The organism is Pseudomonas sp. Root71 (assembly GCF_001429045.1).
Lineage (GTDB): Bacteria > Pseudomonadota > Gammaproteobacteria > Pseudomonadales > Pseudomonadaceae > Aquipseudomonas > Aquipseudomonas monachiensis.
Map to the genome: position 1 here is coordinate 113776 of NZ_LMHY01000012.1, position 57671 is coordinate 171446.

Below are 57671 nucleotides of genomic sequence, written 5' to 3' on the forward strand. Positions count from 1 at the left end.
CAAGCCCGCTCCCACATTTAAATTGCGTGGTGTCAGGCCCAACGGGGTTGAGCCGTTGGGTCCGGGGTTAGCGCATTATTGCGCTTTTTGCGGTTGTTGCGCTTTCCAGGCCTTGAACTCGGCCCACTCGGCGCGACGTTCAGCCTGTTTTTTCTGGATCTCGTCGAATTTCTTCTGTTGATCCGGTTTCAGCAAGGCGCGCACGTCCGCTTCAGCCTTCTTGTGGTTGGCGGCCATCTCGTCCTTCATGGCTTTCTGGTCGGCTGGCGAGAGCTTCTCCAGGTACTTGTCGACCAGTTGCTTACGCTCGTGCATTTGCTCGCCCATGATCTTGCGGATCTGCTCGCGCTGTTCGCGGCTCAGGTCCAGTTCACTGTACGGGCCTTTGCCGTGCATGCCGTGCATCTGGCCGCCGTGGCGCGAACCGTCCATCGACCCATCCATGGGGCCCGCGCCTTCCGGCATGGCCATGGCAACGGTCGGCAGGGCAGCAGCGAACATCAGGGCGATAAGAGTCTTGCGCATGGTGTATCTCCTTGTCTCGTTCCCGGTACGTTCCGGATGAGTGCAGATTACGCAGATCAAGGTCAGCGGCGGTCAGCGGAGGGTAAAGCTTGGGTAAAGATGGTTTTGCGCCGCCCTGACAAACCCGTAGGAGCTGCCGAAGGCTGCGATCTTTTGATCTTCAAAGCCAAGGTCAAACGATCGCAGCCTGCGGCAGCTCCTACGGGGTCAGAGGCTGTAGTAGTAGCCGCGGCTGCGCAGGGCGACGATGCGCGGTCGGCCATCGGGGTGTGGACCGATCTTCTTGCGCAGGTTGCTGACGTGCATGTCCAGGCTGCGGTCGTACAGGGTCAGCTTGCGGCCGAGGGCGATCTGCGCCAGTTCCTGCTTGTCCAGGGGCTCGCCGGGTTGCTTGAGCAAGGCTTCCAGCAGGCGGCTTTCGGAGACGGTGAGGGTAAATTCCTGTTCGTCGATGCTGACCACGCCGCGGACCGGGCTGAAACACAGGTCGCCCAGTTCGATCTGGCTGGACACCGCCGCCGGGTGGCTACGACGCAGGACTGCGCGCAGGCGGGCGGTCAGTTCCCGTGGGTCGCAGGGCTTGGCCAGGTAGTCGTCGGCGCCGAGCTCCAGGCCGAGGATACGGTCCAGGGGCTCGCCCCGGGCCGAGAGCATCAGCACCGGCAAATCCGGGTGATCGCTGCGCAACTGCTTGAGCAGTTCCAGGCCGCTGCCATCGGGCAGCATCACATCCAGCACCACGGCCGCCGGAGCGGTTTCGGCCAGCGCACGACGTGCGCTCTGGCCGTCGTGACAGGCACGTACCTGAAACCCTTCCTGGCTCAGCCAACTGCTCAGGAGCTCACACAGCTCCTGGTCATCATCAATAAGTAACAGCTCGCTCATGACTCACTCAATTTAGCCATTGTCGACGTTTTCGACTTGCTCCACTGGCGAAGATACCGCAGAGCAGAGCCAATAGCGCTACCCCGGCGCCAATGACGAACCATTGTTGCTGGTCGGTCAGCAGGCGCGGCAGGGGACTGCTGGCCTGGGCTTCCTTGAGTTGCAGCTTCAATCGCTGGTTCTCCTGGCGCAACCGGGCCAGCAGCGGGCTTTCGCGTTCGCTATCGGCAGTTTGCAATTGCTTGTTCAGTTCTTCCCGTTGCCGTTCGCTTTCTTTCAAGCGTTGCTGTAACTCGGTGATCTGGCTGCCGGCGCTCAAGGAAAACGGCGTCGAATTACCGCCCTCGACACTTTCCTCACCGTGGGCAGGCGCCCCGATCGACAACGTGACCAACATCAGGCACAACGGACCCTTGCGCATGGCGACTCCTGGTTCCAATACGAGTATTGGGGAAGTTGTCGGCCGGCAAACGAGAATAATGAGCGATTGAGAACGCGATGAACCGATATGGTTCACCGCGTGGGGCAGTTGAAAGAAGAAAGTTACGGAAGGACTTGCTTGAACGGTTTGACCAGAACGTTGGCGTAGACGCCCGCGGCGATGTACGGATCGGCGTCGGCCCAGGCCTGGGCGGCGCTCAGGGAGTCGAATTCGGCAACGATCAGGCTGCCGCTGAAACCCGCCGCGCCCGGATCATTGCTGTCGATCGCCGGGTGTGGGCCGGCCAATACGATGCGACCTTCGCCTTTGAGCACTTGCAGGCGCTCCAGGTGTGCGGGCCGTGCGGCCAGGCGGGCTTCCAGGGAGTTGGCGACGTCTGTGGCAATGATTGCGTAAAGCATGTCAGTCCTCGGTTTTTGGCGTTGTGGTGTCGGCATCGTGCAGATGGCGGGACAGGTAAATGCCCTGGCCGACCAGGAACAGCAGAGTCATGCCCAGGCTGCCGAAGACCTTGAAGTCGACCCAGTAGCTCTGGAAGGTGAACGCGACAAACAGGTTGGCGGCACCGCAAAACAGGAAGAAGGCGATCCAGGCGATGTTCAGGCGCGTCCAGACCGGCTCCGGCAGGGTCAGCGCGTGGCCCATGATGCGCTTGATCAGCAGGCTGTCACCGACGAAGTGGCTGCCGATGAACGCCAGGGCGAACAGCCAGTTGACCACCGGGGCCTTCCATTTCAGGAACGTCTCGCTGTGGAACGCGAGCGTCAGGCTGCCGAAGACCAGGCAGGCGATCAGGGTCAGCCACTGGCTCTTCTCCAGCTTGCGCTGCTTGATGAACAGTGTGCCGTAGACCACCAGGGAACTGACGATCAGCATTGCGGTGGCGCTGTAAATACCGCCTACAGTGAACTCATGACCGGCGATGTCGACGACCCGTGGGTCGATTTTGAAGACGATGAAAAACAGCAGGAGCGGGATGAAATCGATGAATTGTTTCACAGTGGCAGCCAGAAGCAGGATGTGGCGGCATAATAACAAACATATGGGCGCGCGATAGCGCCAGCTGATTTGAGGTTACAAAGCCCTGTGAATGTTGATTTGCACTGCCATAGCACGGCCTCCGATGGCGCCCTGGCGCCTGCGGTTCTGGTGGCGCGGGCGTTCGAGAAAGGCGTGCGAGTCCTGGCCTTGACCGATCACGACACCCTCGAGGGCCTCGACGAGGCCCGGCACGCGGCTACCGCGCTGGGGATGCAACTGGTCAACGGCGTCGAATTGTCCTGCACCTGGGGCGGCGCGACCATTCATGTCCTGGGCTACGGTTTTGACGTGAATGCCGCGCCGTTGGTCGAGGCCATCGCCAGATTGCATGATGGCCGCTGGCTACGCTCCGAGGAAATCAGCCGCAAACTGGCGCTCAAAGGCATGCCAGGGGCGCTGGATGGAGCTCGGGAGATCCAGCAGGAGCTGGGCGACAGCGGTAACGCGCCGGCCCGCCCGCATTTCGCCGACTGGATGGTGCGTGAAGGTTTCGTCAAGGACCGCGCCGAGGCGTTTCGCAAATGGCTGGGTGCCGGCAAGCTGGGCGACGTCAAGCAACACTGGCCGACTCTGGAGGACACCGTCGAAACCCTGCGCGCGGCCAAGGCCTGGGTCAGTCTGGCACACCCATGGCACTATGAATTCACACGCAGCAAGCGCCGTCGTCTGATTGCCGACTATATTCAAGCGGGGGGCCACGCCATCGAAGTGGTCAATGGTTACCAGCCTGCCGAGCAAGTGGGCAGCCTGGCCATCCTGGCCCGCGAGTTCGGTCTGCTGGTCAGCGCCGGCAGTGATTTTCATGGCCCTGGAGGCTGGTCGGAGATCGGTGAATACCGGCCGCTCCCGGAGGATCTGCCGCCGCTATGGTGTCGATTCAAACATGACCCAGTTATTGCCGCCGTCTGAACAGGTAGAGAATGTGAGTCAATTTTTCCAGATTCATCCGGAAAACCCGCAGGCGCGCCTGATCAAACAGGCTGTCGAAATCATCCGCAAGGGCGGGGTGGTGATTTATCCCACGGACTCCTCCTACGCCATAGGTTGCCAGATCGGCGACAAGGTGGCCGTGGAGCGCGTTCGACGCCTGCGACAGCTGGATGAGAAGCACAACTTCGCACTGATCTGCAGCGACCTGTCGCAACTAGGCCTGTTCGCCAAGATCGACACCGGCACGTTCCGCATTCTCAAAGCCCATCTGCCGGGGCCCTATACCTTCATTCTCAACGCCACCCGCGAAGTGCCGCGGCTGTTGTTGCACCCGAAGAAACGTACCATCGGCCTGCGCGTGCCGAGCCACCCGATTGCCCTGGCGCTGCTGGCTGAACTGGGTGAACCGTTGATGAGCGTGACCCTGATCATGCCCGGCGATGAAGACCCGTTGACCGATCCGCACGAAATGCGCCAGTTGCTTGAACACCAGGTCGATCTGATCATCGATGGCGGCTTCGGCGGGATCAAGGCGTCCACGGTGATCAGCCTTGCCGACGGCGAGCCGGAAGTCATTCGCGTTGGTTGCGGCGACCCTGCGCCGTTCATGGTCGAGGCCTAGATGTCTGCAGTAGAACCCGTCGACAGTCAGGCCGGGGCCCAGCAAGAGCTGCCTTTCGCCATGGTCTATGGCCAGGCGGTCATGGAAATGCCGCTGGACCTGTACATCCCGCCGGATGCCCTCGAGGTCTTTCTAGAGGCGTTCGAAGGCCCGCTCGACCTGCTGCTGTACCTGATCCGCAAACAGAACATCAACATTCTCGACATCCCTGTGGCGGAGATCACTCGCCAGTACATGGGCTACGTCGAGTTGATGCAGTCGGTGCGCCTGGAACTGGCCGCCGAGTATTTGGTGATGGCCGCGATGCTGGCCGAGATCAAGTCGCGGATGCTGCTGCCACGGGCCGAAACCGTCGAAGACGAAGAGGACGACCCCCGCGCCGAACTGATCCGCCGCTTGCAGGAGTATGAACGCTTCAAGGCCGCGGCCGAAGGCATCGATGGCCTGAGCCGCGTCGGTCGTGATGTGGTGGTGCCCAAGCTGGACGCCCCGGAAGCCCGGGCACGCAAGCTGTTGCCGGACGTGCGCTTGTCAGAGCTGCTGTTGTCCATGGCCGAAGTCTTGCGCCGTGGCGACATGTTTGAAAGCCACCAGGTCAGCCGCGAGGCGTTGTCGACCCGCGAACGCATGAGTGATGTGCTGGAACGCCTCAAGGGCGGCGGGTTCGTGCCGTTTGTCGAGCTGTTCACCGCTGAAGAAGGGCGCCTGGGGGTGGTGGTGACCTTTATGGCGATCCTTGAATTGGTCAAGGAATCCCTGGTCGAGCTGGTGCAGAATGAGCCATTTGCCGCGATCCACGTGCGAGCCCGAGCCGAATAACGAGTCGAAACATGAACCTGACTGAACCCCGTGATCTGGCACCCTTGCTTGAAGCCTTTCTGTTGGCCTCGGGAAAGCCGCAATCTTTGGAAAGCCTGTTCGAACTCTTCGAGGAGGGTGAGCGCCCGGAACCACCGGTCTTCAAGAAGGCCCTGACGATTCTCGCCAAGTCCTGCGATGGCCGCGCCTTTGAATTGAAGGAAGTGGCCTCGGGGTATCGCCTGCAGATTCGCGAGAAATTTGCGCCGTGGGTCGGGCGCCTGTGGGAAGAGCGCCCGCAGCGTTACTCTCGGGCGATGCTGGAAACCATGGCGCTGATTGCCTATCGCCAGCCGATCACCCGTGGCGAAATCGAAGACGTGCGGGGCGTGGCGGTCAACAGCAACATCGTCAAGACCTTGATGGAGCGCGAGTGGATCCGCATCGTCGGCTACCGCGACGTGCCCGGTAAACCGGCGATGTTCGCCACCACCAAGGCGTTCCTCGACCACTTCAACCTGAAGAACCTCGACGACCTGCCGCCGCTGGCGGAACTGCGCGAGCTGGAACCGGACCCGGTGCTCGACTTCGACGACGCCCCCGTACCCGCCGGGTTGCAAGAGTTGGCCGATGCCAGCGCCGAGCCGGAAGAACCCAAGGAAGAAACCAGTTTCCACACGCTGTTGCTGGAACTGGACAGCATGGAGGAGGGGATCAAGACCGACTTCGACGACTTGCTGCGTGATGGTGCGCCGCCTGAGTTCGATCCGGAACAGTCGGTCATCGAGCCAGAAGTCGAAGCGGCACAACCCGAGCCTGGGCCGGAAGGCGAGCCTGAGCCGGAGACTGAGCCGGAGCAGGACGACGATATCCTCGGCGTTGCCGAAGCCCGGGAAAAACTCCTGGCCGCCGTTGCCGCCCTTGAACAGCCGAAACCCGAGCCGGAGCTGTCGGACGAAGAGGCCGAAGCCCAGGCTTTGGCCGAAGCCATCGAAGCAGAGCGTCGCCAGTTCGAAGATTGATACGATTCTCATGAACAATGGAGATTCACTGTGGGAGCGAGCTTGCTCGCGATGGCGACAGGTCAGTCGCTTCGATGTCGGATGTGCCACCGTCATCGCGAGCAAGCTCGCTCCCACAGGGTTTTGTGTTCGTTAGCAAGTTGCGTGTCACCGGTCGGCGGAAAAACAAATAACCTTGCCTTGATCAGCTAGTCTCTGATGCGCAAACGCCCTCATGCGCGTATGATTCGCGACCCTTCGGCGATCCCTTCGCCCAAGTACCCAGTTTTCAGACCACACCGGGAGGTGCCCAGATGAGTATCAAAGACCAGCAAGACGACCAGCCAATCGGCCCAGCAGGCGAAAAACTGCAGAAAGTCCTCGCCCGTATCGGCGTCGGCTCGCGCCGTGACGTGGAAGCCTGGATCAGCCACGGCCGCATCAAGGTCAACGGCAAAGACGCCACCCTTGGCCAGCGCGTCGACATGCACGACGCTATCACCATCGATGGCAAGGTGATCAAGCGCGAAGAGGCCGCCGAGTCGGTGCGTCGCGTGATCATGTACAACAAGCCCGACGGCGAGATCTGCACCCGTGTCGACCCGGAAGGCCGTCCGACCGTGTTCGACAAGATGCCGCGCCCTAAAGAGGGACGCTGGATCAACATCGGTCGTCTGGACATCAACACCACCGGTTTGCTGATGTTCACCACCGACGGTGAACTGGCCAACCGCCTGATGCACCCTTCCTACGAAATGGACCGTGAATACGCGGTACGTGTGCGTGGCGAAGTCGATGACGAAATGATCGAGCGCCTGAAGGCTGGTGTTGTCCTCGAAGACGGCCCGGCAAAGTTCACCGACATCAAGCAGGCGCCAGGCGGTGAAGGTTTCAACCACTGGTATCACTGCGTGGTGATGGAAGGTCGCAACCGCGAAGTTCGTCGCCTGTGGGAATCCCAGGGCCTGGTGGTCAGCCGTCTGAAGCGCGTGCGTTTCGGTCCGGTGTTCCTCAACTCCGACCTGCCGATGGGCCGCTGGCGCGAAATGAGCCAGTACGAAGTCGACATCCTGAGTGCCGAGGTTGGCCTGACGCCGGTCGCGATGCCGCAGATGAACGCCAAGAGCAAGGACAAGCTTGACCGGATGCAGCGCAAATCGTCGCGTCCAATGGCCAAGACCGAGCGCGTGCGTACCCTGCGTCCAGCCGCTGGGGCTCCTGCCGTTCCTGTTGCTCCACGGGCAAGCCGCGAGCCGCAGATCGAAGGCGAGCGTCCAGGGCGCACGCCGGCTGCCCGTCAGGACGGCGAACGCGGTCCGCGCACGCCACGTCCGGCCAATGGCCGTACCGAACGGGGCGAAGGTCGTGGTACGCCGGTAGCCGATCGCCCGGCCGACACCAAGCGCCCGGCCAAGCCAGCGCCGAAGCGTCCGGGGATCAAACTGGTCGACGGCGATACCCCATCGGGCAAGCGCCGTGGCGCACCGGCCGGTTCGGGCCAGCGTCCAGGCTTTGGTCGTCGCAAGCCTGAGTAATCGGTAAGCGCTTCATAAAAAAACGCCAACCTTCGGGTTGGCGTTTTTTTTGGGTCAGGCTTCAGTGGTGAGGTGTTTTCAATGGCCTCTTTGCGGGCAAGCCTGCTCCCACAGGGGGGCGGAGTTGTTTGGTCGAAATGCGATCCATTGTGGGAGCGGGCTTGCCCGCGAAGGCGATAGCGGCAACACCACACTCTCCCGAATGGAAACCCGATGTTACGGCTTGTAAAGAAATCCTGACAAAAATCACGGATTAGCCCCGTGGAATCGCCATTCCCCGAATGCCGTAAGAAAACGCTTACGCAACAGCGTCTTCCTTCCTCCTTCCAGCCCTCTGGCCCGCTTGTTTCACCGCTCCATGCAGGGTGTTATGCGCGCCATGCCTGTCGTGCAGGTGCATAACAAAAAGGAGGCGCAATGAACGCCGTATTCCATCTCCATCTCTCTGCGAGGGGCGGTTTTCCTGCCTTTCCCGTCGATGATCCGCAAGGGTCTGACCCATTTTTTGCAGCCGCCCGAGCCTCTCGGGGCGGACACAGGCAATCCCGGCCATAGACACGCTTGTCCAGCGGGTCTGGCAGCAGGGGGTTACAGGTGTACAATGCGCCGCGTTTTACCTGTGACCTCCTGCGCATCTGCGCAAACCTCAAGGCTATCCGCCTTGTTCACTCCGTCGCGTCACGAGCGTGTCGGGTTCGATTTCGTCACAGATAAAAACAAACAGGTGACGCATGACCGTTGTAATTACGCTGAACTCCTGGTGCCTGCGCTGGGGTTTGATCGGTGCCGCTTAACGCCTTTCTTGAGCAGCAACGTCTACTGAACATCATCAAACCTTGCGTGAGACCCTTTTCATGAGTGGACAAAACCCGCAATCAGGCGAGCTGAAACGCGGCCTGAAAAATCGCCACATTCAATTGATCGCCCTCGGTGGCGCGATCGGTACCGGCTTGTTCCTCGGTTCGGCCGGGGTACTGAAATCCGCCGGTCCGTCGATGATCCTCGGCTACGCCATCTGCGGCTTCATCGCCTTCATGATCATGCGCCAACTGGGTGAAATGATCGTCGAGGACCCGGTGGCCGGTTCCTTCAGCCACTTCGCGCACAAGTACTGGGGCGGCTTTGCCGGCTTCCTGTCGGGCTGGAACTGCTGGATCCTGTACATTCTGGTGGGCATGTCGGAGCTGACCGCGGTCGGCAAATACATCCACTACTGGGCACCGGACATCCCGACCTGGGCCTCCGCAGCTGCCTTCTTCGTGCTGATCAACGCCATCAACCTGGCCAACGTCAAAGTGTTCGGCGAGGCTGAGTTCTGGTTCGCGATCATCAAGGTCGTGGCGATCGTCGGCATGATTGCCCTGGGCAGCTACCTGCTGGTCAGCGGTAATGGCGGCCCGCAAGCATCGGTCAGCAACCTGTGGTCCCACGGTGGCTTCTTCCCGAACGGCGTCAGCGGTCTGGTGATGGCCATGGCGTTCATCATGTTTTCCTTCGGTGGTCTGGAAATGCTCGGTTTCACCGCTGCCGAAGCCGACAAGCCGAAAACCGTGATCCCGAAAGCCATCAACCAGGTGATCTACCGGATCCTGATTTTCTACATCGGTGCCCTGGTGATCCTGCTGTCGTTGACGCCGTGGGACAGCTTGCTGACCACCCTGAACGCCTCCGGTGATTCCTATAGCGGCAGCCCGTTCGTGCAAGTGTTTTCGATGCTGGGCAGCAACACCGCCGCGCACATCCTCAACTTCGTGGTCCTGACCGCGGCGTTGTCGGTGTACAACAGCGGCACCTACTGCAACAGCCGCATGCTGCTGGGCATGGCCGAGCAGGGCGACGCGCCGAAGGGCCTGGCGAAGATCGACAAGCGCGGCGTGCCAGTGCGTTCGATCCTGGCTTCGGCCGCCGTGACCCTGATCGCGGTACTGCTGAACTACCTGATCCCGCAGAACGCGCTGGAACTGCTGATGTCGTTGGTGGTTGCTACCTTGGTGATCAACTGGGCGATGATCAGCTACTCGCACTTCAAGTTCCGCCAGCACATGAACAAGACCAAACAGACGCCGCTGTTCAAGGCTCTGTGGTACCCGTACGGCAACTACATCTGCCTGGCGTTCGTAGTGTTCGTCCTTGGCGTGATGCTGTTGATTCCGGGGATCCAGACATCGGTGTATGCGATTCCGGTGTGGCTGGTGTTCATGTGGGTCTGCTACGGCATCAAGAACAAGCGCAGTGCTCAGCGTGCCTTGCAGGCCGTAGTGGAGTAACTCCGCGCAGAAACAACAAACCCGGCCAAGTGCCGGGTTTGTTGTTTTCAAGGTTAATACAAAACCCTTTGTGGGAGCGGGCTTGCTCGCGAAAGCGGTTTAACCGTCAGCATTCAAGTCGACTGACACTCCGCATTTGTCGGAGCGCCGCCCGGAGCAAGCCCGCTCCCACATTGGTTCTGCTGCGTTCCTGACACTCATTCGCGGTATCCTGCACGTTCTGAATACGGACGCTTTTCCATGCTGGTGATTTCCAACAACGTGCAGCTGCCGGATGCCGAGATCGAGTTGACGGCCATTCGCGCCCAGGGCGCCGGTGGGCAGAATGTCAACAAGGTCTCAAGTGCCGTGCACCTGCGCTTCGACATACCTGCGTCGTCCTTGCCCGAGTTCTACAAGGAACGGCTGCTGGCGCTGCGCGACAGCCGCATCACCAGCGACGGTGTGTTGATCATCAAGGCCCAGCAGTACCGGACGCAGGAGCAGAACCGCGCCGATGCGCTGTTGCGGCTGACCGAGTTGATCCAGAGTGCCACCAAGGTCGAGAAAAAGCGTCGCCCGACCAAGCCGACCCTCGGCTCGAAGACCCGCCGACTCGAGTCAAAGTCCAAGCGTGGCAACATCAAGGCCGGACGTGGCAAGGTCGATTTCTAGCGGGCGTCCCGCGCTTCGCGTTGCTTCGGTGCCTGTCGGTACAGGTAAAGGCTCAGCAGCAAACCGCTGAGTGCAGCGAGCGCGGCGAACAGGAAGATCGATGCAAAACCAAATCCTGCCGCAATCGCACCGGCGAGCGGTCCGGTGATCCCCAGCGACAAGTCGATGAACAGCGAATAGGCGCCGACGGCTGCGCCTCGGCTGGATGCGGGGACAAGGTTGACCGCCTCCACGCCCAGTGCCGGAAATACCAGGGAAAAGCCGAAGCCGCTTAGCGCCGCGCCCGCCAGAGCCCAATGGGCATCCGGTGCCAACCACAGCAACAGCAATCCCAGGGTTTCCACTGACAGGCAGGCAATGGCCACGCGAAAGCCGCCGAGGCGGTTGATCAGGTTGCCGAACAGCAGGCGCGCGCCGATGAAGCTGGCGCCGAACAGGCTCAGGCACAGCACCGCGTTGTCCCAGTGTTGAGTGGCGTAATACAGGGTGATGAAGGTGGCGATTGTGCCAAAACCGATGGAGCCCAGGGCCAGGCCGCAGCCGTGGGGGAAAACCCGCCCGAGTACGTGCATGAACGGCAGGCGCTCACCGGCAACGATCGGCGCGGCTGTTTTCGGCCAGGCCAGCAGCAGACCGAGCACGGCCAGCAAAACAATGCTCACCCCCATGCTCCACAAACCCAGTTGATGGACGAGCAATACGCCCAGGGGCGCGCCGACAGCCAGTGCTCCATAGCTGGCGATACCGTTCCAGGAGATGACCTTGGCCGTGTTCGCCGCGCCGACCCGGCCGATGCCCCAGCCAATCGAGCCCGAGCCCACCAGGCTTTCGGCACTGCCGAGTACCAGGCGGCCGATCAACAGGCAGATCAGGCTCAAGGTCGGCAGGCTCTGGGTCCAGGCCGAGAGCAACATGAACACCCCGCTCAAGCCGCAACCGGCCAGGCCATACATCACAGCCAGCTTGCTGCCCTTGTTGTCGATGATCTTCCCGGCATAGGGGCGGCTGAGCAGGGTGGCCAGGTATTGCACGCTGATCACCAGCCCCGCGATCACCGCGCCGAAGCCCAGGTCGCTGTGGACGTAACCGGGCAATACGGCCAGGGGGATGCCGATGTTCAGGTAGCCGATGAAGGTGAAAAGGACGATGGAGACAACTTGCAGCGTGACCGCCAGGGGGCGCTGGTTTTCGGGCATGGGTAAAGGTCCACGGTAAAGCAGGATAGATAGGCTGCTTATGATAGCGGTGTGGACGGTCACAGGTCGTGAAAAAGTAAAACTATTTGCCGGGCGGCGTCATTCAGGTTTGGCGGGAGCGACCAATTGCGTGGTGACCAGGGCGGCCAGCGCATTTTCCTGGGTGCCGAAGCGGGCGAGCAAGGTGGCTTGTTTCTCGGGGGAGAGGCGGTTCCAGATCTCGATCATTTTCTCGGCGGTGCCGATCAGGACGCTGGCCTGCGCTTCACTGAATTCATCGGTCATGGTCAGGCTCATTTCAGGCAGTGTGGAAAGCGCATGGTAGCGCTTTCCACACGGTCTGTGCGGCGGGTGTTTCAGTCTTCTCTGTCAGCCTGGCGGCTGTCAGTGGCTTCTTTCGGCTCGGGCTGTTGGGCTCCGGCTTGCTGCGTGGTCGTCTGCTCAGGTTCGTGCAGGCTTGGGAAGGGGAGATTAGGAATCTCGTGCATGGTTGCGCTCCTCGCTAAGTCTGTTGATAGATCTGGTAGATCCGCGCTTTTTAAAAAGCTTGGGCAGGATACAGCACTGAAAATGACAAACGGACTTTTATATCCATTTGTTTCGACGGATGGGATTGTCTAGACATGACTGGAGGAGCGACACAAAACAAATGTGGGAGCGAGCTTGCTCGCGATAGCGGAGTGTCATTCAACGGTGATGTTGACTGATAGACCGCTATCGCGAGCAAGCTCGCTCCCACAGGGGGCTTGCAGTGTCTGATGGTTACTTGCAGACGCTGGCAATCGCCTCGGCCAGCAGATCCAGGCGCGTGGCATCAATCCCCGCCACGTTGGCCCGGCCCGAACTGACCATGTACACGCTGTGATGATCCCGCAGGTTCTTCACTTGCTCAGGCGACAGGCCGGTGTAGGAGAACATCCCGTGTTGCATGCCAATGTGCGCAAAACGCTCGCGCAAACCGTGAGGCTCCAGTGCTTCCACCAGACCGCTGCGCAGTTGGGCGATACGCAGGCGCATGGCTTCCACTTCGTCAGCCCAGAGGTTTTTCAACTCTGTGTCACCGAGGATGGTCGCGACCACGGCAGCGCCGTGATCCGGCGGCGTCGACCACAGGTTGCGGGCGATGTTGGCCAGCTGGCTGCGGATGTCGGTGAGCTTGTCGGCGGTTTTCGCGCAGACAATCAGCGCGCCGGTACGGTCGCGGTACAGGCCGAAGTTCTTCGAGCACGAACTGGTGATCAACAGTTCCGGCAACTCGGCGGCGAACAACCGGGTCGACCAGGCATCCTGTTCCAGCCCGTCGCCGAATCCTTGATACGCGAAGTCGATCAGTGGCAGCAGTTCGCGCTTGCGTACGACCTCCAGCACCCGCTGCCAGTCATCCCGGGACAGGTCGAAACCGGTCGGATTGTGGCAGCAGGCGTGCAGCAACACCACGTCACCCTTGGGCGCTTCATTGAGCGCCGCCAGCATGCCGTCGACATCGAGACGGTTGTCACTGCCCACGTACGGGTAGTGGCTGACCTTGACCTTGGCTGCCGCGAAAATCGTTTCGTGGATCGGCCAGGTCGGGTTGCTCAACCATACGCCGCGCCCCGGCAGGCATTGGGCGATGAAGTCCGCGCTCAGGCGCAAAGCCCCGGTGCCGCCCGGCGTCTGGGTGGCGCCGGCGCGTTGTGCGCTGATCAGTTTCGAGTCGGCACCCAGCACCAGCTCATTGATCGCTTTGCCGAACGCCGGTTCGCCGTGACCACCGATGTAGGTCTTGGTGGACTGGCGATCCACCAGGCGCTGCTCGGCCAGCTTCACCGACTGGAGAATCGGCGTCAGGCCCTGGGCGTCCTTGTAGACCCCCACGCCCAGATCGAACTTGCGCGGATTCGGGTCCTGCGCATAGGCCTCCATCAGGCCCAGGATCGGGTCGCCAGGCACTCGACCGATGGCGTCGAAATGCATTACTTGCGCCCCTCGGCATTCTTCGCCACTTCGTCAGTGCGCGCGGCCATGATGAAGTCGTTGCGGTGCAGGCCCTTGATCGAGTGGCTCCACCAGGTCACGGTCACTTTGCCCCACTCGGTCAGCAGGCCTGGGTGGTGGCCTTCGGCCTCGGAGATTTCACCGACGGCGTTGGTGAACGCCAGGGCGTGCTTGAAGTTCTTGAACAGGAAGACCTTTTCCAGCTGCATGATGCTGTCGCGTACTTCGATGTTCCAGTCCGGGATCTGCTTGATCAGGATCGGCAATTCTTCGTCGCTGACTTGTGGGGCGTCGGCGCGGCAGGCTTCGCAATGGGCTTGAGTTAATGCGGTCATGATGTGTTCCTGAAATCGAATGTTGGAAAATCGGCCCTCAGTGCTACCACGCTAATCCAAAGCGATGGTTTCTGACAGGCTCACTTGATTTTAAAAGCGGCGGATCACGCGGCTTTTGGTTTTGGCGGAAATTTCGGTGCGTGCAGACCCATCTGCATCGCTTGCTTGACCATGCCCATGATGTCTTCATGAGCGAGGTCGAACAGACGCTTGAGATTTGGCAATGCGAAGTACACTGGCTGCAGGATGTCGATGCGGTAGGGCGTGCGCATGCATTCCAGCGGATCGAACGCCTGATGCTCAGGCTCGTCCGACAGGCAATACACGGTCTCTTTCGGAGAAGACAGAATGCCGCCGCCGTAGATGCGCTGGCCTTGCGGGGTGTCGACCAGACCGAACTCGATGGTCATCCAGTACAGGCGCGCCAGGTACACGCGTTCTTCCTTGGTCGCCTCGAGGCCGAGCTTGCCGTAGGTGTGGGTGAATTCAGCGAACCACGGGTTGGTCAGCAGCGGGCAGTGACCGAAGATCTCGTGGAAAATGTCCGGCTCTTGCAGGTAGTCCAGTTCTTCGCGGGTGCGAATAAAGGTCGCCACTGGAAACTGCTTGCTGGCCAGCAATTCGAAAAAGGTCTGGAAGGGAATCAGTGCGGGAACCCGGGCAACCTGCCAGCCGGTGGTTTCACCGAGGACCTTGTTGATTTCGCCGAGTTGAGGAATGCGGTCGTGGGGCAGTCCGAGTTTTTCGATACCGTCCAGGTACTCCTGGCACGCACGCCCTTCGATCACTTTCAGTTGACGGGTGATCAGCGTGTTCCACACCGCGTGTTCTTCGGCGGGGTAGTCGATAAAACCTTGCGCATCGGGCTCGCGAGCCACGTATTGCGTCTGCTTCATGCTGCTCTCCTGCTAGGGGATTTCGTTCTTGTTATGTACTGCTATGGACCTAGAAATACCCCAAGGATTGCATTGTTGCAGCAGGTGAGCAGCGACACGCGTAGGAAAAAACCGTAAATTTCGTAAAGTTTTCGTTACGAATTGGTCGCGATCGCGCAGCTATTGAGATTTCCCGGTTTGAAAAACGCTTTGCCTGTCACATAATCTTGACGACTATCTGAGCGACTCGAAAGAAAAATGCGATCGAGCGCGCACCGCAATACCCCTGTGGGAGCGGGCTTGCTCGCGAAAGCGCTGGCACGTCCAACATTGATGTATCAGGCAGGCCGCCTTCGCGAGCAAGTCGAATCGTCGCACCGCCATTCCCACAGGGTTTGCGTTGATACCAACCTTATTCATCGCTTTTCGGGTCTTTATATGCGTATCAAAGTCCACTGCCAGAACCGCATCGGCATCCTGCGCGACATTCTCAACCTGTTGGTGGAGTACGGGATCAACGTGGCCCGCGGTGAGGTGGGCGGTGAGCATGGCAACGCCATCTACCTGCATTGCCCGAACCTGATCAACATTCAGTTCCAGGCCTTGCGTCCGAAATTTGAAGCGATTGCCGGGGTGTTTGGCGTCAAGCGTGTAGGACTGATGCCCAGCGAGCGTCGGCACATGGAGCTCAATGCACTGCTTGGTGCGCTGGAATTCCCTGTGTTGTCGATCGACATGGGCGGTTCCATCGTCGCGGCCAACCGGGCAGCGGCGCAGTTGCTCGGGGTGCGGGTCGACGAAGTGCCGGGGATTCCCCTGTCGCGCTACGCCGAGGATTTCGATTTGCCGGAACTGGTGCGTGCCAACAAGTCGCGGATCAACGGGTTGCGGGTCAAGGTCAAGGGCGATGTGTTCCTGGCCGACATCGCGCCGCTGCAATCGGAGCATGACGACAGCGAGGCCATGGCTGGCGCGGTGCTGACGCTGCACCGCGCCGACCGGGTGGGCGAGCGCATCTACAACGTGCGCAAGCAGGAGCTGCGTGGTTTCGACAGCATCTTCCAAAGCTCGAAAGTCATGGCCGCCGTGGTGCGCGAAGCCCGGCGCATGGCGCCGCTGGATGCGCCGCTGTTAATAGAAGGGGAGACTGGCACCGGCAAGGAATTGCTGGCGCGGGCCTGCCATCTGGCCAGTCCTCGTGGGCAATCGCCGTTGATGGCGCTCAACTGCGCCGGTCTGCCGGAGTCCATGGCCGAGACGGAATTGTTCGGTTACGGCCCCGGTGCATTCGAAGGGGCGCGGGCCGAAGGCAAGCTCGGGCTGCTGGAACTGACGGCGGGCGGTACGCTGTTTCTCGATGGCGTCGGGGAGATGAGCCCGCGCTTGCAGGTGAAATTGCTGCGCTTCCTGCAGGACGGCTGCTTCCGCCGTGTAGGCAGTGATGAAGAGGTCTACCTCGACGTGCGAGTGATCTGCGCGACCCAGGTCGACCTGTCCGAATTGTGCGCTCGCGGCGAGTTCCGCCAGGACCTCTATCACCGCTTGAATGTGTTGTCGCTGCACATCCCGCCGTTGCGCGAATGCCTCGACGGTTTGACGCCGCTGGTGGAGCACTTCCTCGACCAGGCCAGCCGGCAGATTGGTTGCCCGCTGCCGAAACTGGCCCCGGCGGCCATGGAGCGGCTCAGTCATTACCATTGGCCGGGTAACGTACGGCAACTGGAGAACGTGCTGTTCCAGGCGGTTTCCCTGTGCGACGGCGGCACGGTCAAGGCCGAGCACATTCGTTTGCCGGACTATGGCGTGCGTCAGCCCCTTGGCGACTTTTCGCTGGAAGGAGGGCTGGACGAGATCGTTGGACGTTTCGAGAAGGCGGTGCTGGAGCGGCTGTATTCCGAGCATCCGAGCAGTCGGCAACTGGGCAAGCGGCTGGGGGTTTCGCATACCACCATTGCCAACAAGTTGCGTGAGTATGAGGTGGGTAAGGACAACAGCATTTAAGATCAAAAGATCGCAGCCTTCGGCAGCTCCTACGTCGAACCCTGTAGGAGCTGCCGAAGGCTGCGATCTTTTGATCCGTTGCCGCGAAGCGGCATGACACCGCCGGTTTTTCGTCTCTGATACAAATCACCATTCCCTTCTGATTCCTCAAAGTCCCCTGTTTGCCGGGCCTCGCGCTGCCAAAAACAAGTTGGTCTGCAAATTGCTTATGGCTCAGCAGTACAGCAGTGGGCGGCAAACGTCCGGCAGGCAGAGGAAAGAGTGTGGACAAGTACCTTTATGTGGCAATGACCGGCGCCAGCCAGAATGCACTGGCGCAAAAGGCTCATGCCAACAACCTCGCGAACATCTCCACCAACGGTTTCCAGAAAGACCTGGAGCAAGCCCGTTCGATGCCGGTGTTCGGTGACAGCTTTCCGGCGCGTGCGTTTGCCATGTCCGAACGCCCGGGCACGGATTTCTCCCCTGGTTCACTGGTGGAAACCGGTCGCGACCTCGACGTTGCCGTGCAAGGCAACGGCTGGATTGCCGTGCAGACGCCCGATGGCACTGAAAGCTACGTGCGCACCGGCAGCCTGAACGTTGACGCCCTGGGCGTGTTGCGCGCCGGCAACGGCATGCCGGTCATAGGCAATGGCGGGCCGATTGCCGTACCGCCGGAGCAGCAGATCGAAGTCGGCGAGGATGGCACCATCAGCATCCGTGCGTTGGGCGAAGGTCCCCGGGTGATGGCGGAAGTCGACCGCATCAAGCTGGTCAACCCGGACCTCAAGAACATGACCAAGGGTCTGGATGGTTCGATCCATACCAAGGACGGCCAACCGGCGCAGGCCGATGCCAACGTCAAGCTGGTGTCCGGTTTCCTCGAGTCGAGCAACGTCAATGCCGTGGAAGAGATGACCTCGGTACTGGCCTTGGCCAAGCAGTTCGAGCTGCACATCAAGATGATGAACACCGCCAAAGACGATGACCAGGCCATGGCTCGGGTCTTGCAGATCAGCTAATTACCAGAACGTCGCGCCGTAAAACAGGCGCACGAGGAGAATCGAATGCTTCCGGCTCTATGGGTTGCCAAGACAGGTCTGTCCGCCCAGGACACCAACCTGACGACCATTTCCAACAACCTGGCCAACGTGTCGACCACGGGTTTCAAACGTGACCGCGCCGAGTTCCAGGATCTGCTCTACCAGATCAAGCGCCAGCCTGGCGCCCAGTCGACCCAGGACAGCGAACTGCCGTCGGGCCTGCAACTGGGTACCGGTGTGCGCATCGTCGGCACCCAGAAAAACTTCACCGCCGGTAGCCTGCAAACCACCGAGCAGCCGCTGGACATGGCCATCGACGGTCGCGGTTTCTTCCAGATCCTGCAACCGGACGGCACCACGTCCTATACCCGTGACGGTACGTTCCACCTGGACTCCAACGGCCAGATCGTCAATGCCAGCGGCTTTGCTCTGGAGCCGGCCATTGTCATTCCGAACGAAGCGCAGACCTTCACGGTCGGCCGCGACGGCACCGTGTCCATCACCGTTGCCGGCAACCCGGCAGCCCAGGTGATCGGCAACCTGCAAACCGCCGACTTCATCAACCCGGCCGGCCTGCAGGCCGTGGGCAACAACCTGTTCCTGGAAACCGCCGCCAGCGGTGCGCCGCAAGTCGGCACTCCGGGCCTGAACGGTTTCGGCTCCACGCTGCAGAACACCCTGGAAACGTCCAACGTCAGCACCGTTGAGGAGATGGTCAACATGATCACCACCCAGCGCGCCTACGAGATGAACTCCAAGGTGATCTCCACCGCCGACCAGATGCTCTCGTTCGTAACGCAGAATCTGTAATCAAGTCTATGTGGCGGCCATTGGGCCGCCTGCAACACCGTGAGGTAGGGTCATGAATCGCTATGTATTTGTTCTGGCACTGAGTGGGATCACCGCGCTCGCAGGTTGCGTACCTGCGACACCCAAGCCCAATGACCCTTACTACGCTCCGGTGTTGCCGCGCACGCCGTTGCCGGCGGCCGCGAACAATGGCTCGATCTATCAGGCCGGTTTCGAACAGAACCTGTACACCGACCGCAAGGCGTTCCGGATCGGTGACATCATCACCATCACCCTGAACGAAAGGACCCAGGCCAGCAAAAACGCCAACTCGCAAATTGGTAAGAACAGTAAGGCCAACATCGGCCTGAGTTCGCTGTTCGGCAGCAGCGCCACCACCAACAACCCGTTCGGCGATGGCGACCTGAGCCTGAGTGCCAGCTACGAAGGTGACCGCGCGACCAAGGGTGACAGCAAGGCGGCTCAGGGCAACACCCTGACCGGTTCGATCACGGTCACCGTCGCCGATGTGTTGCCCAACGGCATCATCGCGGTACGCGGCGAAAAGTGGATGACCCTCAATACCGGCGACGAGCTGGTGCGGATTGCCGGCCTGGTTCGCGCCGATGACATCGCCACCGACAATACCGTGCCGTCGACCCGTGTCGCCGATGCGCGCATCACCTACTCGGGCACCGGTTCGTTTGCCGATGCGAGTCAGCCAGGCTGGTTCGACCGTTTCTTCCTCAGCCCGCTGTTCCCTTTCTAGGTGGCTACGTTGAATTTCAGAAGTCTCATGATGGCTGCGTTCCTGATGTCCGCAGCGTTCAACGTTCAAGCCGAGCGCCTGAAGGACATCGCCAGCATTTCCGGCGTGCGTTCCAACCAATTGATCGGCTACGGCCTGGTGGTCGGGCTAAACGGCACCGGCGACCAGACGACGCAGACCCCGTTCACCCTGCAGACCTTCAACAACATGCTCTCGCAGTTCGGCATCAAGGTGCCGCCGGGTTCGGGCAACGTGCAGTTGAAGAACGTCGCGGCGGTGTCGATCAGTGCCGATTTGCCCGCGTTCGCCAAGCCGGGTCAGCAGGTCGATATCACTGTTTCATCCATCGGTAACTCCAAGAGCCTGCGTGGCGGCACCTTGCTGTTGACGCCACTCAAGGGTATCGACGGTAACGTCTATGCGGTAGCCCAGGGCAACCTGGTGGTCGGCGGTTTCGATGCGGAAGGGCGAGACGGCTCGAAGATCACCGTCAACGTTCCGTCGGCCGGTCGCATCCCCGGTGGTGCGTCGGTGGAGCGTTCGGTGCCGAGCGGTTTCAACCAGGGCAACAGCCTGACGCTGAACCTCAACCGTTCTGACTTCACCACCGCCAAGCGCATCGTCGACAAGATCAACAACATGCTCGGCCCCGGCGTGGCCCAGGCCATCGACGGCGGTTCGATTCGCGTGACCGCGCCGCTCGATCCGAGCCAGCGCGTCGATTACCTGTCGATCCTGGAAAATCTCGAAGTCGATCCGGGCCAGGCGGTGGCCAAAGTCATCATCAACTCCCGTACCGGCACCATCGTGATCGGCCAGAACGTCAAGGTTTCCCCGGCCGCCGTGACCCACGGCAGCCTGACCGTGACCATTACCGAAGACCCGATCGTCAGCCAGCCCGGCCCTCTGTCCAATGGCACGACGGCGGTGGTACCCCGTTCGAAGGTCAACGCCCAGCAGGAAGCCAAGCCGATGTTCAAGTTTGGCCCCGGCACCACCCTCGACGAAATCGTGCGGGCGGTGAACCAGGTTGGCGCGGCACCGGGTGACTTGATGGCGATCCTCGAAGCGCTGAAGCAGGCCGGCGCCCTGCAAGCCGATCTGATCGTGATCTGAGGACGGCCATCGTGGATATGCGCAAGAGCGGTCTGGTCAGCAGCAGCGATTCGGGCTCCTATTCGGACCTCAATCGCCTGAATCAGCTCAAGGTCGGCGACAAGAACAGCGACGGCAATATGCGCAAGGTGGCGCAGGAGTTCGAATCGCTGTTCCTCGGTGAGATGCTCAAGTCCATGCGCTCGGCAACCGAAGCGCTGGGGCAGGACAACCCGATGAACACGCCGGCGGCCAAGCAGTACCAGGAAATGTACGATCAGCAGCTGGCCGTTTCCATGTCCCGCGAGGGCGGTGGTATTGGTTTGGCGGACGTGCTGATGCGCCAGATGTCGAAGAACAAGCCGTTGGCGCCGGGCGAGGCGGCCGCTGCATCGCTGGCCAAGCAAGAGGCTGCCAAGGCCGCCGTGCAGACACCGGTGGCGGCCGGCACGGTGGCAATCAATGGCCCGTTGTCGCGGGTCAATGGCCAGCGTCCGTTGTGGGCTTCGCGTTCAATCCATACGCCACAAGAGGCGGGCGAGGGTGCTCATCGCAATGACATGGCGCTGATCAATCAGCGACGCCTGGCACTGCCACCGAAACTGGCTGACCGGCTGTTGGCCGGGCTGGTGCCTTCGGCGACGACCGCTGCCACCACGATGCTCAACCGGACAGCCTTGCCAGAGCGCACGACGAACACCGGCACGGGGCCGCTGCACAACGGCGACTGGCTGGCGACCGCGCAACAATCCTCCTCTGGAGGCATGCAGATCTACGGTCGCGCCATGGCGCAGATTCCGCTGGCGCCGGCGAAGAAAGCCTTCAGTTCCGCCGACCAGTTCGTCAACACCATGTTGCCGATGGCCAAGGAGGCCGCCGCACGGATTGGGGTCGATCCACGTTACCTGGTGGCTCAGGCGGCCCTGGAAACCGGCTGGGGCAAGTCGATAATGCGTGCCCAGGACGGCAGCAGCAGCCACAACCTGTTCGGCATCAAGGCCGGCAATAGTTGGCAGGGCAATTCGGCGCGGGCGATCACCAGCGAATTCAGGAACGGGCAGATGGTCAAGGAGACGGCCGAGTTCCGCTCCTACGACTCCTACAAGGACAGTTTCCACGACCTTGTAACTTTGTTGCAGACCAACAATCGCTATCAAGATGTCGTGAAGTCGGCCGATAACCCAGAACAGTTTGTACGCGAGTTGCAGAGAGCCGGTTACGCAACCGATCCGAACTACGCGAGCAAGATTTCGCAGATAGCCAGGCAGATGACGAGTTACCAGAACTACGCTGCGGCGGGCGTTTCCACTACGCCTTTATAGGCACAAGGTATAAGGTCTGAATCATGAGTTTGCTCAATATCGGGATGTCGGGGCTGAGTGCTGGCCATAACTCGTTGGTGACGACTGGCAACAACATTGCCAACGTCGACACCGCCGGGTACTCGCGCCAGCAGTCTGTGCAGAGCACCAAGGGCTCGATTCAGTACGGCAATGTGTTCATCGGCACCGGCACGACGCTGGCCGATGTGCGTCGCGTGTATAACTCGTATCTCGATTCGCAGCTGCGTACCGCCACCTCGCTCGACAGCGAAGCTACGTCGTACAACGCTCAGGCCACGCCGCTGGACGCCACGCTTTCCGATTCCAACACCGGGCTGACCGGTGTGCTGCAAAAATTCTTCACGTCGATGCAAGGCGTTTCGACCTCGGCCACCGACGACACGTCCCGCCAGTCGGTGCTGACCGGTGCCCAGGCCTTGTCGGCGCGCTTCAATTCGATTGCCAAGCAGTTGAACGACCAGAACACCAACCTGAACGGCAGCCTGGGCGACATGGCGGATCAGGTGAACAAGCTGTCTACCACTATTGCCACGCTCAACCAGAAGATTTCCGAACTCTCCACCGGCACCAATCAGCCAAACGACCTGCTGGACTCGCGCAACGAAGCCGTGCGTCAACTCTCCGAGCTGGTCGGTACCCAGGTGGTCGAACGTGGCAGCAGCTACGACATCTACATCGGCAGCGGCCAGCCCCTGGTAGTGGGTAATACCACCAATACACTGCAAACCGTGCCGAGCCAGGGCGATCCATCGCGCATGGCGCTGCAGCTGAATCGTGGCTCCAGCACCATCGACGTGACCGCGGTGGTCAGCGGTGGCGAAATCGGTGGTCTGCTGACTTACCGCAAGGAAGTGCTCGACCCTTCGCTCAATGAGCTGGGGCGCGTGGCGCTGGTGGTGGCCGACCAGATCAACAGCCAGCAGGCGCAAGGCATCGACAAGAACGGTGATTTCGGCGCGGCGATCTTCAACAACATCAACAGTGCCGCCCTGATCAGTCAGCGCAGCATTGCGGCGGCTGGCAACAGTGCCGGCTCCGGCAACCTGGATGTCACCATCAAGGACACCGGCAGGCTGACCGCCAGCGACTATCAGGTGACGTTCACCAGTGCGACCAACTACACCGTCAAGCGCTCGGACGGCACCGACATGGGATCGTTCAGCACCACGACCACACCGGCTCCGGTGATCGATGGCTTCAGCCTGAACCTCAACGGCGGTGCGCTGAGCGCCGGCGACTCGTTCAAGGTGACGCCGACCCGTGGCGCGGCGGCCGGTATCCAGGCCGTGCTCACCGACCCGAAAAAAATCGCCGCGGCAGCCCCCTTGACCGGCGTGACCAGTGCCAACAACACCGGCACCTACACTCAGCCGACACTGACCAGCACCCTCGATATCTACAACCCGGCGGCCCAGGCAGAAATGCAGACCGCGCTCAAGAGCTCGACGCCGGTCAAACTGGTGTTCGGGGCGGCCAGCGGCGGTAGCCAGACCTACAACATGGTCGATTCCAAGGGTAATTCGATCGGCACCGGCACCATCGTTCCGGGCCAGAGCAACACCCTGAACCTGAAAGTGGGCATGGTCGATGCCAGCGGTGCTCCGGTCATGGACACCAGCGTCACGCCGGCCGTGCAGAAGACGTTCACCGTGCAGACCACGGTGGGCGCCACGCCAGCCAGCGGCGAAAGCTTCACCATCAACCTGACGGGCGCGGCGTCTTCGGACAACCGCAACGCTCAGGCACTGGTCGGACTGCAAACCAAACAGACCGTCGACACCGGCACGGCGAGCAAGGGCATCAGCCTGACCGATGCCTACAACAAGCTGGTGACCAACGTCGGCGCCAAGGCTGCCCAGGGCAAGTCAGACAGCGAGGCCACCACGGCGATCCTGGCCAACGCCAAGGGTGCGCGGGATTCGAACTCCGGGGTCGACCTGGATGAAGAAACCGGCAACCTGGTCAAGTACCAGCAGTACTACACCGCGTCTTCGCAGATCATCAAGGCGGCGCAGGAAATTTTCACCACACTGATCAACAGCCTTTAAGGAGTCGTAATTCATGCGCATTTCCACCGCCCAGTATTACGAAATCACCGCTGCCAACTACCAGCGCAACTTCAACAAGGCCATCGCGACCAGCAACGAAGTCAGCAGCCAGATCCGCGTCAACACTGCCGCCGATGATCCGATCGGTGCCGGTCGTTTGCTGCAACTGGGTCAGCAGAGTGCGATGCTTGATCAGTACGGCACCAACATCAACACCACCAAGAGTGCGTTGAGCCTGCAGGAAACGACGCTCGACTCCATCGGTACCGCTTTACAGCGTGCCAAGGAACTGGCTCTCGCCGCCAGCAATGGCATTGCCACCGACGCGGACCGCAAGGCCTACGCGTCGGAGTTGGGCCAGATCCAGCAACAGGTGCTGGGCCTGATGAATTCCAAGGATGCAAGCGGCAACTACCTGTTCTCCGGTTCGAAAACCGACACCGCGCCTTACTCGCAGAACGCCGACGGCACCTACAGCTACAACGGTGACCAGACCACCGTGGACCTCGGCATTGGCGATGGCATGACGGTCGGGACCAACACCACAGGCTGGGATGCGTTCCAGCAGACCATCAACACCAGTCGCACCCAGACCACCATGACCGCTCCAGCGGTGGATGCCGGCCGCGTGGTGCTGTCCAACGGCACGGTCGGCACCAGCTCTACCTACAACGCGAAGTTCACCGGCGGCCAACCCTATACCGTCAGTTTCCTCAGCAGCACCCAGCTGAAGATCACCGACTCGCTGGGCAACGACGTGACCGCCGAAGCCAGCCAGAACGGTCTGATCAGCAACTCCAATGGTGCCAACCAGACGGTCAGTTTCCGTGGCGTCGACCTGAAGCTGAACATCAACCTCAAAACCGGTGATACCAACCCGGATGCGGTGATCGCCGGCCACAGTTTCAACCTGTCTTCCACGTCGGATAGCTTCAACACCTCGCGCAGCGCCGGTAACCCGTCGACCGCGGTCATCACCGGTTCCAGCGTGACCGACCCGGCGGCTTACACCAACGCCTTCCCGTCGGGCGGGGCGATCCTCAAGTTCACCAGCGCGACCGCTTTCGACCTGTATGCGGCCCCGATCACCGCCGACAGCAAGCCGGTGTCGTCGGGCACCGTATCCAGCGGCAACGCTACCGCCGCGGGCGTGACCTTTGCCTTGGGCGGTGGTGCCCCGGCGTCTGGTGACCAGTTCGTGATCCAGAACAACAACCATCAGACCCAGAACGTGCTCGACACCCTGGGCCAGATGATGACTGCGCTGAACACGCCAATCGACGGCGACGCGGTGGCCAAGCAGAAGTTTCTCGGCGCCATGGAGTCGGGGATGGGCAACATCGACAGTGCGGCCAACCAGATCGGCTCGGCCATCACCACGATCGGTGCCCGCGGTCAGGCACTGGATAACCAGACCGCGACCAACGAGAGCCTGACCCTGGCGAACAGCGCCAGTCAGAAGTCTATTCGCGATTCGGATCCGGCCGAAGTCATGACTCGCCTGACCTTGCAGCAGACCATGTTGCAGGCGGCGCAGCTGGCGTTCAGCAAGATTTCCCAGCTGGGCCTGTTCAACAAGATCTGACGGTGGTCGGGCGCGCAGGCGCCCGATGGCCTTGCCCCTTCAGTATTTATCGTCTTTTTTTGCGGTAACAAAGGGCTCGCTTTTCAGGGCGGGCTCGCGCCGCCTGTGAGCCTGCCGTGAATTCACTCCCGCTTGTCAGCCTGGTCATTCCCGCCTTCAATCCGCGCTTTTTCGGTCGTGCCTTGCACACGGCTGTGAGCCAGAGCTACGGCAATCTGGAGATCATCGTTTGCGATGACAGTCGCGGCCGTGAGATCGAAGACATCGTGGCTTCGCTGGTCGAGGAAGGGGCGACCGTGCGCTATATGCGTAACCCGCGGACCCTGGGGCTGGTGGGTAACCTGCAGGCTTGCCTGGAGCAGGCGCAGGGCGAGTACATCAAGTTTCTTTGTGATGACGACCAGTTGTTTTCGGCTTGCATCGAGCGTCAGGCCCAGGTGCTCATCGACTGCGCTGACGTCAATCTGGTCGTGGCCCAGCGCCTGCTCTGGGATGCCGACGACATGCCACTGCCGCCGCGCCTGGAAAACACTCCGCTTTCCCCGGTGGGCGGGATATTCAAGGGCGAGGACCTGCTGGCGATCTTCGAAAACTTCCCGGTCAACATCCTCGGTGGTTTCAGCAACGCCATGTTCCGTCGGGCTGATGTGCTCGAACTGTTTCCAGCACTGACTCAGCCCGGCCATTGCTTTGTCGCGACCCTCGATTTCGCCTTGTACGTCTGCCTGATGCGGCGCGGCAACCTGGCGGTGTCCAATCACGTGCTCGGCATCGAGCGCCTGTACCCCGAGCGTTTGAGCAGCCAGCAGTCGATGAAGGACGCAGCCGAAACCGAACGGCAGTGGCTGTCGCAGATGCTCAAGGCCCGTAGCGGCGAATCAGCGCCGGCGCAGGGCTGGGTGCGCTATCTGCCACTGACTCGGGCGGATGAATCGCCACGGGTTTGGGAGGAGTTGCCACTGAGCCGGACCCTGGGCACCAAGCAGACCACCCAGGACTGGCATGTCGGCATCGCCAGTGTCAGTTTCGCGCAACTGTATGCCCAGTGGCTGGCGTGCCGCGCTCTCACCGAGGGTCAGCGCGAGCTGCTGGCGGATACGCTGGAGGGGTGGCCAACCCGACCCAGAATCGTTCCGATCATCATCGATGAGCAAGGCAGCCGTTCGGCGCTGGAACTCACCCTGCAATCGCTGGTGGATCAGGAATACGCCCCTGAGCTGACGCTGGTGCTTTCGGCGTCTTGCACGGAAGCCGTGCTGGACGAGCGTGTGTTCCGCATGCCGTTGCAGGACGACTGGCAGCAGCAGATCAACGCGCTGTTACCGCAACTGGAAGGCACTGGCTGGTTCTATCTGTTGCGTGCCGGTGATCGCCTGGTGACGCCGGCCTTGCTGGTCATGGCTGAACGCATTGCGCTGTCGCGCACGCTGACCTGCCTGTACAGCGACGAAGGTGGGCTGCATCAGGGGGAGTCGGCCGAGCCTGCATTCAAGCCAGACTTCAACCTGGACCTGATGCGCAGCTATCCCTACGTGGGGCGTGCGCTGGCATTCGAGCGCGAGCAATTCCTGGCGCTGGGCGGTTTCGATTCGGTGTACGGCGAATTGGCGCCACACGATGTGTTGTGGCGAATGGTCGAGAGTGCTGGCACGCACGTGGTCGGGCACATTTCGGAGGTGTTGCTGGAGTCGGCGTTCGACCTGGCCAAATGGCTGTCGCTGCCGCAAGTGGTGGACACCAATCCACGGTTGCTTGAGGCGCACTTGCAGCGCCTGGGTGTCGCCCACGACATTCGCCAGGGCAGTTCGGCGCTGCTCAATCGGGTCGACTATCTCCATGCGGATCGGCCGCTGGTGTCGATCGTGATCGTCAGCAAGGACCAGACCCTGGCATTGCAACGCTGTGTCGAGAGCCTGCTGGAGAAAACCGCCTACGGCGAATACGAGTTGCTGTTGGTGGACAACGGCAGCGAGAGCGCCGAGGCGCTTGACTGGTTCGCCGGCATGTCGCAGCTGGGCAGCGACCGGATCCGGGTGCTGCGTTGCGAGTTGCAGGGCAATGCGGCGGCGGTGCGCAACTTCGCCGTGAAGCAGGCCGCTGGCGAGTACGTGCTGATGCTCAATCCCTACACGGTGATCACCCAGGCGCAATGGCTGGGTGAACTGCTCAATCATGCGCAACGTCCGGAAGTCGGCGTGGTGGGGGCCAAGCTGTTCAACCCCGATGGCCGCGTGCTGCACGCCGGCCTGATTCTCGGGTTGCAAGGGCCGGCCGGGGTGCCGTTCCATGGTGAGATGTTGCACGCAGCGGGGTACATGTACCGCTTGCAGGTCGCTCATAATTACAGTGCTGTCGGCGGCGATTGCCTGATGGTGCGCAAGGCGGTCTTTGACGCGGTCGGTGGCCTGGATGAGCAGGGCCTGGCGCAGTCCCTCAACGAGGTCGACCTGTGTTTGCGCGTCGGCCAGGAAGGTTACCTGGTGGTCTGGACGCCTCACGCTCAACTGGCGTTGGGCGCGCAACCGGCGGTGGCTGCGCAAGAAGGTGACCAGGCCCGGGGCGAGCAGGAGCAGGAGGTTTTCTATAAGCGCTGGCTGCCGATCGTGGCCCGTGATCCGGCCTACAACACCAACCTGACATTGCAGGGATTGGGCGGGGCAAGCTTCAGTCTCGAGCCCGGCTTGCGATCTGGTTGGAGCCCGTTTTCCAAGGCTCAGTTGCCGAAGATTCTCGCGTTGCCGGTCAACGCGTCCGCCATCGGCCATTACCGGGTCACGCAACCGTTGATCGAGCTTGAGGCCGCCGGCAGGGCGCACGGACGCATTCATTACAACCTGCCGACCATCATTGAAGTTGAGCGCCATTCGCCTGACGTGATCATCTTGCAGGGGCGCTATTCCGAAGGTCCGATCAACGAAATCCCGAGCCTGCAAAAATACTCCAGCGCGCGACGCATCTATGAGCTCGATGACTTCGTGATCAACGTCCCGCACCGCAATGCGCATATCCGCAATATGCCGGGCAAGGATGAAATGGAGGCGCTGGTCCGGCGCGCCATCGGCATGTGCGATCGCGTGGTGGTGTCCACCGAGCCGCTGGGTAACGCGCTGTCGGACATGCATCAGGACATTCGCGTGGTGCCCAACATGTTGGCGTCGCACTTGTGGACCGATCTGCGCAGTCAGCGCCGCACCTCGAAAAAGCCTCGGGTCGGCTGGGGGGGCGGCACCAGCCACCACGGTGACCTGGCGGTCATCGCCGATGTGGTCCGCGAACTGGCCAATGAAGTCGACTGGGTATTCTTCGGTATGTGCCCGGACGATTTGCGCCCGTACATGCATGAGTTTCACGGGGTGATCGGGCTGGACGTGTACCCGGCCAAACTGGCCAGCCTGAACCTGGATCTGGCGTTGGCACCGTTGGAGTTCCACATCTTCAACGACTGCAAGAGCAACCTGCGGCTACTGGAGTATGGTGCTTGCGGTTACCCGGTGATCTGCACCGACACCGAGGCCTATCGCGGCTACCTGCCGTGCACCCGGATCAAGACCAACTCCACGGATGAATGGCTGCAGGCGATCCGCATGCACCTGGCCGATCCCGACGCGAGCTATCGCATGGGCGATGAGTTGCGCGAGATCGTGCTGCGTGACTACGTGCTGCGCGGCGACAATTTGCGCTACTGGGAAAATGGCTGGCTGGCGGACTGACCGTTCGCGCATCCATCCGGAACAGGCAGGCGACCTTGAGTCGCCTGCCTTTTTTTTGCCGCCAGACTTTGCAATCAGCGTTGAAGATGCCCGCCAGGCATTGCCCGGTAGCGGATTGAAAGAGCTGGCGCGTTTCCTGCAAGTCCCCCTTATATCGCCATAAAACGAGCACTTGCGGTGAGTCCGGATGCGCTCTGAACGGCGGCAGGTTTAACCCAGATGGCCCGCAAAAGCTTGATACAGCTTGGCTGAGCCCTGTGACGAACAAGAGGGAAAGGGGATGAAGGCAGTTATTTTGGCGGGTGGCCTGGGTACGCGGATCAGCGAAGAGTCGCACCTCAAGCCCAAGCCGATGATCGAGGTCGGCGGCAAGCCAATTCTCTGGCACATCATGAAGCAGTACTCCGCTCACGGAATCCACGATTTCGTGATCTGCCTTGGCTACAAGGGCTATGCGATCAAGGACTTCTTCGCCAACTACTTCCTGCACACCTCCGACGTCACGTTCGACATGTGTAACAACCGCATGGATGTTCACCAGAACTACAGCGAGCCATGGCGCGTCACGCTGATCGACACCGGCGAAGAGACCATGACCGGCGGCCGTTTGCGCCGCGCCCGACGCTACCTCGAAGACGAACAGGCCTTCTGTTTTACTTATGGCGACGGTGTATCGGACCTCAATATCGGTGCATTGGTGGATTTCCATCTCAAGCACGGAAAGTTGGCGACCGTCACCGCGGTACAGCCGCCAGGCCGCTACGGCGCGCTTAATCGCGATGGCGACAAGGTCCTGGGCTTCACTGAAAAACCTCGCGGCGACGGTGGCTGGATCAACGGCGGGTTCTTTGTCCTGTCGCCCAAAGTGCTGCCGTTGATCGACGGCGACGACACCTCTTGGGAGTCCGGCCCGCTGGACGGCCTGGCCGAGCGCGGCGAGCTCATGGCGTTCCAGCACGACGGTTTCTGGCAACCGATGGACACCCTGCGCGACAAGAATCACCTCGAAGCATTGTGGCAGAGCGGGGAGGCCCCATGGAAGCAATGGGACTGAGCCCGAAATTCTGGCGCGGCAAGCGGGTGCTGGTCACCGGCCACACCGGTTTCAAGGGCAGTTGGCTGACGTTGTGGCTGCAAAGCCTGGGTGCCGAAGTCAGCGGGTTTTCCCTCGATCCGTCCACCGAGCCGAGTCTGTTCGAACTGGCGCGGGTGCATGAAGGCATCAACGATCAGCGCGGCGACTTGCGTGACCTGGGCGCTTTGCTGGAACTGATCGCCGAGACCCAGCCGCAAATCGTCCTGCACCTGGCGGCACAGCCGCTGGTGCGTGAAGGTTATCGCGACCCGTTGGGCACGTACTCCAGCAACGTCATGGGCACGCTCAACCTGCTCGAGGCGATCCGTCAGGTGGGCGGCGTGCGCGCCTGCGTGCTGGTGACCACCGACAAGGTCTACGCCAATCAGGAATGGCTGTGGCCGTACCGCGAAAACGAAGCGTTGGGCGGTCACGATCCCTACAGCAGCAGCAAGGCGTGCTGCGAATTGCTGGCGCAATCCTATGCCGCCTCGTTCTTTGCGCCGCAAAAGCACGCCGAGCACGGTTTGGCGTTGGCCACGGCGCGTGCCGGCAACGTGCTCGGCGGTGGCGATTTCGCCCCGGAGCGGCTGATTCCCGACGTGCTGCGGGCGTGGTCGGCTGATGAGCCGGTGACCTTGCGCTATCCGCAGGCGGTGCGCCCATGGCAACACGCGCTGGAACCGCTGGCCGGCTATCTGCAACTGGCGGCCGGCTTGTTCGAGCAAGGCCCGCAATTGGCTGGGGCGTGGAATTTCGGTCCCGGTGAAGCGGACATGTGCAGCGTCGGTGAAGTGGTCGAACTGCTCGCCAGCCGCTGGCCGCAAGCACGCGGACTACGTATCGAACCGAGCGATATGCATGAAGCCGGCCTGTTGCGCCTGGACAGCAGCCGCGCCCGTCAATTGCTCGGCTGGCAACCGCGCTGGTCGCTGCAGCAGTGCCTGACCCAGACCCTGGATTGGCATCTGGCGTGGCAGAACGGCGACGACATGCGCGCCGTCAGCCTGGCGCAATTGAACCTGTACCGAGGCACGCTGTGAGTGAATTTTTGTTGAAGGCGTTGCCGCTGAACGGTTTGTTCAGCGTGCAGCACAAACGCTTCGAGGACGAGCGCGGGCACTTTTCCCGGTTGTTTTGCGAAGGCAGCCTCAATGCGTTTGGCCAGGCGTTTCATATCCGCCAGATCAATCACTCCTGCACCCGCGAACGCGGCAGCGTGCGTGGCCTGCATTACCAGAATGCCCGAGCGCCGGAAGCCAAATTGATCACCTGCCTGCGCGGTGAGGTCTGGGATGTCGCGGTGGATCTGCGTCCCGACTCCGAGACCTTCCTGCACTGGCACGCCGAACACCTGCGTGCCGGCGATGGCCGCAGCCTGTTGATTGCGGCCGGGTTCGCCCATGGCTTCCAGACCCTGAGTGCCGACGCCGAGCTGCTTTATCTGCACAGCAACGACTACGCGCCGGAACACGAAGGCGGGTTGTCGGTGCTCGATCCACGGCTGGCGATTGCCTGGCCGTTGCCTGTCAATAATCTGTCGGCGCGCGATGCGAGTCATCCGGCGCTTGATGAACACTTTGCCGGAGTGCGTCTATGAACTGCCGAGGTTGCGCCGCTGCGCTGACCCTGCCGCTGATCGACCTGGGCACCTCGCCGCCGTCCAACGCCTACGTGCGTGCCGACCAGCTGGAGCAGGCCGAACAATGGGTGCCGTTGAAGGTTGCCGTGTGCCAGCAGTGCTGGCTGGTGCAAACCGAGGATTACACCAGCGCCGACAGCCTGTTCGATGCCGAGTATGCCTATTTCAGTTCGTTCTCCAGTACCTGGCTGGCCCATGCCGAGCGCTATGTGGCCGAGATGGTCGAGCGCTTCGGCCTGACCGGTGACAGCCGTGTGGTGGAAGTCGCCGCCAACGATGGTTACCTGTTGCAGTACGTGGACGGGCGCGGCATTCCTTGCCTGGGCGTCGAACCGACTCGCAGCACCGCGCAAGCGGCGCGGGAAAAAGGCCTGGAGATTCGTGAACTGTTTTTCGGTCGTGACACCGCCGCGCAATTGAAAAACGAAGGCTGGGGCGCCGACCTGATGGCCGCCAACAACGTGCTGGCGCATGTGCCGGACATCAACGATTTCCTTGGCGGCTTCGCGACCCTGCTCAAGCCGACGGGTGTGGCAACCTTCGAATTCCCGCAGTTGCTGACCCTGATGGCCGGCCAGCAATTCGACACGCTGTACCACGAGCATTATTCCTACCTGTCGCTGACCGCTGTGCAGACCTTGTGCGAGCGCAATGGCCTGCAAGTGTTCGACGTCAGCCAACTCCCGACCCATGGCGGTTCCCTGCGGGTGTTCGTCCAGCGCCTGGACGGCGAGCCTCGCGACGTGCAACCGGCGGTCCGGCAACAGCTGCAGGCCGAACTCGCCGCCGGGGTGAAAACGCCGGAGTTCTACGCGACCCTGACGCCCGCCGCCGAACGCATCAAGCATGACCTGCTGCGCTTTTTGTTGCAGGCCAGGGCCGATGGCAAGCGCGTGGTCGGCTACGGCGCCGCCGCCAAGGGCAACACCCTGCTCAACTACGCCGGCGTCAAGCCGGACCTGCTGGCCTGGGTGGCCGATGCCAACCCGCACAAGCAAGGCAAGTACCTGCCCGGTAGCCGTATTCCGATCGTGTCGCCAGCACAGATCGACATCGAAAAACCGGACTACGTGCTGGTATTGCCGTGGAACCTGCTGGATGAGATTACCCAGGCCTTTGCCGGCATCCGTGCATGGGACGGTCGTTTTGTCATTGCCATTCCCGAGTTGATCATTCGATGAGCCGAATTCATTACACCAAGCCCAGCGTCGGAGAGCTGGAAGCCGACTACGTACTCGATGCCGTCCGCCATGGTTGGGGAGAGCGCTGCTACGAGTACCTGACGCGCTTCGAAAAGTCCTTTGCCGAGCACGTGGGGGCGACGTACGCGATCGCAACCTCCAGTTGCACCGGCGCGCTGCACATGGGCATGGCGGCGTTGGGCATCGGTGCCGGCGATGAGGTGATCCTTGCCGATACCAACTGGATCGCTTCGGCCGCGCCCATCACCTATCTGGGGGCGACACCGGTGTTCGTCGACGTGCTGGCGGACAGTTGGTGCCTCGACCCGCAGCAGGTCAGGCGGGCGATCACCCCACGAACCAAAGCGATTCTGGCGGTGCACCTTTACGGCAATCTCTGCGACATGGATGCGTTGCTGGCCATCGGTCGCGAGTTTGGCCTGCCGGTCATCGAAGACGCCGCCGAGGCGATTGGCTCGCAGTGGCGTGGGCGGGCCGCCGGTTCGCTGGGCGCGTTCGGCGCGTTTTCCTTTCATGGCACCAAGACCATGACCACCGGCGAAGGCGGCATCTTCGTGACGTCGGACAAGGCCCTGTATGACCGCGTACTGACCCTGTCCAACCATGGCCGGGTGGCGGGCAGCAGCAAACAGTTCTGGCCGGATTTCCTCGGTTTCAAATACAAGATGAGCAACCTGCAAGCGGCCGTCGGTTGCGCACAGGTTGAGCGGATCGACGAGTTGATCGAACGCAAGCGAGCGATCTTCGCCAACTACGCCCAGGCGCTGGCGCCGTTGCCGGGCTTGTCCATGAACCCTGAGCCCGAACACGCGCGCAACGGTTACTGGATGCCCACCGTGGTCTTTGACCGCGAGCTGGGGATTACGCGGGACATGTTGATCGCAGCCTTCCAGGCCGCCGATATCGACGCGCGGGTGTTCTTCTGGCCGCTGTCGTCCTTGCCGATGTTCAGCCAACTGACGGCTGACTCGCCCGTGGCGCATGCGCTGCCTGAGCGCGCGATCAATCTGCCGAGTTACCACGACATGACCGATGACGATCAGCACCGGGTCATCGAGGTGCTGCGCGCGCTGGTACTCAAAAGGACCCGGCTATGAAGGTTTACCTGCTGGGGGCGGCCAATCCTGAAGCGGTACGGATGATCCTCACCCTGAAACGCAGTCAGCCGGACGTGCAGTTCGCCTTTCTCGATAACGATCCGGCCAAGCAAGGCACGCTGTTTCATGGCGTGCCGGTGGTGGGTGGCACCGACAAGGTGACCGAGCTGAAAGGCCCCGACACACGCTTTGTCAATTTGATCACCGGCAGCACGGCGCTGCGTTACCGGACCACCTGTGAGATCGTCGAGGCCGGTGGCACCCTGGGCAACTTCATCCACCCGGGCATCGATCTGACGATGATCACGATGGGCGTCGGCACCTATCTGCAAGAGGGCGTGATCATGCAGGCGCAAGTCTGCCTGGGTGACAACACCAGCATCAGCGCCGGCAGCGTGGTCGGGCATGAGGGGCAGATCGGCCATTCGGTGTTCATGGCGCCGGGTGTCTGCATTGCCGGTTGTGTCGAGATCGGCGACGGCACCTTCATCGGCACCAACGCCACGATCCTGCCGCGTTTGCGCATCGGCCGCTGGGTCACCATCGGTGCGGGTGCCGTGGTGACCAGAGACGTTCCAGACTACGCGGTTGTGGTGGGCAGTCCCGCCAGGACCATCAAGACCAATCCTGTTTCCTTTCAAGACGGTCGGGTTTTCAACTAACCACCGCGACTAATTTCCGGAGAGTCTGTAATGAATCCTCATGAGCAGTTTCGTGAAGAAGTAAAAGACAACATCGAAGGCCTGCAACAGGACAAAGCGTTGCAAGCCACGTCGCTGGACTGGGTCGGCACGACCGCCAAACACAAGTACACCTACAACTTCAGCTGGATGGGCCGCCCGATCATTCAGTTCCCCCAGGACATGGTCGCCATGCAAGAGATCATCTGGGCACTGCGGCCGGACATCATCGTCGAGACCGGTATCGCCCACGGCGGTTCGCTGGTGTTTTACGCCTCGATGCTGGAACTGATCGGCCATGGTGAGGTGCTGGGCGTCGACATCGATATTCGCCAGCACAACCGTGAGGCAATCGAAGCGCACCCGATGAGCAAGCGGATCCGGATGATCCAGGGGTCGAGTATCGATCCTGCGATCGTCGAACAGGTTCGCCAGCGCGTCGAAGGCAAGAAAGTGCTGGTGGTACTGGACTCCAATCATACCCACGAGCACGTCCTGGAAGAGCTGCGGGCCTATGCCCCGATGACCTCGGTGGGCAGTTACTGCGTGGTGATGGATACCGTGGTCGAAGACATGCCCGAAGATGCCTTCCCGGACCGCCCGTGGGGCAAGGGCGACAACCCGAAGACCGCGGTATGGGCCTACCTGGAAGAAAACCGCGACTTTGAGATCGACCAGGCCATTCACAGCAAGCTGCTGATCACCGTCGCGCCGGATGGTTATCTGCGCCGCGTGCGGTAAACGACAAGACATCGTTGGGTTTTTTCGGCGATTCGCCGATGTGGGGAAATGTATGCAAGGCAATAATTCTGAACACGGGTTGGCACTCAACGAACAGTTGACCGTGGTGCTGATGTCTCACGAGCGGCCGGCGTTCTTGCGTCGCGCTGCACGTTTCTACAGCGGCTTGCCTTGCAGGATTCTGGTGCTGGATTCTTCGACTGAAGGTCAGCCAAGCCTGGCCGGACAGTTTGAAAATGTGGATTACCAGCATGTCCCGCAGTTTGGCTACTGGGGGGTTCGTGCCAAGCTGGCTTTTGGCGTGGAGCAAGTGACCACTGCGTTCATGGTGTTCGCCGCCGACGATGACTTCCATGTGCATGACGCCCTGCACGCAGCCGTGGCATTCATGGAGGCCAATCCCGACTACGGCCTGTGCCATGGCTACAGCATGATGTACCTGTCACAACCCAACAGCGTCAGCTACTTCCGGCGTGACAAGAAAGTCTGCGAAGACTATTGCTCCGAGCACGCCGAGGAGCGTGTGCTCGATTACATGCACCAGTACCTCCCGCCATTCTATGCAGTCCAGCGCACAGACCTGGTACGTGACTGGTATCAGGCCATGCCTCACGATACGTCCTTCCAATGGCAGGAAATCGGTCACACGTACTACATGCTGGCGCGGGGCAAGGCGCGAATTCTGCCGATCCCGTATGTCGTGCGCGAGATGAACTACGGGTACTCGGATCACAACACCGAGATCTTCCACACGCTGGCTCATACGGATACCAGGACGGTCGCCGAACGTGAAGCCTTTGCCGCTTTCCTCTTCGGGCTGCCGACTCAAGTTCAAGGCGAGGACCCAGAGCGAGGCAGGCAGTTCGCACTGCAAAGCTTCGAAACCCTGGCCGATAGCCTGCGCACGGGCCGGGCGCTGACAACAGAGCTGATTTTCGAGTCTGCGTGGACCAGTGTCGAGACTGGCCCTGTGCGCCGTTTCGGTCCAAAGCAATACGTCGAAATGCCGTTCTACAATCAGCAGTTTTTCGATCAGTTGACCCAGTTCGAATTCCTGTTGCACGCCATGCCGGCCGGTCGTGTCCAGTTGCAAGGCCTGGAAGGCGTCTGGACGCGGCAACAGAGCCTGATGCAGGCGCGTAACAATGACACACCGGAAAGCGTGGTCGACCGTTTGTGGCAAGCCCACGACAGCAACGTGTTCAACCGTACGGTGGTCAAGCGCCTGGCGGCGCAGCTCGAATTGCTGGGCGAAGAGGAGGAAGCGCAGGCCATGACTGACTGGGCCGCGCGTCTTGAGGCGGTGTCGGTCGAAGGCAACAGCGCGACATTCGACAAGATGCTCTCCGGTCGACTACTCAAATGGCTCGCGCCCCGCCAGCCAGAGGCTGACGAGGCTGAGTCGATCAACCAGTACCTGGCGGCCAACGACGGTGGTCCACAGTTCGGGATCTTCCTGCTGGACCTGGATAACGATATCGACAAGCTGCAAGTCTCTCTCGACAGCCTGCTCGAAGGTCACGGCAAGGCATTCAAGATTGTGATCTTCACTACCGGTGAAGCACCGGCGGCGACCACGGCGCAGAACACCTTGCACTTTGTCCGTGTCACGCAAAGCAACTATGTCGACAAACTCAACCAGAGTGCTCGTCAGTCGCCTTGCGACTGGTTGATGCTGGCTGAAGCCGGCGACGAGTTCACCGCTGGCGGCCTGTTGCGCGCCAGCCTGGAGCTGTTGTCGGATGAGCAATGCCGCGCCGTCGCCACCGACGAAATCCAGCGCACCTCAGAAGGCGCACTGGTGGATGTATTCCGTCCGGGTTTCAACCTTGATTTGCTGCAAAGCCTGCCGGCCTTGATGGCGCGTCACTGGTTGATCCGTCGGGAAGTGTTCATTGAAGTCGGCGGCTACCAGCCAGACTTCAGCAAGGCCCTGGAATTCGACTTGCTGCTGCGCATCATCGAGCAGGGTGGCCTCAACGGGCTGGCCCACCTGGACGAACCGCTGGTGATTGCACGGGCGCCGGCACTGGAAGAAAACGCCGATGAACGCCTGGCGTTGTTGCGCCACCTGGGCAATCTTGGCTACAAGGCCAAGGTCACTTCGACGTTGCCTGGCACTTATCAGATCGATTACCGCCATACCGAACGCCCGCTGGTGTCGATCATCGTGCCGGCCGGGGATGACTTGGCGGCGTTGCAACAGTGCCTGCAAGCGGTGTTGCTGCGGACCCGCTACATCCAGTACGAAGTGCTGATCGCGCTCAACCCGAATCAGTCGGCCGAGGTCAACGATTGGCTGGGCACCTACCAGCATCCGAAAGTCAGCGTGCTGCGTGCCGACCAGAGCCTGAGCGACGTGGCGTTGTACAACGCCACCAGTCAGCAGGCGCAGGGCGAGTACCTGGTGCTGTTGGCCGCCGACAGTGAAGTGGTCAATCCGAACTGGCTTGAGTCGCTGCTCAATCACGCCCAGCGTCCGGAAGTCGGCGTGGTCGGTCCCAAGTTGATCGACCGCGACGGCAAGGTCACCCAGGCCGGGCTGATCCTCGGCATGAACGGTGGCGTGGGCTCAGCCTTCGTCGGTGAAAAACATGACGCCGAAGGTTACCTGCACCGCTTGGCGCTGGAGCAGAACTACTCGGCGGTGTCGAAGGTGTGCCTGATGGTGCGCAAAGCGTTGTTCGACGAGCTGGACGGTCTGGACAGCATGACCTTCGCCGACGGCTTGAGCGACGTCGATCTGTGCCTCAGGGCCGGTCAGGCCGGCTACCTTACCGTGTGGACACCGCTGGTACAGGTCATTCACTCGGGTGAAGTGCCACAGGTGCCGCAGGCCCTCGATGCGCTGCGTGACAAGTGGGCGGCAGCTTTTGCCCAGGACCAGGCCTATAACGCCAATCTGGCCTTGAGCGGCAAAGGCTTTGCCCTGGGCGAAAGTGCTTCGGTGAACTGGGCGCAGATGCTCGGCTAGGCCCGGCGAACAGGTATAAGGATTCAAGGCATGTTCAACGGAAAATCGATTTTCATCGCAGGCGGGACCGGTTCGTTCGGGTGTCGGATCATCCGGAACGCGCTGGTGCGTGTCTGGTTGCCAGCATGATTCCTTACGCTCGGCAAAGCCTTGATCAGGCGGATATCGACGCCGTGGTCGGTGTATTGCAGTCTGACTGGCTGACCCAGGGGCCGACCATCGAGCGCTTTGAGCGGGCGATGGCTGAACGCTGCGAGGCCGGCTTTGCCGTGGCGGTGTGCAATGCCACGGCGGCCCTGCACATCGCTTGCCTGGCGGCGGGGCTCGGCCCGGGCGATTGGCTGTGGACGACACCGAACACCTTTCTCGCCTCGGCCAACTGTGGTCGCTACTGCGGTGCCGAGGTGGATTTTGTCGATATCGACCCGCTGACCTGGAACCTCGATGCCGCTGCGCTGGCCGTCAAGCTGGAACGGGCCGAGCGAGAAGGCCGGCTGCCGAAAGTGCTCGTGGCCGTCGCGTTCTCGGGGCAGAGTTGCGACATGCGCAGGATTGCCGCACTGGCCAAGCGCTATGGCTTTACCGTGATCGAAGACGCGGCCCATGCCGCTGGTGCGTCGTACGCCGGGCGCCCGGTGGGTTGTGGCGAGTTTGCCGCGATGACCGTGTTCAGCTTTCATCCGGTGAAGATCATCACCAGCGCCGAGGGCGGCATGGTCATGACCAACAGCCCGGAACTTGCCGAGCGTTTGCAACGCTTGCGCAGCCACGGCATGACCCGGGATCCGCAGCAGATGACCGGACCCAGCCACGGCCCCTGGTACTACGAACAGGTGGAGCTGGGTTTCAATTACCGCATTACCGACCTGCAAGCGGCCCTCGGTTTGTCGCAGTTGAACAAACTGGATGAATTTATCGAGCGGCGACGTGAACTGGCGGCGCGTTATGAGCGCTTGCTGGGGTATTTGCCGCTGACCCTGCCCGGTGCACAGCCCGAGGCTGAGTCGTCATGGCATCTGTATGTGGTGCGCCTGCAACTCGATCAGATCGGTCTCACTCATCGTGAGGTGTTCGAGGGATTGCGAGCTGTCGGGGTCGGTGTGAACCTGCACTACATTCCCGTGCATTTGCAGCCTTACTATCGTGATCTCGGGTTCGCCGAGGGTGATTTTCCCCAGGCCGAACGTTACTACGCCGAAGCCATCAGCCTGCCGTTGTATCCGTTGCTCAGTGATGAGCAGCAGGACTACGTGGTCGAGCAGATGCGGCAGCTGATCGAAATAATCCAGCCATTGCGGCGGGTGGGAAATGTGTGATGCGTGAGCTGACCGAGCAGGAAGCTTTCTGGCAGGGAGAATTCGGCAACCAGTACGTTGAGCGCAATGTCGGGCAGCCGCTGGTGGCGGCCAACCTGGCGTTGTTTGCCAAGGCACTGACACGGGTCGGGCACATCGATAGCCTGGTGGAGCTGGGCACCAACGCCGGCAACAACCTGCAGGCACTGCGCCAACTGTTGCCGCGCTGCGAGTTGTTCGGCGTGGAAATCAACGCCAGCGCTTGTGCCGCGGCCCGGGCGTTGGATATTGCGCACATCTGGCAGGGTTCGCTGTTCGATTTCCCCCGGGAACGCACCTTCGACCTGACCCTGAGCAAAGGCGTGCTGATTCACCTGGCACCGGAGTTGCTGCCGGCCGCGTATGCGCAACTGTATGAGTTGAGCCAGCGCTACATACTGATCGCCGAGTACTACAACCCGGTGCCGATCGAGGTCCCGTATCGCGGCAACAGCGGCAAATTGTTCAAGCGCGATTTTGCCGGTGAAATGCTCGATCGCTATGACGACCTGCAACTGGTTGATTACGGTTTCGGTTACCGCCGCGATCGGCAATTCCCGGTGGATGACATCACCTGGTTTGTCCTGGAAAAACGCCGTTGAACAATGTTGCCATCATCCCGGCTCGCGGTGGCAGCAAACGCATACCCCGCAAGAACCTCAAGCCGTTCGCCGGAGTGCCGATGATTGCCCGCTCGATTCAGGTGGCCCTGGAGTCCGGGTTGTTTTCCCGGGTGGTGGTGAGCACCGACGACGAGGAAATCGCCGGGCTGGCGCGGGACTGTGGCGCCCAGGTACCCTTCATGCGCCCGGCGGCGCTGGCCGATGACTTCACGGGCACCGCGGCGGTGATCGCCCATGCCCTGCAAGCCTTGCGCGAACAAGGGGACGAGTTTGATCGCGCCTGCTGTATCTACGCGACCGCGCCGTTGTTGCAATCGCGATTTCTGGTCCAGGGGCTGAGCCTGCTGGAGCAGCATCCGGACAAGTCGTTCGCCTTCTCGGTGTGCGACTTCGGTTTCCCGGTCCAGCGAGCCCTGACCCTTGACGATCAGGGTGCATTGACGGCGCTGTATCCGCAGTACCGTGATACCCGCTCCCAGGATTTGTCGATCGCCTATCAGGATGCCGGACAGTTCTACTGGGGGCGTTGCGATGCCTGGTTGCGGGGCGAGGTGCTGTACTCGCCGTACAGCCTGCCAGTCATCCTGCCGCGTCATCTGGTGCAGGACATCGACACACCGCAAGACTGGAAACGCGCGGAATACCTGTACGCCGCGCTGAAGGCCGGAGGTGAATTGCAATGAGAGTACTGATTCGCTCCGATGCCTCGCCGACCATCGGCAGCGGCCACATCGCACGCTGCCTGTGCCTGGCCCGGGTGTTGCGCAGGCAGGGCAGTCATGTGGCGTTCGCCTGTCGCCTGTTACCGGGGCATCGACTGGAGGCATTGCGGGTCGAAGGTTTCGAAACCTTCGCGCTGCCCGAACGCTACAGCGATGAAGACCCGCAGCAAGCCATCGAATCCATGCTGCCATGGCAGGCCGATATCGCCGCGCTCGAACCGCTGCTGGAGCACCAGCCGGCATTTGACTGGATCATTGTCGACCACTACGGCCTCGATCATCACTGGCAGACGGCCGCCCGGCGCTTTGCGCCACGGATCGCCGCGGTGGATGACCTCGCCACGCGGACCTACAGCGCCGATTTGCTGCTGAACCAGAACCTCTCGGGCACACCAGAGGCTTATACCTCGCTGCTGGCACCGGGTTGCCGGACGTTGTTCGGTCCCCGGTATGCGATGTTGCGCGACGAGTTCTGTTGCCCGGCCATCGAAATCAAGCCCCGGGCCAAGCGTGTGCTGGTGAATTTCGGCGGTTTCGACGCGGCCATGCAGACCCATCATGCAATGCTGGCGCTGGCGGACTTTGCTGAGCTGGAAGTCGATTTTGTCGCCGGGGCGGATAATCCGGCCTGGGCGCAGATGCAGGCGTTGGCGGCGAGTCGCCCGAATTGGCGGCTGCACAGTTTCGTCAGCGACTTTTATCGATTGATGAGCGAAGCCGACCTGTTTGTCGGGGCAGGAGGCGGCACCAGTTGGGAACGGGCGGCCATGGGGCTGCCGACGATTTGCATTGCCGTGTCGAACAACCAGCAGGCCAACGGCGAGGTCATGGCGGCCGCGGGTGCCCATGTGTTCATGGGCGGGCGCGAGCAGGTCAGTGTCGAGCAACTGCGCCTGGCCATTGGCCTTGTCGCGGGTAACCAGGGTTTGCGCCAGAGCCTGGCCCGGCAATCGCGACAACTGGTCGATGGCCGGGGGGCGCAGCGGGTAGCGGTTGCGCTGGCCGGCGCGGTGCTGAGGATGCGCCCGGCGACCCTGGGAGATGCACAGTTGTTGTTCGACGGGCGCAACTGTGAGGCCGTGCGCCGTTGGTCGCTGCAGACCGGCGTGATCGAATGGCCAGCGCATCAAAACTGGCTGACGGCGAGCCTGAGCAATCCCCGGCGGCTGTTGTTGATTGCCGAGGCCGATGACGGCCCGGTCGGTGTGCTGCGTTATGACCTGCGCGGTTTTACCGCCGAGGTGTCGATTTATCTGTTCGAAGGCCGGTTCGGCCTGGGTTGGGGCAGGGCGCTGCTGGCCCGTGGAGAAGCCTTTGTGAAGGTCCAGTGGCCAGAACTGGAGTCGCTCACCGCCCAGGTGTTGCCCGCTAACCAGCCGTCGCTGAACGTCTTTCGCGAAGCCGGTTTTACCCAGAGTGCCTGCGCGTTCACGCGCGTATTGAAGGATCACGCAGATGACTAGCTTCAAGATTGGCGAGCGCCTGATCGGTGCCGATGCACCGCCATTGATCATTGCCGAGATGAGCGGCAACCATAACCAGTCCCTGGACATGGCATTGCAAATCGTCGAGGCCGCGGCCAGGGCCGGTGCCCATGCGTTGAAGCTGCAAACCTATACCGCCGACACCATGACCCTGGACCTGGCCGAGGGCGAGTTTTTCATCAAGGATCCGAACAGCCTGTGGGCCGGTACTTCGTTGTACGCCTTGTACGAAAAGGCCCACACGCCTTGGGAATGGCATGCGCCGATTTTCGCACGCGCCAAAGAGTTGGGCCTGCTGGCGTTCTCCACGCCATTCGATGAGAGCGCCGTGGACTTCCTCGAAAGCCTCGACGTGCCGGCCTACAAGATCGCCAGTTTTGAAAATACCGACTTGCCGCTGATCCGCCGGGTAGCCGCGACGGGCAAGCCGCTGATCATTTCCACCGGCATGGCCAGCATCGCCGAACTCGATGAAACCGTGCGCGCCGCCCGCGAAGCCGGGTGCAAGGACCTGGTGCTGCTCAAATGCACCAGCACCTATCCGGCATCACCCGCGAACAGCAACCTGCGCACGATCGGGCATTTGCGCGAGTTATTCGATTGCCAGGTGGGGCTGTCCGATCACTCCATGGGCGTCGGAGTGTCCGTGGCGGCGGTGGCATTGGGGGCAACGGTGGTGGAAAAGCATTTCACCCTCGACCGTGGGGCCGGTGGTGTCGACGCCAGTTTCTCGCTGGAACCCTCTGAACTGGCCAGCCTGGTGATCGAAACCGAGCGCGCCTGGCAAGCCATGGGGCAGGTGCATTACGGCCTCACCGAGGCTGAGCGCCCATCCCTGGTGTACCGTCGATCGTTATATGTGATCAAGGACATGGCGGCTGGCGAGCCCTTCGACGGGACAAACGTGAGAGCCATCCGTCCGGGGCTCGGGCTGGCGCCCAAGCATGCGCAAAGCCTCCTGGGACGCCGTGCCCGCCAGGCCATCCAGCGTGGAACAGCGCTGGACTGGTCGTTGGTCGAATGACCCGTTGCCGGGCAGATTCGGCAAAATAGAGTGACCTGCGAGTCATAACGCGCATCTTCACTGTATTGTATTGACCGGGAAGATGGCGCCTGACCCTTTATCGGGATCAGTGATGGCCCTCTACGCTTCCCGGCCGTCGCCTTGGGGCGACGCAGATCCTGGTTTGTCGGCGCCCCTCGATTCCTGCGAGTGGTGGTATTGGGCTGTTTATTATTGGGAAGCCGTAATGATTGGCATAAAGAGCATTGCGAGCTACGTTCCTGTAGCCGGCGTGGACAATTACGCACAAGGTGCAAAATTCGAGAAGGATGAAGAGTTCATCCTGGGCAAGATCGGTTCGGCCTTCCTGCCGCGCAAGGGCGTTGATCAGGAAACTTCCGATCTGTGCGTTGAAGCGGCCAATGCGCTGTTTGCCAGCAACCCTGATCTGAAACGCGAATCCATCGATGCGTTGATCGTCGTCACCCAGAACGGTGACGAAGAAGGCCTGCCACATACCGCAGCCATCGTGCAGGACAAGCTCGGCCTGCCGACTAACGTCGCTGCGTTCGATATTTCGCTGGGCTGTTCCGGTTATGTCTACGGCATCTATGCGATCAAGGGCTTCATGGAGGCCGCTGGGCTGAAGAACGGCCTGCTGATCACTGCCGACCCGTATTCGAAGATCGTCGACCCGGAAGACCGCAACACCACCATGCTGTTCGGCGATGCGGCCACGGCTACCTGGATGGGCGAAAACCCGACCTGGGCACTGGGCAAGGCCAAGTTCGGCACCGACGGTTCCGGCGCTCCACATTTGAAAGTCACCGACGGCGTGTTCTTCATGAACGGCCGCCAGGTATTCAACTTTGCACTGCTCAAGGTGCCGGCGCATTTGCATGAATTGCTGGGCGAGTCGCAATTGAGCGCTGATGACATCGACGCGTTCTGCATTCACCAGGGCAGCGCGGCGATTGTCGATGCAGTCGCGCGGCGCTTCGAAGAGTGCCCGCAGAAGTTCATCAAGGACATGGTCGAGACCGGTAACACGGTGTCGTCGAGCATTCCATTGCTGCTGGAAAAGCATATTCTCGATTCCGAATGGAAGCGCGTTGCGCTCAGCGGTTTCGGAGTGGGGCTGTCATGGGGTTCGGCGATCATCTATCGTCCTTGAGTGAAGGTCTTTTAATAAAAAGGCCGGTACAAAAAAGCGCTCAAGGGTTAACCTTGAGCGCTTTTTTGCTTGTATGGAATGCGAGGTAGCATGAGCGAATGCTTTGAAGACAATGCTCAGGTTATCCAGCGGCGCTGGCCGTCGCTGTATGCGCGATTGAAAACGGAAGATCGCCTGGGTATCGAGGTCAACCTGATCGAAGGTCGGGACTCGACGTTGTGCGTAGGCGGCATCCAGCTCACCAGCCGTCATGATCGTCTGCACGAGGCCCGCCTGCAGGCGGCCAGCCTCCCGCTCGACAAACCACAGCTGCACGTTTACGGCACCGGTTTCGGCGATTTGCCTTCGGTTCTGCTGGAGCGCGCCGGGCTTGAAAAGCTCTATGTCCATATTCTAAACGGCGCACTGTTCGCGCTGGTGTTGCAACTGATCGATCAGCGTCAATGGCTGGGCGATCCGCGCGTGCAACTGTTGTATGCCGGCGATATGTCGGACATCTGCACGCCGTTTTTTGCGTTGCCGGCCGAAATGCTGCTGGCCGATGACTTCAGTGCGAAGATTCGTGATCGCCTGGTCAGCGAAGTGCACCTGAGTTTCAATAATCGTGATTTCGACCCGCAGTCGCCAGTCATTGTGCAGCGCTTGCACGATACCCTCGAAGTGCTGCTGTCCGATGATGATGTGGCGCAGCTGTTTGGCACCTGTCCCGAGCGTGAAATCTATGTGATCGGCACAGGGCCAAGCCTTGAAGGGAATTTCGAGCGCTTGGCCGCCATGCGCAATCAAGCGTCGCGACCGCTGTTCATCAGTGTCGACACCGCCTACAGACCCCTTCGCGAGCACGGGATAAAACCTGACCTGGTCGTGAGCATCGATCAGCGCATCAGTGCGCTGCACTTGCCGTGCAAGGACTCCGAAGACACTCCGCTGGTGTACTTGCCGTTGAGCGATCCAGACATGCTCAAAGCCTGGAAAGGCAAGCGTTACGGCGGTTACTCCGCCAGCCCGGTCTACGCCGCGTTGCGTGAGCAACATCCGCGCGGGCAGCTCTACGTCAGCGGCAGCGTAATCCACCCTGCGGTCGATCTGGCAGTGAAGATGGGCGCGCAACGCATCACGCTGTTCGGTGCCGATTTCTCCTTCCCCATGAACAGGACCCATACCGGCTGGAACGATGGTGACCTGGGGCCGCCAGTGAACCAGGCCAGGCACTGGGTGCACGATGGTCATGGGCAGAAGGTCAAGACGCAGCTCAATTTCCGCAGTTACCTGTGCGAACTCGAGCGTTACATTGCCAGGCATCCCGAGGTGCTTTTTTTCAATAGCAGCCGGGCAGGGGCGATGATTGCCGGTACGCAGTTCAACCAGGATTTCGTGCAATGAAGTTTCAAGCGAAAGGCATCGACGGCAGCCGGCAGTGCGCGGGATTGTTTCGCCTGGGACGTGATGTCGAAGCGGCGTTGATCATGGTTGATCTGTTCGATGAGACGCAGCGCCTGTTTGCGCGGGCGCCCCAGGATGTACAGCAGGCCTGGGCCTTGATGCTCAGGCAAATGCTGGACTGCCAGGAGCGCCAGGATTGGCTGGGGCTCGCTGACTTCATGGAATATGAGTTGGTCGATTTACTGGAAAGACTGCCGGCCTGAAATGGGCGGCGACAGCTTTGGCACGGGCCTTTGTGGGCTGGACAGTTTCATGGCGTCATTTTTTTACGGTTGAGGGGGCGCTAAGCCCTTGTTTTCTCGGGGGTGGCAGGGTGATGGCAATTTTTTTTTAAAAAGCCCTCAAGCAACCTGCCAACCCGACGATAACTATTACGAAGGTTCTCTAGGCCATACCCGGCGGTTGCCAGGGCCGGAAGCCGCAGTACCCAACCAACGAGGAATTCGTCATGGCTTTAACCGTAAACACCAACACCACGTCGCTGGGCGTCCAGAAAAACCTGAACCGTGCTACCGATGCGCTTTCGACCTCGATGCAGCGCCTGTCTTCCGGCCTGAAAATCAACAGCGCCAAGGACGACGCCGCCGGCCTGCAGATCGCAACCCGCATGGCTGCACAGATCCGTGGTGGTACCCAGGCAATCCAGAACGCCAACGACGGTATCTCCGTTGCCCAGACCGCTGAAGGCGCTCTGCAGGCTTCGACCGACATTCTGCAGCGTATGCGTGAACTGGCTGTTAAAGCACGTAACGGTACCAACAGCACTGCTGACCAGACCGCTACCAACTCCGAATTCGCTCAGATGTCTGACGAAATCACTCGTATCTCTGCCTCTACCAACCTGAACGGCAAAAACCTGCTGGACGGTTCGGCTGGCACCATGCAGCTGCAAGTTGGCGCCAACACTGGTTCGGCCAACCGCATCGACCTGGTACTGAGCTCCAAGTTCGACGCCGTTTCCCTGTCTGTAGGCAGCGGTACTGTTGTTCTGACCGGTGCAACTTCCGCCACCCTGTCGGCCAACATCGACAACGCGATCACCGCGATCGACGCCGCACTGGCAACGATCAACGCCACCCGCGCAAACCTGGGTGCTTCGCAAAACCGTCTGACCAGCACCATCTCCAACCTGCAGAACATCGTGGAAAACACCACTGCTGCACAAGGCCGTGTACAAGACACCGACTTCGCCGCAGAAACCGCGAACCTGACCAAGCAGCAAACCCTGCAACAGGCTTCTACCTCGGTTCTGGCTCAAGCCAACCAACTGCCTTCCGCTGTACTGAAGCTGCTTCAGTAATTTCGGAATGAGTTTGGGCGGGGGAGTGTGCTTGTCACGCTCTCTCGCTTTTTTACGTTAAGAGGTGATGGGCATGGAGATGAGCGTAAAGCTTGGCGTGTCTTATCCGGCTCCCCAGCCAGCGAGCACCGTCACGGATAAGGCGCCGGAAAAGCCTAAGGCCGTCAGCGTGGCTCCGGAGGCGGACGAGAAGCCGGACAAGGATGACACCCATCTGAAGCAGGCGGTGCAGCAGATCGAAAAGTTTGTACAGTCGATCAAGCGCAATCTGGAGTTCTCGATCGACGAGCAATCCGGAAAGGTCGTTGTCAAAGTGATTGCAAGCGAAACGGGTGAAGTCGTGCGACAGATCCCCTCCGCGGAAGCCCTCAAGCTGGCGGAAAGTCTGAGCAATGCGAGCCACGTATTGTTCGACGCCAAAGTCTGATAGCTGGCATGAATAGTGTTTGTACGTTCTTTGGACGCAGGTAACGGTCAAAAGAGTGGCAGCAACCTGAAGGGAGACTAAAAATGGCAAGTCCAATTTTGCCGGGTACGGGCCTTGGCTCTGGCCTGGATATCGGTGCGATCGTTACTGCGCTGGTCAACGCCGACAAATCGGCGAAACAGACGCAGATCGATACTCAGACCAAAACCAACACGCTGAGGATTTCCGGTGTCGGTTCTCTGAAAAGCGCACTGACGGCCTTTCAGACGGCGCTGACCAATCTCGGCAGCAAGACCAATCCTGCGTTTGCGGGCTTTAGCGCAACTTCGGGTACCCCGTCGATTCTGGGGGTGACTTCTGACAATACCGCCGTTGCCGGCACTTACAGCGTTGTTGTGAATAATCTGGCCACCAGCTCGAAAGTAGCCAGTGCTTCTTTTGCCGGCGGTGCCGCCAGTGCCATTCCGAGTGGTACTCTGAAAATCAGTCAGAATGGCACTGATTACGATGTCACAATTCCGGCCAATGCGACCTTGCAGAGCACCCGGGATGCCATCAACTCTGCGCAGGCGAGCAATGGTATTTCTGCCAACATCGTGACCGACAGCACCGGTGCATCGCGACTGGTGATCAGCTCCAGCAAGACCGGTGCGGGTTCCGACCTTGTGGTCAGCGGTATCGCCGGCCTTGAAATCGACGGTACCCAACCGATGGGCAGCAACCCTTCGGCTTCAAGTTCAGGGGCTGTCAGCGGGGTTGCAGTGGATGCATCGCTGACTATCGACGGCTTGGCGGTGACCAGCAAGAGCAACACGGTTACCGGTGCAGTCAGTGGCCTGACCCTGAACCTGACGTCCGCCAGCACCGGTACGCCGCCAGCGGCTGCGACCGTCACTGTTGCGACCAACACCACCGGTTTGCAGACATCGATCCAGTCGTTCGTTGATTCCTACAACACCCTGATGAACACCATCAACACGCTGTCCAGGGCGACAGCGGATGCCGATGGCAACCTGACGGTTCAGGCGGCATTTACCGGTGACTCGATGCCGCGCCAACTGATTTCCGATATCCGCGGCGTACTGACGGCTCCTGGTGCGGGCGGCCCATTGGCCGTGTTGTCGCAGCTCGGCGTGATGACGGACGAGAAAACCGGCAATCTGGCGTTCAACACGACGACGTTCAACAAGGCAATGACCACTGGCGGCATGAGTGGCCAGGTGCAGCAGCTGTTCAATGGCACCAATGATACCAACGGCCTTTTGGCGCGCATGGGTACTGCTATCAAGCCTTATGTGTCCACGGGCGGGTTGCTGGATCAGCGCAATACCAACCTGCAGAGCCTCAGCAAGAACCTTTCGAACCAGCAGTTGGCGCTGGACTTGCGTGTCGAGAACATGACCAGGACGCTGACCGCCAAATACAACGCAATGGACCTTTTGGTCGGACAAATGAAGGCAACGGCGACCAGCATCACCTCGTTCTTCACGTCCTTGAATGCACAGAAGTCCAACAGCTAGTCATGAGCTGACGACAAAAACCCGGCTCCGCATTTTCGCGTGTGCCGGGTTTTTGTCTTTTGATCTAAAGTTTTTTGATGCGCAGACGATACACTGGTCATACGAGTCATTGTGGTAATGAGGTAGAACATGAATCCAATGTTAGCCCTTCGGCAGTATCAGAAAGTGGGTGCGCACGCCCAGGCGTCCGAAGCCAGTCCGCATCGATTGGTGCAAATGCTCATGGAAGGTGGCCTGGATCGCATCGCGCAGGCCAAAGGTGCCCTGGAGCGCAAGGATGTTCCCGGCAAGTGTGTATCGATCGGCAAGGCGATTGGCATCATCGGTGGCTTGCGTGAAGGCCTGGATCTTGAAAATTGCGCTGATACCGTGGGCGAACTCAACAGTCTCTACATCTACATGATGAAGCGCCTGGCCGAGGCCAACATCAGCAGTGATCCGAAGATTCTCGATGAGGTCGCGGGCTTGCTGCGCACGGTCAAAGAAGGCTGGGACGGTATTGCTGAGCCAGGTCCGCAGTTCTAAGGAGATCGCCATGAGTCTTGTATTGCAGCGAATAGAACAAACTCGTGAAGCGCTGGTCGGTGCCTTGGCCGAGCGCGACTGGGAGGCCATCGGTCAATTGGACCTCGATTGCCGTTCCTGCATGGAAGACGTCATGAGCGAAGCTTCGCTGGACGAAGAGGTTCTGCGTAGCAATCTTGAGGAGCTGCTGTATGTCTACAAGCAGTTGCTTGAGGTGGCGATGGGTGAGAGACAGGCGATAGTCGATGAAATGTCTCAGATCCAGCAAGCGCGGAACGCAGCAAAGGTTTACCATCTGTTCGGTTAATTAACCCCAAGTTAATCCAGACATGTGCGCCATAAATTTGACTGTGCACGGTTTTTTGACTTAACTAGTGGCTGTTCCAGATTTCAGTCGTCTTCAGGCATATTTGTGCCTGCAAGCGTTTAGCTTGCCCCAGCATTTTGGGCATCGAGTTGACTAGGGAAGTTGCTATTGCATGTGGCGTGAAACCAAAATTCTGCTGATTGATGACGATAGCGTCCGCCGCCGCGACCTGGCGGTGATTTTAAATTTTCTTGGCGAAGAAAATTTACCCTGCGGTAGCCATGACTGGCAGCAGGCTGTCGGCTCTTTGTCGTCAAGTCGTGAAGTGATCTGTGTCCTCATCGGGACGGTCAATGCTCCTGGTGCACTTCTGGGCTTGCTTAAGACACTGTCGACATGGGATGAGTTCCTTCCGGTTTTGTTAATGGGCGATAATTCTTCCATTGACCTGCCGGAAGACCAGCGTCGGCGGGTGCTTTCGACCCTTGAAATGCCGCCCAGCTACAGCAAGTTGCTCGATTCGCTGCACCGTGCCCAGGTCTATCGCGAGATGTACGACCAGGCCCGCGAGCGCGGTCGTCATCGCGAACCCAATCTTTTCCGCAGTCTTGTCGGCACCAGCCGGGCGATTCAACACGTGCGCCAGATGATGCAGCAAGTCGCCGACACCGATGCCAGCGTGCTGATCCTCGGTGAGTCCGGCACCGGCAAGGAAGTGGTTGCGCGCAACCTGCATTACCATTCCAAGCGCCGCGAAGCGCCGTTCGTACCGGTCAACTGCGGGGCGATCCCTGCCGAGTTGCTGGAAAGCGAATTGTTCGGCCACGAGAAGGGCGCCTTCACCGGGGCGATCACCAGCCGCGCCGGTCGATTCGAACTGGCCAACGGCGGCACCCTGTTCCTCGATGAAATCGGCGACATGCCGCTCCCGATGCAGGTCAAGTTGCTGCGCGTGTTGCAGGAGCGCACCTTCGAGCGCGTGGGCAGCAACAAGACCCAGAGCGTCGACGTGCGCATCATTGCCGCGACCCACAAGAATCTCGAAAGCATGATCGAGATCGGTACCTTCCGCGAAGACCTGTACTACCGCCTGAACGTGTTCCCGATCGAAATGGCGCCGCTGCGTGAGCGCGTCGAAGACATTCCGCTGCTGATGAATGAGCTGATTTCGCGCATGGAGCACGAGAAGCGCGGTTCGATCCGTTTCAACTCGGCGGCGATCATGTCGCTGTGCCGCCATGGCTGGCCGGGCAACGTCCGCGAACTGGCCAACCTGGTGGAGCGCATGGCGATCATGCATCCATACGGCGTGATCGGCGTAGTCGAGTTGCCGAAGAAATTCCGCTACGTCGACGATGAAGATGAGCAAATGGTCGACAGCCTGCGCAGCGATCTGGAGGAGCGCGTGGCCATCAACGGCCATACCCAGGACTTCACCGCCAATGCCATGCTGCCGCCGGAAGGCCTGGACCTGAAGGACTACCTCGGTGGCCTGGAGCAGGGGCTGATCCAGCAAGCGCTGGATGATGCCAACGGTATTGTGGCTCGCGCAGCCGAGCGCCTGCGCATTCGTCGTACCACGCTGGTGGAAAAGATGCGCAAGTACGGCATGAGCCGTCGTGATGGAGACGAGCAGGCGGATGATTGACGCCTGTTTTTCAACTCATTCATTTATAAGCAGTTTTTTTTAGGCACGGGTATTGCTACGTCCCTCGCAACGTTCCGTTTCACTGACGGTCAGCCAAGCGAGAGAGCACGATGCCCCAAGCCGCCCAGATGTCTCCTGTCCCTGATGCTTCGCGGCAACCGTCCTCCGCGGAGCAGGCGAGCCGGCTTGGCCTTGAGCAGGCATTCGCGCTGTTCAATCAGATGTCCAGTCAGTTGACCGATTCCTACAGCATGCTTGAAGCCCGGGTCACCGAGCTCAAGGGTGAATTGGCGGTGGTCAGCGCCCAGCGCATGCAGGAGCTCGCAGAAAAAGAACGCCTGGCCAACCGCCTGCAAAACCTCCTCGATCTGTTACCCGGCGGTGTCATCGTCATTGACGCCCAGGGCATCGTGCGCGAAGCCAATCCGGCGGCGTGCGAGTTGCTGGGGCTGCCGCTGGAGGGTGAATTGTGGCGCCACGTCATTGCCCGCTGTTTTGCGCCGCGCGAAGACGATGGTCATGAAGTCTCCCTCAAGGATGGTCGGCGCCTGTCGATCGCCACGCGCTCGCTGGACGCCGAGCCTGGCCAGTTGGTGTTGCTCAACGACCTGACCGAAACCCGCCATCTGCAGGATCAACTGGCCCGTCATGAGCGGCTGTCGTCGCTGGGGCGCATGGTCGCTTCGTTGGCTCATCAGATACGCACGCCGTTGTCCGCCGCGTTGCTGTATGCCAGTCACTTGACCGAGCAGGAGCTACCGGTCGCTACCCAGCAACGCTTTGCCGGGCGTCTCAAGGAGCGCCTGCACGAACTGGAGCACCAGGTGCGCGACATGCTGGTCTTCGCCCGGGGCGAGTTGCCGCTGACCGACCGGGTGACGCCGGGCCAATTGATGCAATCGTTGCAAGCGGCGGCGTTGACCCACGTACAGGATCTGCCGATCCGCTGGCAGTGCGACAGTCATTCGGGGGAGTTGCTGTGCAATCGCGATACCCTGGTCGGCGCGATCCTCAATCTGATCGAGAACGCCATTCAGGCCAGTGCCGGTCAATTGCGCCTCAAGATTCACCTCTACACCCGCGGCAACAACCTGCGTCTGTGCGTCAGTGACAGTGGCTCCGGTATCGATGCCGCGGTTCTGGCGCGATTGGGCGAGCCCTTTTTTACCACCAAGGCCACCGGCACGGGTCTTGGCCTGACCGTGGTCAAGGCAGTGGCGCGTGCTCATCAGGGACAATTGCAGTTGCGCTCGCGGCTCGGTCGCGGCACCTGCGCGCAGGTGATCCTGCCGTTGTTCAGCAGCGCTCAAGGAGCGGAGTGACACAGATGGGTATCAAGGTTCTGTTGGTCGAAGATGATCGCGCATTGCGCGAGGCGCTGGCCGATACGCTGTTGCTCGCGGGCCACGATTACAAGGCGGTGGGCTCGGCAGAGGAGGCGTTGCTTGCCGTCGGTGGCGAAGCCTTCAGCCTGGTGATCAGCGACGTCAACATGCCGGGCATGGACGGCCACCAGTTGCTGGGCCTGCTGCGAGCGCGGCAGCCGCAGTTGCCGGTGTTGCTGATGACGGCTCACGGTGCGGTCGAGCGTGCGGTCGACGCGATGCGCCAAGGGGCGGCGGACTATCTGGTCAAGCCATTCGAGCCCAAGGCGTTGCTCGATCTGGTGGGGCGTCATGCCCTGGGCAGTCTCGGCCTGGTCGAGGGTGAAGGGCCGATAGCATTCGAGCCGGCGAGCGCTCAGTTGCTCGAATTGGCAGCGCGGGTCGCACGCAGCGATTCCACGGTGTTGATCTCGGGTGAGTCGGGCACGGGCAAGGAAGTGCTGGCGCGCTACATCCATCAGCATTCTCATCGCGCCCGTCAGCCGTTCATTGCGATCAACTGCGCAGCGATCCCGGACAGCATGCTCGAAGCGACCTTGTTCGGGCACGAGAAGGGTTCCTTCACCGGCGCCATTACCGCGCAAGCCGGCAAGTTCGAGCAGGCCGACGGCGGCACCATTCTGCTCGACGAAATTTCCGAAATGCCCCTGGGGCTCCAGGCCAAGCTGCTGCGCGTGCTGCAAGAGCGCGAGGTCGAAAGGGTGGGGGCGCGCAAGCCGATCACCCTGGACATTCGTGTGGTCGCCACCACCAATCGCGACCTGGCGGGTGAAGTGGCAGCAGGGCGTTTTCGCGAAGATCTTTACTATCGCCTGTCGGTGTTTCCCCTGGCCTGGCGCCCATTGCGCGAGCGCACCGCCGACATCCTGCCGCTGGCCGAGCGTCTGCTGGCCCGGCACATCAATAAAATGAAGCATTCGGCTGCCAGGTTGTCCCCCGAAGCCCAGGCGTGCCTGATCGGTTATCCGTGGCCGGGTAACGTGCGTGAGCTGGACAACGCGATTCAGCGTGCGCTGATCTTGCAGCAGGGCGGCTTGATCCAGCCGCTGGATTTCTGCCTGGCCGGGCCGGTGGCTTGTGCGCCACTGCCTGCGTTGGCGCAGGCGCCGGTGTGTTCTGTGGAAGTCGGATCAGAGTCGGCCGGTGCGCTGGGCGATGACCTGCGTCGCCGTGAATTCCAGATGATCATCGATACCCTGCGCGCCGAGCGCGGTCGTCGCAAAGAGGCGGCCGAGCGCCTGGGTATCAGCCCGCGAACCCTGCGCTACAAGCTGGCGCAGATGCGCGATGCCGGCATGGATGTGGAAGCCTTTTTGTACGCGACCTGAATGTGGGTTTGGTAGTCAGGAGGGCTTTTGTTCAGAGTGGCCATGGAGCTGGCACCCTTGTTGCTAACACCTCACTACCCGCCGAGTGAGTGTCAAAAAATTGCGGGTCGTCAAAGAGAGAAACCATGAGCCAAGGTATTGAATTCAATCGGTTGATGCTGGATATGCGCGCCATGCAAATGGATGCCATGTCTGCGCCGAAATCGACTGCCGTCCCTGAAATGACGGGCAGCAGCTTTTCCGACATGTTCGGTCAGGCTATCAATAAAGTGAACGACACCCAGCAGGCTTCCACGCAGTTGGCCAGTGCGTTCGAAATCGGCAAAAGCGGCGTCGATCTCACGGACGTAATGATTTCCTCGCAGAAGGCCAGTGTGTCGTTCCAGGCGTTGACCCAGGTGCGCAACAAAGTGGTCCAGGCCTACCAAGACATCATGCAGATGCCGGTTTAAAGGACGAGATTGAGTCATGGCAGAAGCAGTCGCCGATAACGTTCCGGCCAAGGCCGCTCCAATAGACGGCAAACCGCCGCTGTTCGGGTTGTCCTTCCTGGAAAACCTCTCCGAGATGACCATGTTGCGTCAGGTGGGCCTGTTGGTCGGCCTGGCGGCAAGCGTGGCGATTGGTTTTGCCGTGGTGTTGTGGTCCCAGCAACCGGACTATCGGCCTCTGTACGGCAGCCTTGCCGGCATGGATGCCAAGCAGGTCATGGATACCCTGGCCTCCGCCGATATCCCGTACACCGTCGAACCCAATTCCGGAGCCTTGCTGGTCAAGGCCGATGACCTGTCCCGTGCGCGGCTCAAGCTCGCGGCCGCTGGTGTCACTCCCAGCGATGGCAACATCGGTTTTGAAATCCTCGACAAGGAACAGGGACTGGGCACCAGCCAGTTCATGGAAGCGACCCGCTACCGTCGCGGCCTCGAAGGCGAACTGGCCCGCACCATCTCCAGCCTGAACAACGTCAAGGGTGCCCGCGTGCACCTGGCGATCCCGAAAAGTTCGGTGTTCGTGCGCGACGAGCGCAAGCCGAGCGCATCGGTTCTGGTTGAACTCTATTCCGGTCGCTCCCTGGAACCCGGCCAGGTCGTAGCCATCATCAACCTGGTGGCAACCAGTGTTCCCGAACTCGGCAAGTCGCAGATCACCGTGGTCGACCAGAAGGGCAACCTGCTTTCCGATCAGGCGGAAAACTCCGAGCTGACCATGGCCGGCAAGCAGTTCGACTACAGCCGTCGCATGGAAAGCATGCTCACCCAGCGCGTGCACAACATCCTGCAGCCGGTGCTGGGCAACGACCGTTACAAGGCCGAAGTCTCGGCTGACGTGGATTTCAGTGCGGTCGAATCGACTTCCGAGCAATTCAACCCGGATCAACCGGCATTGCGCAGCGAACAGTCGGTCAACGAACAGCGTACCGCCAGCAATGGCCCGCAAGGCGTGCCGGGTGCCCTGAGTAACCAGCCGCCAGCGCCGGCCTCCGCGCCGCAGACCACCGGCGGCACTCCGGGGGCAGCAGGCATGGTGCAACCGGGCCAGCCACTGGTTGATGCCAACGGCCAGCAAATCATGGACCCGGCCACCGGTCAGCCGATGCTCGCGCCGTACCCGGCGGACAAGCGTCAACAATCGACCAGGAACTTCGAACTCGATCGCTCCATCAGCCACACCAAGCAGCAGCAGGGCCGGTTGAATCGCCTGTCGGTGTCGGTAGTCGTTGATGATCAGGTCAAGATCAACCCGGCCAACGGCGAAACCACCCGTGCGCCGTGGACCGCCGATGAATTGGCGCGCTTCACTCGCCTGGTGCAGGACGCGGTCGGCTTCGATGCCAGCCGTGGCGACAGTGTCAGCGTGATCAACATGCCGTTCTCCGCCGAGCGCGGTGAGGTGATTGCCGAAATTCCGTTCTACTCCCAGCCGTGGTTCTGGGACATCGTCAAGCAAGTGCTGGGCGTGCTGTTCATTCTGGTGCTGGTGTTCGGTGTGCTGCGTCCGGTGCTCAACAACATCACCGGTGGCGGCAAGGGCAAGCAGCTTGTTGGTTTGGGTAGCGACGTCGAGTTGGGCGGCATGGGCGGCCTGGACGGCGAACTGGCCAACGACCGTGTCAGCCTCGGTGGCCCGACCAGCATCCTGCTGCCGAGTCCGAGCGAAGGCTATGACGCTCAGTTGAACGCAATCAAGAGTCTGGTGGCAGAAGATCCGGGTCGTGTGGCCCAGGTCGTGAAAGAGTGGATTAACGCAGATGAGTGATAACCGAGCCGTTGCCGCCAAACTGTCCAAGGTCGACAAAGCCGCAATCCTGTTGCTGTCCCTGGGCTCCACCGACGCCGCCCAGGTGCTGCGTCACATGGGCCCCAAAGAAGTCCAGCGCGTGGGCGTGGCGATGGCCCAGATGGGGAATGTGCACCGCGAGCAGGTCGAACAGGTGATGAGCGAGTTCGTCGATATCGTCGGCGACCAGACCAGCCTGGGCGTCGGCTCCGACGACTATGTGCGCAAGATGCTCACCCAGGCCCTGGGCGAAGACAAGGCCAACGGCCTGATCGACCGCATCCTGCTCGGTGGCAACACCAGCGGCCTCGA

Annotated in this window: 54 protein-coding genes (1 of these 54 running past the window's edge); 43 read left to right on the plus strand and 11 right to left on the minus strand. The window is 60.8% G+C overall.

Annotation, left to right across the window (positions count from 1 at the left end; genetic code table 11):
• Positions 1–75 precede the first annotated feature (75 nt).
• The 5 genes from ASD95_RS10505 to ASD95_RS10525 all read right to left on the minus strand — a co-directional run bounded on the left by ASD95_RS10505 (position 76) and on the right by ASD95_RS10525 (position 2851).
• Positions 76–525, minus strand: coding sequence for a Spy/CpxP family protein refolding chaperone (locus tag ASD95_RS10505; protein ID WP_056721474.1), 450 nt, complete (start codon positions 523–525; stop codon positions 76–78).
• 207 nt (positions 526–732) lie between these two features.
• Positions 733–1410, minus strand: a complete 678-nt coding sequence (locus ASD95_RS10510; RefSeq protein WP_056721476.1) for a response regulator transcription factor — start codon at positions 1408–1410, stop codon at positions 733–735.
• Positions 1411–1417: 7 nt separating this feature from the next.
• Positions 1418–1831: a hypothetical protein gene (locus ASD95_RS10515; protein WP_056721478.1), complete on the minus strand. Its 414-nt coding sequence runs from the start codon at positions 1829–1831 to the stop codon at positions 1418–1420.
• A 122-nt stretch (positions 1832–1953) separates the two neighbouring features.
• The gene (locus tag ASD95_RS10520) at positions 1954–2253 is read right to left on the minus strand and encodes a YciI family protein (protein WP_056721480.1); all 300 of its coding nucleotides are present in this window, start codon (positions 2251–2253) and stop codon (positions 1954–1956) included.
• Between the two features lies 1 nt (position 2254).
• Positions 2255–2851, minus strand: coding sequence for a septation protein A (locus tag ASD95_RS10525; protein WP_056721482.1), 597 nt, complete (start codon positions 2849–2851; stop codon positions 2255–2257).
• Between the two features lie 87 nt (positions 2852–2938).
• Between ASD95_RS10525 and ASD95_RS10530 the strand changes: the two genes are divergently transcribed.
• The 7 genes from ASD95_RS10530 (at position 2939) to arfB (ending at position 10700) form a co-directional block, all read left to right on the plus strand.
• Positions 2939–3802, plus strand: coding sequence for a PHP domain-containing protein (locus ASD95_RS10530; RefSeq protein ID WP_056721484.1), 864 nt, complete (start codon positions 2939–2941; stop codon positions 3800–3802).
• 13 nt (positions 3803–3815) lie between these two features.
• Entirely contained in the window at positions 3816–4445 is a 630-nt protein-coding gene (locus ASD95_RS10535) for an L-threonylcarbamoyladenylate synthase (RefSeq protein ID WP_156385711.1), read from the plus strand.
• Positions 4446–4505: 60 nt separating this feature from the next.
• Positions 4506–5264: a segregation and condensation protein A gene (locus ASD95_RS10540; RefSeq protein WP_173862173.1), complete on the plus strand. Its 759-nt coding sequence runs from the start codon at positions 4506–4508 to the stop codon at positions 5262–5264.
• 11 nt (positions 5265–5275) lie between these two features.
• Positions 5276–6265 (plus strand): SMC-Scp complex subunit ScpB, encoded by a 990-nt coding sequence (gene scpB, locus ASD95_RS10545; RefSeq protein ID WP_056721491.1) that lies wholly within the window; start codon positions 5276–5278, stop codon positions 6263–6265.
• A 293-nt stretch (positions 6266–6558) separates the two neighbouring features.
• Positions 6559–7779, plus strand: coding sequence for a 23S rRNA pseudouridine(2605) synthase RluB (gene rluB / locus ASD95_RS10550; RefSeq protein WP_056721493.1), 1221 nt, complete (start codon positions 6559–6561; stop codon positions 7777–7779).
• An 854-nt stretch (positions 7780–8633) separates the two neighbouring features.
• Complete coding sequence (locus ASD95_RS10560) at positions 8634–10046, plus strand: amino acid permease (RefSeq protein WP_056721497.1); 1413 nt, start codon at positions 8634–8636, stop codon at positions 10044–10046.
• A gap of 240 nt (positions 10047–10286) precedes the next feature.
• On the plus strand, positions 10287–10700 hold the full coding sequence (gene arfB, locus ASD95_RS10565; RefSeq protein WP_056721500.1) for an alternative ribosome rescue aminoacyl-tRNA hydrolase ArfB: 414 nt from the start codon (positions 10287–10289) through the stop codon (positions 10698–10700).
• On the opposite strand, the gene ASD95_RS10570 is transcribed toward arfB, so the two are convergent.
• From ASD95_RS10570 to phhA, 6 genes are all read right to left on the minus strand, one after another.
• The gene (locus ASD95_RS10570) at positions 10697–11896 is read right to left on the minus strand and encodes an MFS transporter (protein WP_056721502.1); all 1200 of its coding nucleotides are present in this window, start codon (positions 11894–11896) and stop codon (positions 10697–10699) included. The genes arfB and ASD95_RS10570 overlap by 4 nt on opposite strands.
• A gap of 99 nt (positions 11897–11995) precedes the next feature.
• Positions 11996–12181 (minus strand): hypothetical protein, encoded by a 186-nt coding sequence (locus ASD95_RS10575; RefSeq protein ID WP_046037768.1) that lies wholly within the window; start codon positions 12179–12181, stop codon positions 11996–11998.
• Between the two features lie 71 nt (positions 12182–12252).
• Positions 12253–12384 carry a hypothetical protein gene (locus ASD95_RS30095; RefSeq protein WP_256220589.1) on the minus strand — a complete coding sequence of 44 codons (132 nt, stop codon included), beginning with the start codon at positions 12382–12384 and terminating at the stop codon, positions 12253–12255.
• 274 nt (positions 12385–12658) lie between these two features.
• Positions 12659–13852, minus strand: coding sequence for an amino acid aminotransferase (locus tag ASD95_RS10580; protein ID WP_056721504.1), 1194 nt, complete (start codon positions 13850–13852; stop codon positions 12659–12661).
• A complete protein-coding gene (locus tag ASD95_RS10585; RefSeq protein ID WP_056721506.1) occupies positions 13852–14208 on the minus strand; it encodes a 4a-hydroxytetrahydrobiopterin dehydratase in 357 nt (118 codons plus the stop codon). Before ASD95_RS10585 ends, ASD95_RS10580 begins: the two co-directional genes overlap by 1 nt.
• 104 nt (positions 14209–14312) lie before the next feature.
• Entirely contained in the window at positions 14313–15104 is a 792-nt protein-coding gene (gene phhA / locus ASD95_RS10590) for a phenylalanine 4-monooxygenase (protein ID WP_056721507.1), read from the minus strand.
• A gap of 417 nt (positions 15105–15521) precedes the next feature.
• On the opposite strand from phhA, the gene ASD95_RS10595 reads away from it, so the two are divergent.
• The 36 genes from ASD95_RS10595 to fliG all read left to right on the plus strand — a co-directional run.
• The gene (locus ASD95_RS10595; protein ID WP_056721509.1) at positions 15522–17084 is read left to right on the plus strand and encodes a sigma-54-dependent transcriptional regulator; all 1563 of its coding nucleotides are present in this window, start codon (positions 15522–15524) and stop codon (positions 17082–17084) included.
• Between the two features lie 263 nt (positions 17085–17347).
• Positions 17348–18088 carry a flagellar basal body rod protein FlgF gene (locus ASD95_RS10600; RefSeq protein WP_056721511.1) on the plus strand — a complete coding sequence of 247 codons (741 nt, stop codon included), beginning with the start codon at positions 17348–17350 and terminating at the stop codon, positions 18086–18088.
• 45 nt (positions 18089–18133) lie between these two features.
• A complete protein-coding gene (gene flgG, locus ASD95_RS10605) occupies positions 18134–18919 on the plus strand; it encodes a flagellar basal-body rod protein FlgG (RefSeq protein WP_056721513.1) in 786 nt (261 codons plus the stop codon).
• Positions 18920–18971: 52 nt separating this feature from the next.
• Entirely contained in the window at positions 18972–19667 is a 696-nt protein-coding gene (gene flgH / locus ASD95_RS10610; RefSeq protein WP_056721514.1) for a flagellar basal body L-ring protein FlgH, read from the plus strand.
• A gap of 27 nt (positions 19668–19694) precedes the next feature.
• Positions 19695–20783, plus strand: a complete 1089-nt coding sequence (locus ASD95_RS10615; protein ID WP_056721516.1) for a flagellar basal body P-ring protein FlgI — start codon at positions 19695–19697, stop codon at positions 20781–20783.
• Positions 20784–20794: 11 nt separating this feature from the next.
• Positions 20795–22084, plus strand: coding sequence for a flagellar assembly peptidoglycan hydrolase FlgJ (flgJ, locus tag ASD95_RS10620; protein ID WP_056721518.1), 1290 nt, complete (start codon positions 20795–20797; stop codon positions 22082–22084).
• Positions 22085–22107: 23 nt separating this feature from the next.
• Positions 22108–24153, plus strand: coding sequence for a flagellar hook-associated protein FlgK (gene flgK, locus ASD95_RS10625; protein ID WP_056721519.1), 2046 nt, complete (start codon positions 22108–22110; stop codon positions 24151–24153).
• Between the two features lie 13 nt (positions 24154–24166).
• Complete coding sequence (locus ASD95_RS10630; protein ID WP_056721521.1) at positions 24167–25738, plus strand: flagellar hook-associated protein 3; 1572 nt, start codon at positions 24167–24169, stop codon at positions 25736–25738.
• Positions 25739–25854: 116 nt separating this feature from the next.
• Positions 25855–29448: a glycosyltransferase gene (locus ASD95_RS10635; RefSeq protein WP_056721522.1), complete on the plus strand. Its 3594-nt coding sequence runs from the start codon at positions 25855–25857 to the stop codon at positions 29446–29448.
• Positions 29449–29728: 280 nt separating this feature from the next.
• Entirely contained in the window at positions 29729–30502 is a 774-nt protein-coding gene (rfbF, locus tag ASD95_RS10640; protein WP_056721524.1) for a glucose-1-phosphate cytidylyltransferase, read from the plus strand.
• Positions 30484–31566 (plus strand): CDP-glucose 4,6-dehydratase, encoded by a 1083-nt coding sequence (gene rfbG, locus ASD95_RS10645; protein WP_056721526.1) that lies wholly within the window; start codon positions 30484–30486, stop codon positions 31564–31566. The genes rfbF and rfbG overlap by 19 nt, the downstream gene beginning before the upstream one ends.
• Positions 31563–32123, plus strand: a complete 561-nt coding sequence (locus ASD95_RS10650) for a dTDP-4-dehydrorhamnose 3,5-epimerase family protein (RefSeq protein ID WP_056721528.1) — start codon at positions 31563–31565, stop codon at positions 32121–32123. Before rfbG ends, ASD95_RS10650 begins: the two co-directional genes overlap by 4 nt.
• Entirely contained in the window at positions 32120–33346 is a 1227-nt protein-coding gene (locus ASD95_RS10655; protein WP_056721531.1) for a class I SAM-dependent methyltransferase, read from the plus strand. Before ASD95_RS10650 ends, ASD95_RS10655 begins: the two co-directional genes overlap by 4 nt.
• Positions 33343–34464: a DegT/DnrJ/EryC1/StrS family aminotransferase gene (locus tag ASD95_RS10660; protein WP_056721533.1), complete on the plus strand. Its 1122-nt coding sequence runs from the start codon at positions 33343–33345 to the stop codon at positions 34462–34464. Before ASD95_RS10655 ends, ASD95_RS10660 begins: the two co-directional genes overlap by 4 nt.
• A complete protein-coding gene (locus tag ASD95_RS10665) occupies positions 34461–35126 on the plus strand; it encodes an acetyltransferase (protein WP_056721536.1) in 666 nt (221 codons plus the stop codon). The genes ASD95_RS10660 and ASD95_RS10665 overlap by 4 nt, the downstream gene beginning before the upstream one ends.
• 30 nt (positions 35127–35156) lie before the next feature.
• The gene (locus ASD95_RS10670) at positions 35157–35885 is read left to right on the plus strand and encodes a cephalosporin hydroxylase family protein (protein WP_056721539.1); all 729 of its coding nucleotides are present in this window, start codon (positions 35157–35159) and stop codon (positions 35883–35885) included.
• 52 nt (positions 35886–35937) lie between these two features.
• Positions 35938–38859 (plus strand): TIGR00180 family glycosyltransferase, encoded by a 2922-nt coding sequence (locus ASD95_RS10675; RefSeq protein ID WP_056721541.1) that lies wholly within the window; start codon positions 35938–35940, stop codon positions 38857–38859.
• A gap of 125 nt (positions 38860–38984) precedes the next feature.
• The gene (pseC, locus tag ASD95_RS10680; RefSeq protein ID WP_056721543.1) at positions 38985–40175 is read left to right on the plus strand and encodes a UDP-4-amino-4,6-dideoxy-N-acetyl-beta-L-altrosamine transaminase; all 1191 of its coding nucleotides are present in this window, start codon (positions 38985–38987) and stop codon (positions 40173–40175) included.
• Positions 40175–40795 (plus strand): pseudaminic acid biosynthesis-associated methylase, encoded by a 621-nt coding sequence (locus ASD95_RS10685; RefSeq protein WP_056721545.1) that lies wholly within the window; start codon positions 40175–40177, stop codon positions 40793–40795. Before pseC ends, ASD95_RS10685 begins: the two co-directional genes overlap by 1 nt.
• Complete coding sequence (gene pseF, locus ASD95_RS10690) at positions 40792–41499, plus strand: pseudaminic acid cytidylyltransferase (protein ID WP_056721546.1); 708 nt, start codon at positions 40792–40794, stop codon at positions 41497–41499. The genes ASD95_RS10685 and pseF overlap by 4 nt, the downstream gene beginning before the upstream one ends.
• Positions 41496–43001 (plus strand): UDP-2,4-diacetamido-2,4,6-trideoxy-beta-L-altropyranose hydrolase, encoded by a 1506-nt coding sequence (gene pseG / locus ASD95_RS10695; protein WP_056721549.1) that lies wholly within the window; start codon positions 41496–41498, stop codon positions 42999–43001. Before pseF ends, pseG begins: the two co-directional genes overlap by 4 nt.
• Complete coding sequence (gene pseI, locus ASD95_RS10700) at positions 42994–44046, plus strand: pseudaminic acid synthase (protein WP_056721551.1); 1053 nt, start codon at positions 42994–42996, stop codon at positions 44044–44046. Before pseG ends, pseI begins: the two co-directional genes overlap by 8 nt.
• A 226-nt stretch (positions 44047–44272) precedes the next feature.
• On the plus strand, positions 44273–45199 hold the full coding sequence (locus ASD95_RS10705) for a ketoacyl-ACP synthase III (protein ID WP_056721553.1): 927 nt from the start codon (positions 44273–44275) through the stop codon (positions 45197–45199).
• A gap of 90 nt (positions 45200–45289) precedes the next feature.
• Positions 45290–46582, plus strand: coding sequence for a motility associated factor glycosyltransferase family protein (locus ASD95_RS10710; RefSeq protein WP_056721554.1), 1293 nt, complete (start codon positions 45290–45292; stop codon positions 46580–46582).
• Positions 46579–46845 (plus strand): hypothetical protein, encoded by a 267-nt coding sequence (locus tag ASD95_RS10715; protein ID WP_056721556.1) that lies wholly within the window; start codon positions 46579–46581, stop codon positions 46843–46845. The genes ASD95_RS10710 and ASD95_RS10715 overlap by 4 nt, the downstream gene beginning before the upstream one ends.
• Before the next feature lie 245 nt (positions 46846–47090).
• Entirely contained in the window at positions 47091–47942 is an 852-nt protein-coding gene (locus ASD95_RS10720) for a flagellin domain-containing protein (RefSeq protein WP_056721558.1), read from the plus strand.
• 73 nt (positions 47943–48015) lie between these two features.
• A complete protein-coding gene (locus ASD95_RS10725; RefSeq protein WP_056721560.1) occupies positions 48016–48369 on the plus strand; it encodes a flagellar protein FlaG in 354 nt (117 codons plus the stop codon).
• A gap of 83 nt (positions 48370–48452) precedes the next feature.
• Complete coding sequence (gene fliD / locus ASD95_RS10730; protein WP_056721561.1) at positions 48453–49889, plus strand: flagellar filament capping protein FliD; 1437 nt, start codon at positions 48453–48455, stop codon at positions 49887–49889.
• A gap of 129 nt (positions 49890–50018) precedes the next feature.
• A complete protein-coding gene (gene fliS, locus ASD95_RS10735) occupies positions 50019–50414 on the plus strand; it encodes a flagellar export chaperone FliS (RefSeq protein WP_056721563.1) in 396 nt (131 codons plus the stop codon).
• Positions 50415–50424: 10 nt separating this feature from the next.
• The gene (locus ASD95_RS10740; protein ID WP_056721566.1) at positions 50425–50721 is read left to right on the plus strand and encodes a hypothetical protein; all 297 of its coding nucleotides are present in this window, start codon (positions 50425–50427) and stop codon (positions 50719–50721) included.
• A gap of 172 nt (positions 50722–50893) precedes the next feature.
• Positions 50894–52369, plus strand: coding sequence for a sigma-54 dependent transcriptional regulator (locus tag ASD95_RS10745; protein ID WP_046037712.1), 1476 nt, complete (start codon positions 50894–50896; stop codon positions 52367–52369).
• 110 nt (positions 52370–52479) lie between these two features.
• Positions 52480–53691 (plus strand): sensor histidine kinase, encoded by a 1212-nt coding sequence (locus tag ASD95_RS10750; protein WP_056721567.1) that lies wholly within the window; start codon positions 52480–52482, stop codon positions 53689–53691.
• 5 nt (positions 53692–53696) lie between these two features.
• Entirely contained in the window at positions 53697–55082 is a 1386-nt protein-coding gene (locus ASD95_RS10755; protein WP_056721569.1) for a sigma-54-dependent transcriptional regulator, read from the plus strand.
• A gap of 125 nt (positions 55083–55207) precedes the next feature.
• Entirely contained in the window at positions 55208–55534 is a 327-nt protein-coding gene (gene fliE, locus ASD95_RS10760) for a flagellar hook-basal body complex protein FliE (RefSeq protein WP_008052868.1), read from the plus strand.
• Between the two features lie 16 nt (positions 55535–55550).
• The gene (gene fliF / locus ASD95_RS10765; RefSeq protein ID WP_056721571.1) at positions 55551–57338 is read left to right on the plus strand and encodes a flagellar basal-body MS-ring/collar protein FliF; all 1788 of its coding nucleotides are present in this window, start codon (positions 55551–55553) and stop codon (positions 57336–57338) included.
• On the plus strand, positions 57331–57671 hold the start of the coding sequence (gene fliG / locus ASD95_RS10770; protein WP_007983391.1) for a flagellar motor switch protein FliG. The gene runs 679 nt beyond the window's last position; only the first 341 of its 1020 coding nucleotides appear in the window; the start codon lies at positions 57331–57333; the stop codon falls past the right edge of the window. The genes fliF and fliG overlap by 8 nt, the downstream gene beginning before the upstream one ends.

What these genes read in the sequence shown, in the direction of transcription:
- flgK (WP_056721519.1), top strand. Translation starts at nt 22,108, where the DNA reads ATGAGTTTGCTCAATATCGGGATGTCGGGGCTGAGTGCTGGCCATAAC.
- fliD (WP_056721561.1), top strand. Translation starts at nt 48,453, where the DNA reads ATGGCAAGTCCAATTTTGCCGGGTACGGGCCTTGGCTCTGGCCTGGAT.
- ASD95_RS10585 (WP_056721506.1), bottom strand. Translation starts at nt 14,208, where the DNA reads ATGACCGCATTAACTCAAGCCCATTGCGAAGCCTGCCGCGCCGACGCC.
- ASD95_RS10655 (WP_056721531.1), top strand. Translation starts at nt 32,120, where the DNA reads ATGAACTGCCGAGGTTGCGCCGCTGCGCTGACCCTGCCGCTGATCGAC.
- ASD95_RS10575 (WP_046037768.1), bottom strand. Translation starts at nt 12,181, where the DNA reads ATGACCGATGAATTCAGTGAAGCGCAGGCCAGCGTCCTGATCGGCACC.
- rfbF (WP_056721524.1), top strand. Translation starts at nt 29,729, where the DNA reads ATGAAGGCAGTTATTTTGGCGGGTGGCCTGGGTACGCGGATCAGCGAA.
- pseG (WP_056721549.1), top strand. Translation starts at nt 41,496, where the DNA reads ATGAGAGTACTGATTCGCTCCGATGCCTCGCCGACCATCGGCAGCGGC.
- pseC (WP_056721543.1), top strand. Translation starts at nt 38,985, where the DNA reads ATGATTCCTTACGCTCGGCAAAGCCTTGATCAGGCGGATATCGACGCC.
- ASD95_RS10630 (WP_056721521.1), top strand. Translation starts at nt 24,167, where the DNA reads ATGCGCATTTCCACCGCCCAGTATTACGAAATCACCGCTGCCAACTAC.
- fliS (WP_056721563.1), top strand. Translation starts at nt 50,019, where the DNA reads ATGAATCCAATGTTAGCCCTTCGGCAGTATCAGAAAGTGGGTGCGCAC.
- fliE (WP_008052868.1), top strand. Translation starts at nt 55,208, where the DNA reads ATGAGCCAAGGTATTGAATTCAATCGGTTGATGCTGGATATGCGCGCC.
- ASD95_RS10685 (WP_056721545.1), top strand. Translation starts at nt 40,175, where the DNA reads ATGCGTGAGCTGACCGAGCAGGAAGCTTTCTGGCAGGGAGAATTCGGC.
- ASD95_RS10705 (WP_056721553.1), top strand. Translation starts at nt 44,273, where the DNA reads ATGATTGGCATAAAGAGCATTGCGAGCTACGTTCCTGTAGCCGGCGTG.
- fliF (WP_056721571.1), top strand. Translation starts at nt 55,551, where the DNA reads ATGGCAGAAGCAGTCGCCGATAACGTTCCGGCCAAGGCCGCTCCAATA.
- rluB (WP_056721493.1), top strand. Translation starts at nt 6,559, where the DNA reads ATGAGTATCAAAGACCAGCAAGACGACCAGCCAATCGGCCCAGCAGGC.
- ASD95_RS10755 (WP_056721569.1), top strand. Translation starts at nt 53,697, where the DNA reads ATGGGTATCAAGGTTCTGTTGGTCGAAGATGATCGCGCATTGCGCGAG.
- arfB (WP_056721500.1), top strand. Translation starts at nt 10,287, where the DNA reads ATGCTGGTGATTTCCAACAACGTGCAGCTGCCGGATGCCGAGATCGAG.
- ASD95_RS10580 (WP_056721504.1), bottom strand. Translation starts at nt 13,852, where the DNA reads ATGCATTTCGACGCCATCGGTCGAGTGCCTGGCGACCCGATCCTGGGC.
- ASD95_RS10745 (WP_046037712.1), top strand. Translation starts at nt 50,894, where the DNA reads ATGTGGCGTGAAACCAAAATTCTGCTGATTGATGACGATAGCGTCCGC.
- ASD95_RS10715 (WP_056721556.1), top strand. Translation starts at nt 46,579, where the DNA reads ATGAAGTTTCAAGCGAAAGGCATCGACGGCAGCCGGCAGTGCGCGGGA.
- ASD95_RS10675 (WP_056721541.1), top strand. Translation starts at nt 35,938, where the DNA reads ATGCAAGGCAATAATTCTGAACACGGGTTGGCACTCAACGAACAGTTG.
- ASD95_RS10710 (WP_056721554.1), top strand. Translation starts at nt 45,290, where the DNA reads ATGAGCGAATGCTTTGAAGACAATGCTCAGGTTATCCAGCGGCGCTGG.
- ASD95_RS10660 (WP_056721533.1), top strand. Translation starts at nt 33,343, where the DNA reads ATGAGCCGAATTCATTACACCAAGCCCAGCGTCGGAGAGCTGGAAGCC.
- ASD95_RS10515 (WP_056721478.1), bottom strand. Translation starts at nt 1,831, where the DNA reads ATGCGCAAGGGTCCGTTGTGCCTGATGTTGGTCACGTTGTCGATCGGG.
- pseI (WP_056721551.1), top strand. Translation starts at nt 42,994, where the DNA reads ATGACTAGCTTCAAGATTGGCGAGCGCCTGATCGGTGCCGATGCACCG.
- scpB (WP_056721491.1), top strand. Translation starts at nt 5,276, where the DNA reads ATGAACCTGACTGAACCCCGTGATCTGGCACCCTTGCTTGAAGCCTTT.
- ASD95_RS10750 (WP_056721567.1), top strand. Translation starts at nt 52,480, where the DNA reads ATGCCCCAAGCCGCCCAGATGTCTCCTGTCCCTGATGCTTCGCGGCAA.
- ASD95_RS10665 (WP_056721536.1), top strand. Translation starts at nt 34,461, where the DNA reads ATGAAGGTTTACCTGCTGGGGGCGGCCAATCCTGAAGCGGTACGGATG.
- ASD95_RS10615 (WP_056721516.1), top strand. Translation starts at nt 19,695, where the DNA reads ATGATGGCTGCGTTCCTGATGTCCGCAGCGTTCAACGTTCAAGCCGAG.
- ASD95_RS10670 (WP_056721539.1), top strand. Translation starts at nt 35,157, where the DNA reads ATGAATCCTCATGAGCAGTTTCGTGAAGAAGTAAAAGACAACATCGAA.
- flgG (WP_056721513.1), top strand. Translation starts at nt 18,134, where the DNA reads ATGCTTCCGGCTCTATGGGTTGCCAAGACAGGTCTGTCCGCCCAGGAC.
- ASD95_RS10560 (WP_056721497.1), top strand. Translation starts at nt 8,634, where the DNA reads ATGAGTGGACAAAACCCGCAATCAGGCGAGCTGAAACGCGGCCTGAAA.
- flgH (WP_056721514.1), top strand. Translation starts at nt 18,972, where the DNA reads ATGAATCGCTATGTATTTGTTCTGGCACTGAGTGGGATCACCGCGCTC.
- ASD95_RS10570 (WP_056721502.1), bottom strand. Translation starts at nt 11,896, where the DNA reads ATGCCCGAAAACCAGCGCCCCCTGGCGGTCACGCTGCAAGTTGTCTCC.
- ASD95_RS10740 (WP_056721566.1), top strand. Translation starts at nt 50,425, where the DNA reads ATGAGTCTTGTATTGCAGCGAATAGAACAAACTCGTGAAGCGCTGGTC.
- phhA (WP_056721507.1), bottom strand. Translation starts at nt 15,104, where the DNA reads ATGAAGCAGACGCAATACGTGGCTCGCGAGCCCGATGCGCAAGGTTTT.
- ASD95_RS10520 (WP_056721480.1), bottom strand. Translation starts at nt 2,253, where the DNA reads ATGCTTTACGCAATCATTGCCACAGACGTCGCCAACTCCCTGGAAGCC.
- ASD95_RS10725 (WP_056721560.1), top strand. Translation starts at nt 48,016, where the DNA reads ATGGAGATGAGCGTAAAGCTTGGCGTGTCTTATCCGGCTCCCCAGCCA.
- ASD95_RS10540 (WP_173862173.1), top strand. Translation starts at nt 4,506, where the DNA reads ATGGTCTATGGCCAGGCGGTCATGGAAATGCCGCTGGACCTGTACATC.
- rfbG (WP_056721526.1), top strand. Translation starts at nt 30,484, where the DNA reads ATGGAAGCAATGGGACTGAGCCCGAAATTCTGGCGCGGCAAGCGGGTG.
- ASD95_RS30095 (WP_256220589.1), bottom strand. Translation starts at nt 12,384, where the DNA reads ATGCACGAGATTCCTAATCTCCCCTTCCCAAGCCTGCACGAACCTGAG.
- ASD95_RS10595 (WP_056721509.1), top strand. Translation starts at nt 15,522, where the DNA reads ATGCGTATCAAAGTCCACTGCCAGAACCGCATCGGCATCCTGCGCGAC.
- ASD95_RS10720 (WP_056721558.1), top strand. Translation starts at nt 47,091, where the DNA reads ATGGCTTTAACCGTAAACACCAACACCACGTCGCTGGGCGTCCAGAAA.
- ASD95_RS10510 (WP_056721476.1), bottom strand. Translation starts at nt 1,410, where the DNA reads ATGAGCGAGCTGTTACTTATTGATGATGACCAGGAGCTGTGTGAGCTC.
- ASD95_RS10505 (WP_056721474.1), bottom strand. Translation starts at nt 525, where the DNA reads ATGCGCAAGACTCTTATCGCCCTGATGTTCGCTGCTGCCCTGCCGACC.